The organism is Mesorhizobium sp. CNPSo 4661 (genome assembly GCF_057784215.1).
Map to the genome: position 1 here is coordinate 1 of NZ_JBWGIO010000004.1, position 57,671 is coordinate 57,671.

42 protein-coding genes (1 of these 42 running past the window's edge) are annotated in these 57,671 nt (G+C 64.2%); 27 read left to right on the top strand and 15 right to left on the bottom strand.

Going from position 1 to position 57,671, the window contains the following annotated elements; all coding sequences use genetic code 11:
• Positions 1–180: 180 nt before the first annotated feature.
• The 3 genes from AC0YKC_RS06750 to AC0YKC_RS06760 form a co-directional block, all read right to left on the bottom strand.
• Positions 181–939, bottom strand: coding sequence for a M15 family metallopeptidase (locus AC0YKC_RS06750; RefSeq protein WP_488510571.1), 759 nt, complete (start codon positions 937–939; stop codon positions 181–183).
• A gap of 187 nt (positions 940–1,126) precedes the next feature.
• Positions 1,127–3,217: a penicillin-binding protein 1C gene (gene pbpC, locus AC0YKC_RS06755; protein ID WP_488510572.1), complete on the bottom strand. Its 2,091-nt coding sequence runs from the start codon at positions 3,215–3,217 to the stop codon at positions 1,127–1,129.
• Positions 3,218–3,338: 121 nt separating this feature from the next.
• Positions 3,339–8,819 carry an alpha-2-macroglobulin family protein gene (locus tag AC0YKC_RS06760; RefSeq protein WP_488510573.1) on the bottom strand — a complete coding sequence of 1,827 codons (5,481 nt, stop codon included), beginning with the start codon at positions 8,817–8,819 and terminating at the stop codon, positions 3,339–3,341.
• Between the two features lie 277 nt (positions 8,820–9,096).
• Between AC0YKC_RS06760 and AC0YKC_RS06765 the strand changes: the two genes are divergently transcribed.
• From AC0YKC_RS06765 to AC0YKC_RS06790, 6 genes are all read left to right on the top strand, one after another.
• Positions 9,097–11,025 carry an autotransporter assembly complex protein TamA gene (locus AC0YKC_RS06765; protein ID WP_488510574.1) on the top strand — a complete coding sequence of 643 codons (1,929 nt, stop codon included), beginning with the start codon at positions 9,097–9,099 and terminating at the stop codon, positions 11,023–11,025.
• A 2-nt stretch (positions 11,026–11,027) separates the two neighbouring features.
• The gene (locus AC0YKC_RS06770; protein ID WP_488510575.1) at positions 11,028–17,081 is read left to right on the top strand and encodes a translocation/assembly module TamB domain-containing protein; all 6,054 of its coding nucleotides are present in this window, start codon (positions 11,028–11,030) and stop codon (positions 17,079–17,081) included.
• Positions 17,082–17,359: 278 nt separating this feature from the next.
• Complete coding sequence (locus AC0YKC_RS06775; protein WP_320297031.1) at positions 17,360–19,012, top strand: ABC transporter substrate-binding protein; 1,653 nt, start codon at positions 17,360–17,362, stop codon at positions 19,010–19,012.
• A gap of 220 nt (positions 19,013–19,232) precedes the next feature.
• Complete coding sequence (locus AC0YKC_RS06780) at positions 19,233–20,267, top strand: ABC transporter permease (protein WP_320297030.1); 1,035 nt, start codon at positions 19,233–19,235, stop codon at positions 20,265–20,267.
• 12 nt (positions 20,268–20,279) lie between these two features.
• Positions 20,280–21,437 (top strand): ABC transporter permease, encoded by a 1,158-nt coding sequence (locus tag AC0YKC_RS06785; RefSeq protein ID WP_320297029.1) that lies wholly within the window; start codon positions 20,280–20,282, stop codon positions 21,435–21,437.
• Positions 21,438–21,488: 51 nt separating this feature from the next.
• Entirely contained in the window at positions 21,489–23,822 is a 2,334-nt protein-coding gene (locus AC0YKC_RS06790) for an ABC transporter ATP-binding protein (RefSeq protein WP_320297028.1), read from the top strand.
• A gap of 385 nt (positions 23,823–24,207) precedes the next feature.
• Here AC0YKC_RS06790 and AC0YKC_RS06795 read toward each other — a convergent pair whose 3' ends face one another.
• On the bottom strand, positions 24,208–24,798 hold the full coding sequence (locus tag AC0YKC_RS06795; RefSeq protein WP_488510576.1) for a transglycosylase SLT domain-containing protein: 591 nt from the start codon (positions 24,796–24,798) through the stop codon (positions 24,208–24,210).
• Positions 24,799–25,009: 211 nt separating this feature from the next.
• Here AC0YKC_RS06795 and AC0YKC_RS06800 point away from each other — a divergent pair, with 211 nt between their 5' ends.
• The gene (locus tag AC0YKC_RS06800; protein ID WP_488510577.1) at positions 25,010–26,548 is read left to right on the top strand and encodes a trimethylamine methyltransferase family protein; all 1,539 of its coding nucleotides are present in this window, start codon (positions 25,010–25,012) and stop codon (positions 26,546–26,548) included.
• A 63-nt stretch (positions 26,549–26,611) separates the two neighbouring features.
• Entirely contained in the window at positions 26,612–29,038 is a 2,427-nt protein-coding gene (locus AC0YKC_RS06805) for a GcvT family protein (RefSeq protein WP_488510578.1), read from the top strand.
• 14 nt (positions 29,039–29,052) lie between these two features.
• Here the strand turns inward: AC0YKC_RS06805 and AC0YKC_RS06810 are convergent, their stop codons facing one another.
• Positions 29,053–29,451, bottom strand: coding sequence for a DoxX family protein (locus tag AC0YKC_RS06810; RefSeq protein ID WP_488510579.1), 399 nt, complete (start codon positions 29,449–29,451; stop codon positions 29,053–29,055).
• 58 nt (positions 29,452–29,509) lie between these two features.
• A complete protein-coding gene (locus AC0YKC_RS06815) occupies positions 29,510–29,665 on the bottom strand; it encodes a hypothetical protein (RefSeq protein WP_488510780.1) in 156 nt (51 codons plus the stop codon).
• Between AC0YKC_RS06815 and AC0YKC_RS06820 the strand changes: the two genes are divergently transcribed.
• Entirely contained in the window at positions 29,649–30,137 is a 489-nt protein-coding gene (locus tag AC0YKC_RS06820; protein ID WP_488510770.1) for a hypothetical protein, read from the top strand. The two genes, AC0YKC_RS06815 and AC0YKC_RS06820, sit on opposite strands and share 17 nt — an antisense overlap.
• A gap of 28 nt (positions 30,138–30,165) precedes the next feature.
• Here AC0YKC_RS06820 and AC0YKC_RS06825 read toward each other — a convergent pair whose 3' ends face one another.
• Positions 30,166–30,942, bottom strand: a complete 777-nt coding sequence (locus tag AC0YKC_RS06825; RefSeq protein ID WP_488510580.1) for a VOC family protein — start codon at positions 30,940–30,942, stop codon at positions 30,166–30,168.
• A 465-nt stretch (positions 30,943–31,407) separates the two neighbouring features.
• Here AC0YKC_RS06825 and AC0YKC_RS06830 point away from each other — a divergent pair, with 465 nt between their 5' ends.
• The 6 genes from AC0YKC_RS06830 to AC0YKC_RS06855 all read left to right on the top strand — a co-directional run bounded on the left by AC0YKC_RS06830 (position 31,408) and on the right by AC0YKC_RS06855 (position 36,743).
• The gene (locus tag AC0YKC_RS06830; protein WP_488510581.1) at positions 31,408–32,145 is read left to right on the top strand and encodes a gamma-glutamylcyclotransferase; all 738 of its coding nucleotides are present in this window, start codon (positions 31,408–31,410) and stop codon (positions 32,143–32,145) included.
• A gap of 114 nt (positions 32,146–32,259) precedes the next feature.
• Positions 32,260–33,624 carry an NAD(P)-dependent oxidoreductase gene (locus AC0YKC_RS06835; protein WP_488510582.1) on the top strand — a complete coding sequence of 455 codons (1,365 nt, stop codon included), beginning with the start codon at positions 32,260–32,262 and terminating at the stop codon, positions 33,622–33,624.
• Between the two features lie 2 nt (positions 33,625–33,626).
• Positions 33,627–34,940 (top strand): NAD-dependent dihydropyrimidine dehydrogenase subunit PreA, encoded by a 1,314-nt coding sequence (gene preA / locus AC0YKC_RS06840; protein ID WP_488510583.1) that lies wholly within the window; start codon positions 33,627–33,629, stop codon positions 34,938–34,940.
• 353 nt (positions 34,941–35,293) lie between these two features.
• On the top strand, positions 35,294–35,812 hold the full coding sequence (locus tag AC0YKC_RS06845) for an RrF2 family transcriptional regulator (RefSeq protein WP_488510584.1): 519 nt from the start codon (positions 35,294–35,296) through the stop codon (positions 35,810–35,812).
• Positions 35,813–35,842: 30 nt separating this feature from the next.
• Positions 35,843–36,301, top strand: a complete 459-nt coding sequence (locus AC0YKC_RS06850; protein WP_434723395.1) for a carboxymuconolactone decarboxylase family protein — start codon at positions 35,843–35,845, stop codon at positions 36,299–36,301.
• Between the two features lie 64 nt (positions 36,302–36,365).
• Entirely contained in the window at positions 36,366–36,743 is a 378-nt protein-coding gene (locus tag AC0YKC_RS06855; protein WP_488510585.1) for a DoxX family protein, read from the top strand.
• Positions 36,744–36,753: 10 nt separating this feature from the next.
• Here the strand turns inward: AC0YKC_RS06855 and AC0YKC_RS06860 are convergent, their stop codons facing one another.
• A complete protein-coding gene (locus AC0YKC_RS06860) occupies positions 36,754–37,476 on the bottom strand; it encodes an SDR family oxidoreductase (protein ID WP_488510586.1) in 723 nt (240 codons plus the stop codon).
• The gene (locus tag AC0YKC_RS06865; RefSeq protein WP_488510587.1) at positions 37,473–38,318 is read right to left on the bottom strand and encodes an SDR family NAD(P)-dependent oxidoreductase; all 846 of its coding nucleotides are present in this window, start codon (positions 38,316–38,318) and stop codon (positions 37,473–37,475) included. Before AC0YKC_RS06865 ends, AC0YKC_RS06860 begins: the two co-directional genes overlap by 4 nt.
• 103 nt (positions 38,319–38,421) lie before the next feature.
• Between AC0YKC_RS06865 and AC0YKC_RS06870 the strand changes: the two genes are divergently transcribed.
• Positions 38,422–39,294, top strand: coding sequence for a helix-turn-helix transcriptional regulator (locus AC0YKC_RS06870; protein ID WP_320295058.1), 873 nt, complete (start codon positions 38,422–38,424; stop codon positions 39,292–39,294).
• Between the two features lie 420 nt (positions 39,295–39,714).
• On the opposite strand, the gene AC0YKC_RS06875 is transcribed toward AC0YKC_RS06870, so the two are convergent.
• Positions 39,715–40,344 (bottom strand): TetR family transcriptional regulator C-terminal domain-containing protein, encoded by a 630-nt coding sequence (locus AC0YKC_RS06875; protein WP_488510771.1) that lies wholly within the window; start codon positions 40,342–40,344, stop codon positions 39,715–39,717.
• Between the two features lie 239 nt (positions 40,345–40,583).
• Between AC0YKC_RS06875 and aptA the strand changes: the two genes are divergently transcribed.
• On the top strand, positions 40,584–41,912 hold the full coding sequence (aptA, locus tag AC0YKC_RS06880) for an omega-aminotransferase AptA (protein ID WP_320295060.1): 1,329 nt from the start codon (positions 40,584–40,586) through the stop codon (positions 41,910–41,912).
• A gap of 97 nt (positions 41,913–42,009) precedes the next feature.
• Here the strand turns inward: aptA and AC0YKC_RS06885 are convergent, their stop codons facing one another.
• On the bottom strand, positions 42,010–42,648 hold the full coding sequence (locus AC0YKC_RS06885; protein ID WP_488510588.1) for a TetR family transcriptional regulator C-terminal domain-containing protein: 639 nt from the start codon (positions 42,646–42,648) through the stop codon (positions 42,010–42,012).
• Between the two features lie 134 nt (positions 42,649–42,782).
• Between AC0YKC_RS06885 and AC0YKC_RS06890 the strand changes: the two genes are divergently transcribed.
• From AC0YKC_RS06890 to AC0YKC_RS06900, 3 genes are all read left to right on the top strand, one after another.
• Positions 42,783–44,033 carry a Zn-dependent hydrolase gene (locus AC0YKC_RS06890; RefSeq protein WP_488510589.1) on the top strand — a complete coding sequence of 417 codons (1,251 nt, stop codon included), beginning with the start codon at positions 42,783–42,785 and terminating at the stop codon, positions 44,031–44,033.
• 65 nt (positions 44,034–44,098) lie between these two features.
• On the top strand, positions 44,099–45,550 hold the full coding sequence (hydA, locus tag AC0YKC_RS06895) for a dihydropyrimidinase (RefSeq protein WP_488510590.1): 1,452 nt from the start codon (positions 44,099–44,101) through the stop codon (positions 45,548–45,550).
• 2 nt (positions 45,551–45,552) lie between these two features.
• Entirely contained in the window at positions 45,553–45,930 is a 378-nt protein-coding gene (locus tag AC0YKC_RS06900) for a hypothetical protein (protein WP_320295064.1), read from the top strand.
• 86 nt (positions 45,931–46,016) lie between these two features.
• Here AC0YKC_RS06900 and AC0YKC_RS06905 read toward each other — a convergent pair whose 3' ends face one another.
• Complete coding sequence (locus AC0YKC_RS06905; protein WP_488510591.1) at positions 46,017–46,421, bottom strand: cupin domain-containing protein; 405 nt, start codon at positions 46,419–46,421, stop codon at positions 46,017–46,019.
• A 119-nt stretch (positions 46,422–46,540) separates the two neighbouring features.
• Here AC0YKC_RS06905 and AC0YKC_RS06910 point away from each other — a divergent pair, with 119 nt between their 5' ends.
• From AC0YKC_RS06910 to AC0YKC_RS06930, 5 genes are all read left to right on the top strand, one after another.
• Positions 46,541–47,332, top strand: coding sequence for an ABC transporter ATP-binding protein (locus AC0YKC_RS06910; RefSeq protein WP_488510592.1), 792 nt, complete (start codon positions 46,541–46,543; stop codon positions 47,330–47,332).
• A 412-nt stretch (positions 47,333–47,744) separates the two neighbouring features.
• Positions 47,745–48,623 carry an ABC transporter permease gene (locus tag AC0YKC_RS06915; protein WP_488510593.1) on the top strand — a complete coding sequence of 293 codons (879 nt, stop codon included), beginning with the start codon at positions 47,745–47,747 and terminating at the stop codon, positions 48,621–48,623.
• The gene (locus AC0YKC_RS06920; RefSeq protein ID WP_488510594.1) at positions 48,620–49,774 is read left to right on the top strand and encodes an ABC transporter permease; all 1,155 of its coding nucleotides are present in this window, start codon (positions 48,620–48,622) and stop codon (positions 49,772–49,774) included. Before AC0YKC_RS06915 ends, AC0YKC_RS06920 begins: the two co-directional genes overlap by 4 nt.
• Before the next feature lie 39 nt (positions 49,775–49,813).
• Positions 49,814–50,785, top strand: coding sequence for an ABC transporter substrate-binding protein (locus AC0YKC_RS06925; RefSeq protein ID WP_320295069.1), 972 nt, complete (start codon positions 49,814–49,816; stop codon positions 50,783–50,785).
• 169 nt (positions 50,786–50,954) lie between these two features.
• Positions 50,955–51,392, top strand: a complete 438-nt coding sequence (locus tag AC0YKC_RS06930; protein WP_320295070.1) for a CHRD domain-containing protein — start codon at positions 50,955–50,957, stop codon at positions 51,390–51,392.
• An 82-nt stretch (positions 51,393–51,474) separates the two neighbouring features.
• On the opposite strand, the gene AC0YKC_RS06935 is transcribed toward AC0YKC_RS06930, so the two are convergent.
• The 3 genes from AC0YKC_RS06935 to AC0YKC_RS06945 form a co-directional block, all read right to left on the bottom strand.
• Entirely contained in the window at positions 51,475–53,124 is a 1,650-nt protein-coding gene (locus AC0YKC_RS06935; RefSeq protein ID WP_488510595.1) for a thiamine pyrophosphate-binding protein, read from the bottom strand.
• Positions 53,121–54,293 carry a CaiB/BaiF CoA transferase family protein gene (locus AC0YKC_RS06940; RefSeq protein ID WP_488510596.1) on the bottom strand — a complete coding sequence of 391 codons (1,173 nt, stop codon included), beginning with the start codon at positions 54,291–54,293 and terminating at the stop codon, positions 53,121–53,123. Before AC0YKC_RS06940 ends, AC0YKC_RS06935 begins: the two co-directional genes overlap by 4 nt.
• Before the next feature lie 81 nt (positions 54,294–54,374).
• The gene (locus AC0YKC_RS06945; RefSeq protein ID WP_488510597.1) at positions 54,375–55,307 is read right to left on the bottom strand and encodes an alpha/beta fold hydrolase; all 933 of its coding nucleotides are present in this window, start codon (positions 55,305–55,307) and stop codon (positions 54,375–54,377) included.
• Positions 55,308–55,555: 248 nt separating this feature from the next.
• On the opposite strand from AC0YKC_RS06945, the gene AC0YKC_RS06950 reads away from it, so the two are divergent.
• Positions 55,556–56,566 carry a ribonuclease T2 family protein gene (locus tag AC0YKC_RS06950; RefSeq protein ID WP_488510598.1) on the top strand — a complete coding sequence of 337 codons (1,011 nt, stop codon included), beginning with the start codon at positions 55,556–55,558 and terminating at the stop codon, positions 56,564–56,566.
• 193 nt (positions 56,567–56,759) lie between these two features.
• Positions 56,760–57,671, top strand: the 5' portion of a protein-coding gene (gene ettA, locus AC0YKC_RS06955) for an energy-dependent translational throttle protein EttA (RefSeq protein WP_488510599.1). It continues 738 nt past the right edge of the window; 912 of the gene's 1,650 nt are visible here — the first part of the coding sequence; its start codon is at positions 56,760–56,762; the stop codon falls past the right edge of the window.

The window sequence follows — 57,671 nt, forward strand, 5'->3', positions numbered from 1 at the left end:
TTCAACCTTGACCGCCGCGACAACCCGCTCGCGCAAATCCATCGAATATCCAGCCATCGATGCTGGCCTCCTGCCCAGCATCGATGTTGAATCAGATCATTGCTGATTTGGGAATCCAACGACTCCTACAAATCTCATCCCGCTCTAGAAGCGGGAAGGGTCAGGGCAAGCCTAAGCGCCTTAATTGGCGGTGACGGGAAAATCGAAGCGCTGTTTTGGAAAAGGTTCTTTGGCCAGGGTGAAGTGCCACCATTCGCGCGCATAGTTGCGGAAGCCCGCGGCACGCATGGCGGCAAGCAGCATCCTGCGGTTCGCTGCCGCTTCGGTGGCAAGAGGGCGGTACGCCGTCTCGCTCATCGGGTCGAAGCAGTCGAAACCGGTGCCGAAATCGAGCGTGCCGCCGTCCGGCGCGCCGCAGGCCGGATGAACCGGGCTTTGCTTCCCGGCTTCGGCGATGGCGAGGTCGACCGTCGAGCCGCGCGAATGGCTGGACAACTCTCCGACATAGCCCCTGGCGATGAGATCGCCGCGCTGGACGGTCGGATACCATTGCGGATCCGGCGGGCCGCCTTCTCTTGTCCATCTGCCCATGTCGGCGACGGCGCGGGCCGGACGATAACAGTCGAAGACGACCAGCGTCAGGCCCCTGGCGGCCATTGCCTTCTGGGCGTCGGCCAGCGCCTTCGCCGCCTGCGCGGTCAGAATACAGACCGGGGCGTCGTAGCCATCTGCCTTGCGGTGCAGGAAGTTTTCGACGCCGGCGTAGCGGATGTCCTGGCGGATGGTCGGATCGACATCGGCAAGCCTGACGAAGCCGGCGGGAAGGGGGGTGACCGCGGCGTGAGAGGAGGTGGCAGGCAGGAGCGCTAGCGTTGCGAAGATCGCAGCCGCTACCCGTGAAAGTCGGCGCGAGGCCCCCCTCTCTGCCCTGCCGGGCATCTCCCCCTCAAGGGGGGAGATCGGCTGTCGCGACTGGTTTCGCCAATCACCAACGTTGCAGGAGGAGCGAGGCGCCGGAACTGCTGATCTCCCCCGTTGAGGGGGAGATGGCCGGCAGGCCAGAGAGGGGGGCCTCGCACCGCCCCTCAGACGAAGAAGCGCAATCCTCTGAATCGCTTGCCGTCTTCTACTCAACGAACACCTTCACGCTCGCCGCGCGTCCGGCCGCGTCGATCACCGTCAGCGTCGAATAGCCGGTGCCGTCCGGTTGCCAGGTCGCGGTGCGGCGGCGGTCGATGCCGGCGAGCGGCTTGCCGTTGGCGAGCCAGCGGAACGGCGCGCGGCCGCCCTGCAGCTTCAGCACCAGCGGCGTGGCATCGGCGGAATTCGTGCCGAGGTCGACGCGCGCGCCGTTGGGCGGGAAGATGATGGTCGGCGCCGGCTCGATGGCGGTGGCCTGCACCAGCCCGTCGGCGCCGGCGCCGAAGCGCGCGAGCGTCACCGGTAGTTCCTCGCGCTTGGGGTTGAAGACGCCCGGTGGCCGGCTGGGCAGCGGCACGCTGGCAAGGCCGGAACGGACAAAGCCTTCGAACAGGATGGGTGCGGCCGAGACATAGCCCGACAGGCCGGGGATGGGGCTGGCATCGGCGCGGCCGACCCACACACCCAGCACATAGCGGCCGTCGAAGCCGACGGACCAGGCATCGCGATAGCCGTAGGAGGTGCCGGTCTTGTAGGCGATGCCGCGCTGCATGGCGCCTTCCGGCGGCTTCACGCCGGACAGGATGTCGTTGATCTGCCAGGCCGCCTGGTCGTCGAGGATGGTGGCGGTGGTGCGCTCGGCATCGGCCGGCTCGGTGCCGTCATGCAGCGTGTGCATCTTTCCGCCATTGGCGAGCCCCGTATAGAGCTGCACCAGGTCGCGCAAGGTCACGCCGACGCCGCCGAGCCCGATCGCCAGGCCCGGCGCCTCGTTGACCGGCAGGATCGGGTTGACGCCGGCCTGGCGGAAGCGCGCCGTCAGCCGCGCCGGACCCACGGCGTCGAGCACGCGGATCGCCGGCACGTTGAGCGACAATTGCAGCGCCTGGCGGATCGAGACGTCGCCCTGGTAGCCCATGTCGAAATTCTTCGGGCGGTAGCCGCCGAAATCGGCAGGGCTGTCCTCGATGATCATCTCCTGCGCCACCAGTCCCTGCTCGAAGGCAAGTCCGTAGATGAAAGGCTTCAGCGTCGAGCCGGGTGAGCGCACCACCCTGGTCATGTCGATCCAGCCGGAGCGGCTGGCGTCGAAGAAATTGGCGGAGCCGACTTCGCCGAGGATGTCGCCGGTGCGCGCGTCGGCCATGACCATGGCGACGGAGAGTTTTGGCCCGAGCTTCCTGGCGGCATCCCTTGCCACCTGTTCCAGCCCTTGCTGCACGGTTTTGCGGATGGTGAGTTGCAGCGGCTTGCCGGGCACGGCCCTGGGCAGCATGGCATAGGAGGCATGCGCGGCCAGCGCCGGCAGTTTGCGGCGCAGGCCGGAAACATCGTCGAGGGCAGCGCGCGAAGCTTCGTGTTCGCCGAGCAGGCCGGCCGAGACCATGCGGGTCAGCACCCGGTCGCGCGCGGCATGCGCAATGTCGAGGTTGCGGTCGGGCCGGCGCTTTTCCGGCAGTTGCGGCAGCGCTACGAGCAGGGCGGCTTCCGACACGGTGAGCCGCTTCGGCTCCTTGCCGAAATAGGCGAGCGATGCGGCGCGCACACCTTCGAGATTGCCGCCATAGGGCGCCAGCGTCAGATAGCGTTCGAGGATCTCCTGCTTGGAGAGCCGCCGCTCGATCTGGATGGCGCGCAGCATCTGCTTGAGCTTGGAGCCGAGGCTGCGGCTGTCGCGCGGCTCGATCAGCCGGGCAAGCTGCATCGACAAGGTCGAGCCGCCCGACACGATATGGCCGCTGGTGACGAGCTGGCCGGCGGCGCGGCAAAGCGCCAGGACGTCGACACCGCGGTGATCCCAGAAGCGCTTGTCTTCATAAGTCACCAGCATATCGACGAACTGCCTGTCGACCTGGTCGAGGCGGGTTTCGAGCCGCCAGTAGCCATCCGGCGTGGCGAAGGCGCGCAGCAACTGGCCATCGCGGTCCTGGACCTCAGTGGAGACGGTCAGCTTTGCCGGCAGTGGCGGCGGGAAGGCGCGGTCGAGTTCCCAGAGCGCGGCGATCGAAAGCGCGGCGAAGCCGGCGAGGCAGGCGCCTGCAATGGCCGTGCGTTTGAGAATTTTTCTGGAGAGCATGGTGCTGCCCCTCATCCGCCTGCCCGTCCTCCGCAGCAGCTGCGCTGCAGCTGCGGAGGGTGGACCGGCACCTTCTTCCGGTGAGCGGGGAGAAGGGAAGACACCGACGACCTGTTCATCGCTATTCCGCCTTCACCTCCATCACGCCGGTGGCGGTGCGGGCCGAATATTGCGGCCGGTACATGTCTTCCACCGTCGCCGCCGGATGAGCGTAGGTGCCCGGCGTTACGGCGCGCACGACATAGGCCAGCGTGATGTTGCGGTCGCCGTCGCCTTCGTTCGGGTTGAAGGCGGCGACGAAGCGGTCGTCGCGGAACTCCAGATGCGCGGCGTCGGTCTGCGCCAGCCAGGAGAAGTTCGACAATTGCGCGCTGGAAACCAGGCTCGGATTGTCGATCTCGAAGCCGGCCGGCAACAGATCGGTGATCAGGAGCCGCGACGGCCACTTGTTCTGCTCATAGACCTTGAGCACGACCACATAGCGCTCGTTCTGCTTGGCCTCGGTGACATTGGCCTCGGTGCCGTCGAGCTTGTAGTAGGTGCGATCGATGGTGAAGCCGTCGCCGCCGGCCGGCAGCGGGTCGACCGGCGCGGCGACCGCGGTGACCACGGCCTGTAGCGGCGTCGCGCCGGTGTTGGCGATGGTGAGCGGGCTGTCGACGAGGTCGCTGCCGGCGACATGGTCGGAGTAGCCGCCCGAATGCGGCGCGCCGTTGACGGAAAGCGTGATGGAATCGTTGCCTTCCTTCAGTGCCCGCGCGGCGAGCAGCATCCAGGATTCGTCCTGCGTGCTCGTCCAGCGGGCGTCGGCGCGGGCCACGCCCACCAGCTTGATCAGCTGCGGCATGATGCTCGGCACCGGCTTCGATTCCGCCGCCAGCGCCAGCATCGCCGCGCCGTCACGCAGCCGCGAGCCGTAGTCCGAGCGGTACCAGTCGTAGTCGGTCTCCGACTGCGCCAGCCGCAGCGCCGTCTGGAAGGTGGCTTCCGAACGCTGCGTGTCGCCGTAGAGCGCCAGGCTTGCCGCCAGCTGGGCGACGGCCATCGGGCTGGAGAAGGCTTCGAGCTGGGTATCGGCGTAGTAGCGTAGATCGCCGATCGAGGCCTTCTTGTTGCGGGCGAGCACATAGAGCGCATAGGCGATCTCGCTGCCCTTGTCCTGGACGTCCTGATCGTAGCCCAGCGAGTTCTGCAGGTTGTTCAGCGCCTGGTTCATGGCGAGCGCCGGCACATCATATTTCTGCTCGCGCGCCCGGGTCAGGAATTCGCTGACATAGGCGTCGAGCCAGAGATCGCCGGAGCCAGGCCCCCAGAGGCCGAAGCTGCCGCTCGACGACTGGTAGGACAGCACCTTGTAGATGGCGTCCTGGATGCGCTGATGCAGGTCAGGGTCGTTCTCCATGCCGATGCTCTTGGCCATGTCGTTGACATAGAGCAACGGCATGGCGCGGCTGGTGGTCTGCTCGGCGCAGCCATAGGGGTAGCGGTCGAGCGACATCAAAAGCGACGGCACGTCGAGCGCGGACGACTGCGAAACGCCGACGCTGACCGAAGCGCCGTCGAGCATGCTTGCCGCGAGCAGCTCCTTGTCGACGCGCAACGAGCCGCCATGCGGCTTCAGGTCGACAACCATGCGGTTGGTGACCGGAAGCTGCGCCGGGCGCACCGGAAGATAGAGCGTCTGCTCGACTTGGGTGCCGTCGGCATGAGCCAATTTGACGGTGATCGAGGCGTCGCCCGCGGTCTTGGCGACCAGCGGGAGGGTGAGCGACTGGCGCTTGCCCTGGGCGAGCGTCAGCTTCTCGGGCAGGGGCTTGTCGCCGGTCGACAGGTCGCCGGTCGTGGCGACCGAGAGCGCATAGTCGCCGGCCGGGCCATCGGTATCGGCGATGTCGAGGCGCATGGTCGCCGCATCGCCCGGCGCCAGGAAGCGCGGCAGGCCGGCGGTGATCACCACCGGATCGCGCACGATGACGTCGGTCTGGGCGTGGCCGACGGCTTCCTTGGTCCAGGCGACGGCCATCACGCGCACGGTGCCGTTGAACTGCGGGATGTCGAAATCGACGCGCGCCTTGCCATTGGCATCGAGCTCGACGGGGCCGGAGAAGAAGGCGACCAGCTTTTCGGTCGGCGGGCTGCCCTGCGCCTGCATGTTAGCGCCGTCACCGCCGGTGCGTATCTTGCCCATGGTGCCGAGCGAGCCGTCGATCAGGCGTCCGTAGAGGTCTCGGATCTCCAGTCCCAGCATGCGCTGGCCGAAGAACCAGTCCTCCGGATCGGGCGCCTTGTAATTGGTGAGATTGAGGATGCCGACGTCGACGGCGGCCACCATCACATAGGCGTTGCTGCCGGCCTGCGCGCCGTTGACGGCGATCGGGATCGACAATTGCTGGCGCGGTGCGGTTTTTTGCGGTGGCGTCAGCGTGACCGCAAGCTTCTTCGAGCCTGGATCGACCGACAGCCATTGGATGCCGATGGCGCGGGCCGGCATACGCGATTCTTGCGCGTCGCCGGGCCGGAACAAGGTCGCCGTGACATAGGCGCCGGCGCCCCAGTCGTCGCCGACGGGGATGTCGACGGTGCTGCCGCCGGCCGGCACCGAAGCGGTGACGGTCTTCAGCAGCTTTTCGGCGCCGATGGTGACCAGAAGTTCGCCGGCAAAATGCGGCGAGACCTTCAGCTTGGCGACTTCGCCAGCCGCGTACGTGTCCTTGTCGAGGGCGATCTCCAGGCCGTCGGGCGTTTCGGTGGTGGTCGAGGCGACATACCAGCCGGCGTCGAACTCATAGCTGGTCGCCGGGCCGTCAGGATCGGCTGTCTCGACCTCGAGCCGGTAGCGGCCCCAGTCGACGGGCAACGACACGGTCGCCTCGCCGTCGGCCTTCAGATCGACGGCGCCGTTGGCGACGGCCTTGGTGAGGTTCACTGCCTCGTAGTTCCAGGAGTTGTTGTTTCTGTACCACTGATAATTGCGCTCGACCTTGACCAGCGACCATTGCGCGCCTTTCAGGTCCTCGCGCTTGCCGCTCGGGTCTACGGCGATGATGCTGAACTTGGCCGTGCCGCCCTGCGGCACCTCGTCATCGGCGAAATCGGGGCGAATGCCGATGACGTCGCGCTGCGGGCGAACGCCGATGTCGAGCGAGCGCTCGACGGCGCGGCCGCCGGCCTCGCGCATGCGCACGGTGACCTTGGCGTTGACCAGCTTGGTGGTCGACGGCAACTGGTCGATCGTGATCGGGAAGGTCGCCTTGCCGTCGTCGCCGACGACGGGAAGATTGGCCAGAGGCGTCACGGTTGGCTCGCTCGACTGCTCGTCGGCCAGGCCGAAGGTGAAATCCTTGAAGCTGTCCCAGGTACTGGTGGTCGACAGCGTCGTCTCGCCTTCGAGCGCGAGGCCCGCGGCCGGCGCGCCGTAGAGAAAACGGCCGTCGACAGTGGCGTTCGCCGTCTCGCCCTGGGCGACCTCCTTCTTGTCGGCGGTCAGGTCGAATTCGATGCGATCCGGCACAAAATCCTCGACCAGGAACATCTGGCTGGCGACCGCCGCCTGCTTGGGATCGGTGTAGATCGACACCGTCCAGGTGCCGCGCATGGCGTTGGCCTCGAGCGGCAGGTCGACGGCATGGCCGCCGGCGGACTCGCCATTGCTGATGACGCGGCGGCTCTCGACGCCGTCGGGACGCGTGAAGATGAAGGTCAGCGGCAGGTTCTCGACCGCTTTTGCCGCGCCGTCGCGGGCAAGGGCTGCGACATGCACATCCTCGCCCGCGCGGTAGATGCCGCGCTCCGTCCAGGCATAGACGTCGAGCGCACCCGGCGAGGCGCGCCCCTCGACGCCGCGATCTGAAAGGTCGAAGCCAGCCTTGCCCATGTCGAGGAAGACGAAGTCGTTGTCGCCCTGCTTGGCCATCAGCACGGCCGGCACCATGCCGTTTTCGCCGCGCGTGAGGCCCGGATTGAAGACGGCGTGGCCCTCGGCGTCGGTGGTCGCCGTGCCAAGGATCTCGTTGTTCTTGGCAAGCAGCGTCAGTTCGGCGCCGGAAATCGGCTTGGCCGAACCCAGCGAACGGGCAAAGACGTTGAGGCCGTCCTGACCGGTATAGGTGGAAAGGCCGATATCGGAGACCACGAACCACTGCGTGGCGCGTGAACCATAGTCGTCGCTCTTGTCGTCGACCGGCTGCGCGGTCAGCACGTAGACGCCCGGTTTGCGCTGCGGGATAGCCTCATCCACCGGGAACGACGTGGTCACTTCCTTGTTGAGATCATTGGCGATTTCGAGCGTGCCGGACCAGACGGGCGAGCCCATCTGGTCCGAAATGGTGGAAATGTCGTAGCCGTCGAGCTGATGCAGGAACTGATAGCCGGACAGAAGCTGCGCCAGCGAACGATCGCCGATGCGGTAGAGCGTCATCTTGGCGGCGTTCATGTTGACGGTGACGACCGGGATGCCGCGGCGGGCACCGGCCGGAAGCACGAAGCTGTCGCCGGTGAAGCGGGCCGACGGGGCGCGGTCCTGGACGTAGATCGACAACACGACGGGCGCGGCGATCGTTTCGCCGATCGCGGCCGGCAGGCCGGCGCGGAAGGTCACGTCGTAATGCTGGCCGTGTTCCAGGCCTTCGACGCAGATCTGCTTGTCCTTGGCTTCGACGGCCTTGGGCGCGGCGTTGTCGACGGTCACGAACTGCGAATAGTCGACCCCGGTCTTGACCAGTTCCTCGGAAAACTGGGCGCAGATGCGCGGCGAGGAGGAATCGGCATCGACGGTGTGCTCGACGACACGGAAACCCTTGCGCGCCTTGAGGTCGGCATAGTCGGCCTGGACGGCCGGCGAGCCTACCAGCGCAAGGCTCGCCTCATAGGCTTGCAGCGAGGGCCGGTAGAGGTCGCGTTTGTCGAGGCCGGCGCCAAGCAGGGCCAGCGCCTCGGCGCGGGTCTTTGCCGTGCGCACCAGCTTGTAGGCATTGAAGGCCGCCGAGGTGGCGTTCATCGGGAAAGTCGAGGGTTCGGTGGTGTTGGACGCTGGTTCCACGGCGATTATCTCGCGCGCCAGCGCCAGCCACAGCGCGCCGTCATCGGGCAGGACCGAGATCGCGGACTGGTATTTCTGCATGGCAAGGCGATGGTCGCCGGTAAGCGCTGCCTGCTCGGCGGCGGCCTGCAGGGCGGAAAGGCCTTCGGTCGGCTTGTCATAGGCCGGGTCGGTCAGCTTATTGCGGAACTGCTGGGCCTGGTCGGCCATCCAGTTCGGGAAGAAGGCCAGCGCCGGCGGGGCGCCGATATCGGGATCGCCATCGACATTGGCGACTTTGCCGGCGACGGCGCCGGTGAAGGATTTCAACTGGTTATAGTCGGATTTGAGAAAGCACCACTTCGCCTTGGTGTTGTAGGTGAAGGCGCGGCATGCGGAATCGCCGAGACAGGTTGTCTTGCACTGGTCGAGGCTGACATTCTGTTCCGACCGCAGGTCGAAACCGAAATAGTCGGAATTGTCGGTCGTCACGATTCGCCGGGCTTCGGCCGCAAAAGCCGCTCCGCCCAGGGCGAAAAAGATGAGAAGAAGGAAAGAAAGACCACGAGCCGCGCGCATTGCCATACCACCCTCCAGACATCGCCAGCGTCCGGGCATGATCAAGCTTCGTGCAGGCTTGTCAACGCCGGATCGCCGCAGGTTATTCACCCGCGAACGGTTTCCATGCCGGCCAAAGGCCGGTATTTCGACAGAACCTCTGTGAGACGGATCACACTTTCTTGCGGAAATGCAAAAGGTGTGAATTCCAAGCCCGGTCTATTTCAGACAATTGGATTGTGGCCCCTTTACGAACGTTACGGAACTTCATTCCAATTTTAGTTTTGTCGACTAGGTTGTCTTAATGCCGGCGCATGAAACGCAGATGTCAGGAGGGTTCGCGCCAGGGCGCGGGCTTCCGCGCGCCCTGCTTTTCGCGCTCGTCTGCTCGACTGTGCTGGCCGGAGAAGTGCGGCAGGCGGCGGCTTTCGAGATTTTCGGCATCAAGCTTTGGGGCTCGTCGAAGGACGAGGATACCGACATCGTCGATCCGCTGCGCTATTCGGTGACGATCAACGCGCCTGACGCCGACAAGGATCTGGTCAAGATACTCGAAAACGCCTCGGCGCTGAAAAACGACGAGGATCATCCGGTGTCCGGGTCGCTCGGCCTGATGGCCAAGGCGCGCGGCGACCGCGAACAACTCGTCGCCGCGCTCTACGCCGATGCCCGCTACGAGGGCGTGGTCACCATCACGATCGACGGCAAGTCGATCGACGAATTGCCGCCGGATGCCGAGTTCAAGGGGCCGCAGCCCATTCCGGTGGTCATCACAGTCGCCCCCGGAGCGAAATTCACGCTTGGCAACATCCGGCTGAAGGGCGATGCGGCGGGATTGGCGGCAGCCGATTTCGGCCTGATCGCCGGCGGCGATGCCGGCTCCGGCGCGGTGCTCAAGGCCGAAGCGCTGATCGTGCGGGCGTTGAAGGACGAGGGCAGGCCGCTTGCCAAGGTCACTGACCGCGAAATCGTCGCCGAGCATGCCAGCTCGACGCTGGACGTGACGCTGACGGTCGCGGCCGGTCCGGTCGCCGGCTATGGCGACACGACGGTCGAGGGCACGGAAAAGGTCGATCGCGACTTCACCGAATACATGACCGGCCTGCAGCGCGGCAAACAATACTCTCCGCAGGAGATCGACGATGCCCGCGACCGGCTGCTCGGGCTCGAAGTCTTCAACAGCGTGACGATCAAGGAAGGCGACAGCCTCGACGCCAACGGCAACATCCCGATCGATGTCCAGGTCAGCGAGCGCAAGCCGCGCTATTTCGGCGTCGGCGGCACGTTCTCGAACACGGAAGGCCTCGGGCTCGAAGGCTATTGGGGACACCGCAACCTGTTCGGCCGGGCCGAGAAGCTGCGCATCGACGGCTCCATCAGCGGCATCGGCAGCAACAGCATTTCGGCGCTCAATTACAATGCCGGCGTCATGTTCGAGAAGCCGGGCGTGCTCGGGCCGACGTCGAAATTCTTCACCGGCGTCAAGACTGTGTTCGAACACCCTGATGCTTATGACCATTTCTCGGTCAAGGGCGACGTCGGCGTTTCCTACGACCTCGACAAGAAGCAGCGCGTCTCGGCCGAATTCGACCTCGATTATTCGAAGATCACCGACGCCTTCGGCAAACATACTTATCTGATCGCCAGCGTGCCGCTGCAATATGTCTACGACAGCCGCGACAACAAGCTGAACCCGACCAGGGGGTTCCGCTTCCTCGCCTATGCCGAGCCCAGCTACGACATATTGAACGGCGCGGCCTTCCTGAAGCTGAAAGGTGAGGGCTACACCTACCAGTCGCTCGATACGGCAAGTCGGTTCGTGCTCGCCGAACGCGCAACGCTGGGCTCGATCGTCGGCACCGGGCTGCAGAACGTGCCCGCCGACCGTCGCTTCTATTCCGGTGGCGGCGGCTCGGTGCGCGGCTATTCCTACCAGGGCATCGGCCCGAAGGACATTGACGGCCAGCCGATCGGCGGTCTCTCCTTCTTCGAAACCTCGGTCGAGATGCGCATCGGCGTCACCGACACGATCGGCATCGTGCCGTTCGTCGATGCCGGCACGGTCTCGACCAAATCCTTCCCCGATTTCTCGAATGTGAAGGTTGGCGCCGGCGTCGGCCTGCGCTACATCACGCCGTTCGGTCCGCTGCGCATCGATGCCGCCGTGCCGCTCAACCGCGATCCGGGTGATCCGCATTTCGGCATCTATGCCGGCATCGGTCAGGCGTTCTGACGATGAAGATTTTCTGGCGCATCCTCCGCATCTGCCTCTACGCGCTGCTCATCTTGCTGGTGGTGGCAATCGGGGCGCTTGTCGTGCTTACCGGAACCGAAGGTGGCCGCCAGAACCTCGCCGGCCTGATTTCGAAGATGGCCTCGAGCGAGGACCGCAAGGTGACGGTCAGCGGCATCGAAGGCATCTGGTCGGGTGCGCTCAGGCTCGACCATGTGGTGCTGGAAGACCGCGCTGGCCCCTGGATGGTGGCGCGCAAGGTGGCGCTCGACTGGTCGCCGACGGCGCTGCTCTCCTGGAATTTCAGTGCCGACCGCTTCGCTGCAGAACGCATCGAGCTGGCGCGGTTGCCGCAGCCGAGCCAGCAGCCCTCGCAAGGTGGCTCGACGAGCCTGCCGGTTTCGATCGACGTCAAGCAGATCGACCTGCCGGAGATCGCGCTGGGCCAGCAGCTGGCCGGCAGCGGCATCGCCGAACTGGCCGCCAAGGGCTCGGTCAAGGCCGATCCTTCGCCGTTGGCGATCGAGAGCGTGCTCAACGTCTCCCGCCATGACGGCAAACAGGGCAATGTCGACGCCAAGATCCATTTTGCGCCGGCCGACAACAAGCTCGACCTCGATCTCAAGGCGTCGGAACCGGCGGGCGGCATCATCGCCAACCTGCTCAAGCTGCCGGATGCGCCGCCCGTCAACATCGTGGTTTCGGGCAGCGGGCCTTTGGCCAACTGGAGCGGTGTCGGCACCTTCATGGTCGACGGCCGCATCGTCAGCCAGCTGACCGGCCGGCATCAGCTCACCGACAAGGGCCACCGCTTCGAAGCCAAGGGCGACGGCGAGTTCGAGGGCTTCCTGCCGGAGAAGATAAAGGCGCTGTTTGCCGGCAAGACGAGCTTCGACCTCGCTGGAACGGCGACGATGTCGGGTGGGGTCGATATCGAGCGCGCTACCATAGAGAGCGAAGCGGTGCACGGCGCCGCAACCGGCAATGTCGATCCGAAAGGCGCCAGCGACCTGGCCGTCGAGCTCTCCGCCAAGGACAAGCCGGTCACCATCGATGTCGGCAACAGCGCCGTTCCCATCCTGGTCGCGGTCGAAAAGGCCACCGCGCGCGCCTTTGGCGACGGCAAGGCGCCGATGGTCGATATCGGCACGTCGCTCACCTCGGTGGCCGTCGGCGGCACGCAGCTCAACAATATTACGGGCGAGATCCATTCCGACGGCTTCGATATCGAGACCCTTAGCGGCCCGGTTGGCATCAAGCTCGCGGCCGCCGGCCTGAAGACGGACGTGGCGACGCTGGCCCCGCTGGTGACCGGCAAGCTCGCCGCGGATCTTTCCGGCACGATCAGCCGCGAGACCGTGACCATCGACAAGGGCACCTTGCGCAGCGATGCGCTCAATGCCGCGCTGACGGCAAATGTGGCGCTCGCCGATCTGTCGATGACGCTGAAGATGAATGCCGACGCCGTCTCGAAGGCATTGCCGCCGCAGATCAGCTCGCTGCTCGGCGAGCGCGTGAAGTTTTCGGCGACGGCGACCCGCGATCCGCAGGGCGCATTCGCCGCCAATTCGCTGGAGCTCACCTCCGGCTCGCTCAGCGCCAGCGGCACCGCCAGCGCGCAAGGCTCGGACATCCAGGCCGATCTCAAAGGCACGCTGGGCGACGTCTCGTCGCTGTCGTCGCTCGCCGGCACGCCGCTTGCCGGCGGGGTGAACTTCGCGCTGACGGCTACCGGTCCGCGCTGGGCGCCGGATTTCACCGTTTCGGCGGACAGCGCCAGCCTGACGGCGGCCGGCCGCACGGTGAAGGACATCAAGCTCTCGGCCAAGGGAAAGGCCGACATCGCCAACCCATCGGCCGACATCTCGCTGACCGGCAACGCCGAGGGCCCAGCGCTCGATATCGAGGCCTCGCTGGTGACCGCCGACGGCAAGCGCTCGATCAAGGGGCTAAGCCTGGCGCTCGGCGACAACAAGGTTTCGGGCGATCTCGCGCTCGACGACAAGTTCCTGCCGCTCGGCACGCTGACGCTGGCCGTGCCCGATATCGGGCCACTTGCCGCTCTGGCAAATCAGAGCGCGACCGGCGATATCAACGGCACGATCGCCTTCGCCAAGGAGGGCGAGGCGCCGACGGTCACCATCAACGCGGCCAGCACGTCGATCGCGCGCGGCGACCTGGCGGCAAAGACCATCACCGTCAACGCGCTGATCGCCAATTACCTCAAGGGGCCGGCGATCTCGGGCACGATCAAGGCCGACAGCGTGACCTCCGGTTCCACCGTGGTCAGCGGCATCGGCATCGATTTGAAGCGCGACGGCGACTGGACCAACTTTACCGGCGGCGCCACGGCGTCCGGCATTCCGGCGACAGCCACCGGGCGCGTGAAGATCGCCAACGGCACGACCACAGTGGAAATCGCTTCCGGTGAGGCGACCGTGCGCGGCATCAAGGCGGCGATCGCGGAGCCATCCAGCCTGTTCATCTCCAATGGCGTCGCCACGGTCCAAAAACTTGCTCTCAATCTCGGTGGCGGCTCGGCGACGATTTCGGGCAGCGCGGGCCAGAACCTGGACCTGACGGCCAATCTCGCCAACTTGCCGGTGGCGCTCGCCAATGATTTCGTCCCCGGCCTCGACGGGGCCGGAACGGTGGAAGGCACGGCACATGTCACGGGTCCATCGTCCAACCCCGACATTCAGTTCAACGCCAAGGTGGCGGGCGCCGAAACCAGCCAGACCCGGCAGGCGGGGCTCGGGCCGCTGGATCTGGATGCTGCCGGCAGCTACACGCTGGCGGGCGGCGTGGCCCTGGACCATGCCACGCTTTCGGGCGAAGGGATTTCGGGCAAGGCCGCCGGCACCCTCAACCCCAACGGCGCCAGCGATTTCTCCCTCGACCTTACCTCATCCGGGCCCAGCCTGCCGTTGACGATCGGCAGCGCCGAGAGCCCGGTCAAGATCGCGGTCAAGTCCTTGTCGGCAAAAATGGCTGGCGAGAGCACGCAGGCACGGCTCGACGTGTCCGCAATCCTGCCTTCCATAGCCGCCAGCCAGGCCAAGGTGGATGGTCTGACGCTCGCGCTTCATTCGGATGCCTTCGACCTCAAGGGGCGGGCAGGCCCGGTCTCCGGCACAGTGTCGGTGGATAGGATCGGCCTCGACAATCAGTTGATCGCGCCGCTGATCGCCGGCAAGGTCACGGCGAAGGTCAATGGCCGACTGGCAACCGATTCCGTTGCCGTCAACAGCGGCTCGCTCCAAAGCGATGCGCTCAACAGTCAGGTCGCCGGCCGGATATCGCTGGGCGACGGTGCGGTCGACCTCAATATGAAGGCCGATGTTGCTTCTTCCGCCCTGCCGGCCGCGGTGCGCGGCATGCTTGGCGAGACCGCACAGTTGAGCGCCTCCCTGAAGCGCGATGCCAAAGGCAATGTCAATGTCGACGGGCTGAAGCTGAATTCGGGCGCGCTCAGCGCCGACGGGAAGGCGAGCCTTGCCGACAGCAAGCTGGCCGCCGGGATCAGAGGCGCGTTGAGCGACGTTTCAAGGCTCTCGAAAGACGCCAAGGGCGCCATTGCCTTTGCGCTCAATGCGCAAGGCCCGGTCACCGCGCCCGACCTGTCGATGACGGTGGAGAGCGACCGGCTTTCGGTGGCGGCGCGCGAGATCACCGGGCTGAAGCTGACGGCTACCGGCAAGGCCGATGTCGCCAATCCGGCAGCCAATGTGCAGCTCACCGGCAATGTCGGCGGGCAGAACCTGCAGGGCAGCGCCGTGCTCGCCACGACAAATGGCAGCCGCGCGATCAACGGGCTTTTGCTGTCGCTCGGTCCGAACAAGATTTCCGGCGATCTCGCCCTCGACGATGCCTTCGTGCCGGTCGGCACCGTGTCGCTCGACCTGCCCGACATCGGGCCGCTCGCCGCGCTGGCCCTGGAAAAGGCCGAGGGCAATGTGCGCGGCACGATCGCTTTCACCAAAGCGGCCAACGGACCCAACGTCGCGGTCAAGGCGAACACCTCGCAGATCAAGCGCGGCGATCTCTCGGCCAGGAATGTCGCCATCGACGCGCAGATCGCGAACTACATGGCAGCGCCCGTCATCGCCGGCACGGTGCGCGCCGAGAGCGTGACGTCCGGCGGCACCGCCATCACCGGTATCGACGTCGATCTCAAGCGCGACGGCGACTGGACCGGCTTCTCGGGCGGCGCCACCGTCAAGAATATCCCGGCCAAAGCGGCCGGCCGGGTGAAGGTCGCCAACGGCTCGACGACCATCGAGCTCGCGTCGGGCCAGGCGACGGTGCAGGGCATCAAGACCGCGATCGCGCAGGCCTCGACGGTCACCATCGCCAACGGCGTGACGACGCTCGACCGGCTGGTGCTCAACCTTGGCGGCGGCACCGCGACGGTGACAGGCAAGGTCGCGCAGGCGCTCGACATCAACGCCAACCTGTCCCGGGTGCCGATCTCGCTCGCCAACAGTTTTTCGCCGGGCCTCGACGCGGCCGGCTCGGTCTCGGGCACGGTCAAGGTCACCGGCGCGCCGGCGACCCCCTCGGTCGCCTTCAACATCGATGCTTCCGGCGTGCAGACCTCGCAGACGCGCGGCGCCGGGCTCGGTGGCATGAATGTGTCGTCGTCGGGAACTTTTGCCGGAAACAAGCTCGCCTTCGACGCCAACATCAGCGATGGCGCCGGCCTCGGCCTCAAGGGCGGCGGCTCGGTGACGACGGCGGGTACGCCGGCCCTGGTGCTCGACTTCAACGGCAAGGTGCCGTTCTCCTTCCTTGCCTCGAAGCTCGCCGCGCAAGGGCTGGGACTGACCGGGACAGCCAATGTCAATGTCCAGGTGCGCGGTCCGGCATCGTCGCCGGTGATCGGCGGAACGGTCAGCACGTCCGGCGCCCGGCTGGTCGATGCGCGTTCCGGCCTGGCGGTGAACGACATCGCAGCCGACGTTTCGATCGGCGGCGGCGTCGCCAGGATCAATCGGCTCACCGGAACGCTGTCGACACGCGGCAAGCTGTCGGCCAGCGGCACGGTTGGCATCACGCCGGCGCAAGGTTTTCCGGCCGACCTGTCGATCAAGCTCACCGATGGCCGCTACACCGACGGCCGTGTGGTGACCGCCAATCTCGGCGGCGACCTGACGATCAAGGGGCCGCTCGTCTCCGCGCCGGTGATCGCCGGCACCGTCAACCTGGCGAGGACGGTCATCACTGTCCCGGAAAAGCTGCCGGGCTCGCTGTCGGCGCTGGATGTCAAGCACAAGAACGCGCCGGCGTCCGTAAGGGCGCAAGACAAGGCGCTGCGTCCGGCGACGTCCAGCGGCAGCAGCAACGGCGGCAGCGGCTTGACGCTCGACGTGACCGTCAACGCACCGAACCAGATCTTCATCCAGGGCAGGGGCGTCGACGCCGAACTCGGCGGCTCGCTGAAATTGACGGGGCCCGCCTCGGCGCCGCAGGCGGTCGGCACTTTCACCCTGCAGCGCGGACGGTTGATCATCCTCTCCAAGCGGCTGACCTTCACCGAGGGCACGATCGGGTTCCAGGGGTCGCTGGTGCCCTACCTCAACATGACGGCGACCACGACGACCAGCAGCGCCACGGTCACGATCCTCGTATCGGGGGAGGCGACCAATCCGAAATTCACCTTCTCCTCGGTGCCGGCGCTGCCGCAGGACGAGGTCATGGCGCAGCTCATCTTCGGCCAATCCATGTCGAAACTGTCGCCGCTGCAGATCGCGCAGCTTGCGAGCGCAGCCGCGCAGCTGGCCGGCGTCGGCGGCTCGACCTCGCTGCTCGAGAATTTGCAAAGCGCGATCGGCGTCGACGATCTCGACGTGACGACGGACGAGAAGGGCGGCACCGCGGTTTCGGCAGGAAAATACCTCAACGACCGCACCTATGTGACGATACAGAAGGGCGACAAGCCAGGCTCCGGCAAGGCCACGATCGACCTCAATGTCGGCCGCGGCGTGAAGTTGCGCGGCGAGGCCAATGACGCCGGCGAAGCAAAGGGCGGCGTCTTCTACGAACGCGAATACTGAGGGCGCGGCGTTCCCCCGCTGTCGGGCCAGGGAGGCATTCGCCGCGCCACCGAAGCCCTTATCCGCCTAAAATGTCTTGATTTAATCGCCCGATTCGATTTTTCGGGAAATGTGCGGCGCACTAGCAAATTTGCGTCAAGACTGTCGCTATCGCGCGAACCGGTCTCATTCCAAAGTTGCAGAGTCCCTAAACAATGTTTCTCACTCCATACCCTCTTTGACATGAGGGCCTGGATGCGGAATGTTAAAAGGCGGAAAGCCAACAATGGGAGATAGTCATGACAATCTATAAGAGTAACAGCGACCGCGTTCCGGATCACATCCTAGCCCTGGCCGAAGAAGCCAAGGCCGGAAAGGTCGACCGCCGCGAATTCCTGGCCTTGGCCAGCGTCTTCGGAGCCTCCACGGCGATGGCCTACGGCCTGCTCGGTCTCGCTGATCCGACCCCTGCGAGAGCCGATGACGTTAAGGGCAAGAAGGGCGGCACGCTGAAGGTCGCTCAATGGGTCAAGGATCCGAAGGATCCGCGCAAGGCCGATTGGTCGGAAATCGCCAATGCCGAGCGCCAGGCGCTCGAGCCGCTGGTCAAGTACACCACCGAATACACCTTCCGTCCCTATCTGTTGGAAAGCTGGGACGTGAACGACGACGCCACCGAATACACGCTGCATGTTCGCAAGGGCGTGACCTGGTCGAACGGCGATGCCTTCACCGCCGACGACGTCATCTTCAACCTCAAGCGCTGGGGCGACAAGAAGGCCGAGGGCAATTCGATGCCCGGCCGCCTGGGCACGCTGGTCAAGGACGACAAGCTCGACGAGAGCGCCGTGACCAAGGTCGACGACATGACCGTCAAGCTGAAACTCGGCAAGCCGGACATCGCGCTGATCCCGAATATGTGCGACTATCCTGGCCTGATCGTCCACAAGAGCTTCGATGAGAAGGGCGGCGATTTCAAAGCCTGCCCGATCGGCACCGGCCCGTTTGAACTCGTCTCCTACGACGTTGGCCAGAAGGTCGTCTACAAGCGCCGCGCCGACAACAAGTGGTGGGACGGCGAGGTGTTTCTCGACGGCATCGAGTTCATCGACTACGGCACCGATCCGGGCGCCATGGTCAGCGCCTTCGAGGCTGGTGAAGTGCATACCAACTTCGAGACCTCGGCCGACTATGTCTCGATCCTCGACAAGATGGACCTGGTGAAATCCGAGGTCGTGACGGCGGCCACCATCGTGTGCCGCACCAATGTCAACAACAAGCCCTACGACAACCAGAAGGTTCGTCAGGCGCTGCAACTCGGCGTCGACAACGCCGTCGTCCTGCAGCTCGGTTACGGCAATGCCGGCACGGTCGCCGAGAACCATCACGTCAGCCCGATCCATCCGGAATATTTCGAGTTGCCGAAGATCAAGCGCGACGCCGCCAAGGCCAAGGCCCTGATGGCGGAAGCCGGTCAGGCCGATTTCGAGCACGAGTTGATCACGGTCGACGAGGACTGGCACAAGAACACCGGCGACGCGATCGCCGCCCAGCTCCGCGACGCCGGCATCAAGGTAAAGCGCACGGTGCTTCCCGGCTCGACCTTCTGGAACGACTGGACGAAGTATCCGCTGTCGATGACCAACTGGAACATGCGGCCGCTTGGCGTGCAGGTTCTTGCGATCGGCTACCGCACCGGCGAAGCCTGGAACGAGACCGCATGGTCGAATCCGGACTGGGACAACAAGCTCAATGCCGCGCTTGCCGTCGCTGACGCCGCCAAGCGCAAGGAGCTGATGAAGGACATCGAGCAGACCCTGCAGGATGCCGGCATCATCATCCAGCCGTACTGGCGCAAGCTCTACAGCCACTCGGTCAAGGCGGTGCAGAATTACAAGATGCACCCGACCTACGAGCACGACTACGGCAAAGTCTGGCTCGACCAGGCCTGATCCGAGCGAATGGACAAAGGGGCGTTCCGCCCCTTTGTCCCCTTCCTTGCATGACCTGGAACCGGAGAGCCTCTGCAGCAAAAAAGTTGCGGACTCATCGAGCGGGGTCATGCAATAAACAGGGTTGATCGCATTCGAAGGTCTGTTTGCCGGCTTGCTCCGCCTCGTGGCGGGATGGCTGCGTAATCAGGCTCCCCCAACCCATCGGCAGGGGCCCGCCATGCTTTCTTTCATCTTGAGACGTCTCGGTACCATGGCGCTGACGATGCTGTGCCTGACGTTGATCGTCTTCTTCCTGATCAATCTCGGTCCCAATCTGAAGAAGCTGGCGATCAGCCAGACCGAAATGCACACGTCGGCCGACCAGCTCGAAAACTGGTTGGTCGATCATGGCTACCGGCAGAATTTCTTCGTGCGTTACGGCCAATGGCTGGGCGTCCTGCCGAAGCAACCGATCACCGATCCGGCAACCGGAAAGGCGGCGCAGCGCTTCTCTTTCTGCAATGACCCGGTCGTGCCGACATTCTCCGGTGTCTTGCAGGGCGATTTCGGCTGCTCGACCAAGTTCAAGACAACTGTTGGCTCGAAACTCTTCCCGGCGCTCGGCGCCACCGGGCTTTTGATGTTCTGGGTGCTGGCGGTGATGGTGCCGATCTCGCTGTTGATCGGGATACTCGCCGGCATGCGCGAGGGCTCGCGCACGGACCGCACGCTTTCGGTCGCCTCCATCGCCTCGACGGCGACGCCAGAATATGTGTCGGGCGTCATCTTCACCGTCATCTTCGCCTCGTGGCTCGGCTGGCTGAACGGATCGGCGGCCTCGGCAAGCCAGGGCCTCACCTTCTACAACTTCACACTTCCGGTAATGACGCTGGCCATCTACGGCATCGGCTATATCGCGCGCATGACACGGGCCTCGATGGTCGAGGTGATGACGCAGCAATATATCCGTACCGCCCGCCTCAAGGGCCTCTCCTTCGGCAGCGTGGTCGTCAAGCATGCGTTGCGCAACGCGCTGATCGCGCCGTTCACCGTGATCATGCTGCAGTTTCCCTGGCTGCTCACCGGCGTCGTCATCGTCGAGGTCATGTTCCGCTACCAGGGCTTCGGCTACACGTTGGTCGAAGCCGCGGGCAACAACGACATCGATCTGCTGCTCGGCTGCTCGCTGGTCTCGGTGTTCATCGTGCTGATCACGCAGCTCATCTCCGACGTCGGTTACGCGTTCCTCAATCCGCGTATCAGGGTTCAATAGGGGGCAGGGCGGATGCAGACCGAATATATCAGTGCCTTCGACATCGTGGTCGGCGTGCTTTGGCGCTTCTGGCCGGTATGGGTGGGGCTTCTCCTGGTGATGGGTGCAAGTTTCGCCTTCAAGAAGAAGCTCGGCCTCTACGGCCAGCTTTTCGACAGCGGCGTCGGCATTGCCGGCGTCTTCATCTGCCTGTTCTGGCTGTTCACGGCGATTTTCGCCTCCACCATCTCGCCCTTCGACCCGCTGGCGCAGGTGTCGATCATGAAGGACACGCTGCCCGGCGCGATCGAGCCGGCGTCGAAGCTCGTCTACTATTTCGGTGGCGACAAGCTTGCCCGCGACGTGTTTTCGCGCATGGTCTTTGGCAGCCAGATCGTGCTGATCATCGCACCGGCGGCGACCGGTTTCGCGCTGATGGTCGGCATCACGCTCGGCCTGCCGGCCGGCTACTATGGCGGCAAGATCGACACGCTGCTGTCGTTCCTGGCCAACCTGGTGCTGGCCTTCCCGGTCATCCTGTTGTTCTACCTGCTGGTAACGCCGGGCATCATGGACACGCCGATCCCCTATGCGATGGCAGGCCTGTTCTTCCTGTTCCCGATCATATTCTTCAGCGTGCTGTTCTGGACGCGTTTCAAGAACCGGCCGGACCGGCTCTACATCCTGCTCGGCATCACGCTGATCGTCGGCGGCTGGATCTATGTGGGCCTCGTCTTCGACAAGGATCCGCTGCACATCGTCCACATCGATCCGAACCAGCTCAACATCTTCGTGGCGGTGGTGTTCGCCTCCAGCCCCGGCGTGTTCCGCATCGTGCGCGGGCTGACCATGGACATCAAGACACGCGATTATGTGGCGGCGGCGCAGACGCGCGGTGAATCGCCCTGGTACATCATGCTGTGGGAGATCCTGCCCAATGCCCGCGGTCCGCTGATCGTCGATGCCTGCCTGCGCATCGGCTACACGACGATCCTGCTCGGAACGCTTGGCTATTTCGGCCTCGGCCTGGCGCCGGAAAGCCCGGACTGGGGCACCGCGATCAAGGACGCCAGCCGCCTGTTGCGCTCCTTCATCCACCCGGCGCTGCCGCCGACGATCGCGCTGATGTCGTTCGTGCTGGGGCTGAATCTTTTGGCGGACTCGCTGCGTGAGCAATCGATGAAGGATTGATGGTGGGGCGTTGAGCCCCATCTTCCAGAGAACCAAGGATTGGAGCGACCCATGAACGAGGCAGTTCGAGATCCAGCCAAGGCGACCGGTCAGCCGATCATCGAGATCGAGAACCTCTCGATCTCCTTCTTCACCCGCAAGGGCGAGATCCCTGCCGTGATGGATTTTTCCTGCACGGTGATGCCCGGCGAGGCGATGGGCATCGTTGGCGAATCCGGCTGCGGCAAGTCGACCGTGTCGCTCGGCATCATGCGCGACCTCTCCAATATCGGGAAGATCGTCGGCGGGCGCATCAAGTTCCAGGGCAAGGACATGGGCGAGCTCTCCGAGGAGGAGCTACGCTCCATCCGCGGCAACAAGATCGCCATGATCTACCAGGAGCCGATGGCGAGCCTCAATCCGGCGATGAAGATCGGCCAGCAATTGATGGAAGTGCCGCTGATCCACGACAAGGTGTCGAAGGAAGAGGCGCATAATCGCGCGCTGGAGATGGTGCGGGCGGTGAGGCTGCCCGATCCGGAGCGCATGATGCGCTCCTATCCGCACCAGCTTTCCGGCGGCCAGCAGCAGCGTATCGTCATCGCCATGGCGCTGCTGTCGAAGCCGGCGCTGCTTTTGCTCGACGAACCGACGACGGCGCTCGACGTCACCGTCGAGGCCGGTATCGTCGAACTGGTCAAGGGCCTCGGCGAGAAGTTCGGCACCTCGATGATCTTCGTGTCGCACAATCTCGGCCTCATCCTCGAGACCTGCGACAAGATCACGGTGATGTATTCCGGCGAGGCGGTCGAGACCGGCAAGATCGAGGACGTGTTCGACCGGATGCGCCATCCCTATACGCAAGGACTGTTCCGCTCGATCCCACTGCCCGGCGCCGACAAGAACTCGCGGCCGCTGATCTCCATTCCCGGCCAGTTGCCGCTGCCACATGAGCGGCCGAAGGGCTGCAATTTCGGCCCGCGCTGCCACCATTTCGTCGAGGGCGTCTGCAACGCCGCGGAAATCCCGATGATCCCGGTCGACGGCCATGAGGGGCATTTCTCGCGCTGCGTGCGGTTCAACGAGATCGACTGGGAGGCGCTGCCGCCCGGCGCCAAGAAGGTCAACGAAAAGGTCGAGCCCGGCGCGCCCGTGCTCAAGATCGAGGATCTCAAGAAATACTACAAGGTCGGCGGCAGCGAGGTGTTCGGCTCAAGCGAAGGCCGCGTCGTCAAAGCCAACGAGACGATCTCGTTCACCGCACGCGAATCCGAGACGGTCGCGATCGTCGGCGAATCCGGCTGCGGCAAGTCGACACTCGCCAAGGTGCTTCTGGGGTTGGAGACCGCTAGCTCCGGCACCGTGACGCTGGGCAACAAGGAGATCCAGTCGACCGGCATCGAGAACCGCAATGTCGAGACCGTGTCTTCGATCCAGATGGTGTTCCAGAACCCGTTCGACACGCTGAACCCCAGCCACAGCGTCGGCTCGCAGATCATCCGAACGCTGGAGAAGTTCAAAGTCGGCAAGAATGTCGCCGAGCGGCGCCAGCGCATGCTGGAGCTGCTCGATCTGGTAAAGCTGCCGCGGGCCTTCGAGACCCGCAAGCCGCGCCAGCTCTCGGGCGGCCAGAAGCAGCGCATTGGCGTGGCGCGCGCCTTTGCCGGCGATGCCAAAGTGGTGGTGGCCGACGAGCCGGTCTCGGCGCTCGACGTCTCGGTGCAGGCGGCGGTGACCGAACTGTTGATGGATATCCAGCGCAAGAACAAGACGACGATGCTGTTCATCAGTCACGACCTGTCGGTGGTGCGCTACATCGCCGACCGCGTCGTCGTCATGTATCTCGGCTACATCGTCGAGCAAGGCACGACCGACCAGATTTTCTCGCCGCCTTACCATCCCTATACCGAGGCGCTGCTCTCGGCGATCCCGATCGCCGACACCAGCGTGGTCAAGAAGCACATCGTGCTGGAAGGCGACATCCCGTCGGCCATGAATCCGCCGACCGGCTGCCCGTTCCAGACGCGCTGCGGCTACAAGAAGCTGGTCCCGGACAATCTGTGCGAGACCAAGGTGCCGCCGGTGAAGAACCTCGGCGACGGCCATATGAGCCTGTGCTGGCTTGCCGACGACGTGCTGGCGAAGATGGAGCCGGTCATCAAGTTCGACAAGGAACATGCCGCGCATGAGGGCGTGCCGGAAGATGCGCCGCAGGGCGCGGGGCCAGGCCTTGCGGGAACGGCGCCGAAACGCCCACGTGGCAAAACGGGCAGCGCGGAAGCCGACCAGATCGGGGACGCGGTGGAGCAGGACAAGGCCGGCATGAAAGCCCGTCGCCACGAAGTCCGCGACGAGACATCGGAAACGGGTGTTAAAAAGCCGAAAGATACGACAAGGCGGCACTAGCCCCGGTTCCTTATCACAGAAGTTTTGACCGGTTGGCTATGTGTGCGTTGGCAGATCCCATGCCTTGGCGATTGGCCGAGACGCCTATCGCGGTCGTCATCCACGGGCGGAGCAAGGAGCGAAGCGACGCGCGCAGACCCGAGGATCCATGCCGTGACTTGGAAGCGCCGCGGCGGTCCAGAATTCGGCACCGTTGCACACTTCGGTCCAGGTAACGGCATGGATTCCAGGGTCTGCGCGCGTCGCTACGCTCCTTGCTCCGCCCTATAATGACGAAGTTCAGGAACCTTCAACTCATCGCCAGGGTTTGCGCTTACTACCCCAACGGACGTTGATAGCCTTGCCCGACAAGCCTGCAATCTTTCAAAATCACCGTGTTGGAAAACTAGTTTCCGCATTGCCGTAGCTGCGCCTGGTAATCGCGGGCCATCTGGTCGGTGGCCCGCGCGTAGCCTTGAATGCCGGCATCGCCCCGATTGCCGCGGCCATAGGCGGTCCAGCCGAGATAGTATGCCAGATAGAGATTGTAGGTGTCGTTGCGGGCGACGCCAAACGTGTCGGCGGTTTTTGAGTGGTACCAGCCGACGAAGTCGACAGCGTCGGCGAAGGTCGTGCGGCGCGCCGTCCAGTTGCCGGTCTCGCTTTGATATTGCGACCAGGTGCCGTCGAGCGCCTGCGAGTAGCCGGTGGCGCTCGAGACATGCGTCCACGGGATGAAGCCGAGCAGCTTGGTGCGCGGCGGGCGGGCATTGCTCTTGAAACCGGATTCCTTGCGCACCGTCGCCATCAGCACGGGAACGGGAACGCCATATTTCTGCTCGGTCCGCTCGGCGGCGGACTGCCAGTTGTCGAACCAGCCGTCATTCTGGTCGAAGACGGCACAGACATTGTTGATGTGGCTGGGCGCCGTCGCGCAGGCCGAAAGCGCCAGCAGCATGGAGACAGCGACAATTTTACTAAAACTCGACCTACGCATTGGGAGACGAATAGGCCGAAATCATAAAAGGAGTCTTGCGCGGTTCCTTAACGTGGACGCCGAGGCACGAAAAAGCCGAGCGTCGATATTACGACTGCCTGTGTCGCTATTTTCTTAATCCGTTTTGAAAAATGCCGCCTTGGCTAAAATCACGCCGGCAAATGACGAATTCCTGACAGCTCGCATGTCATGCCGGCGCTCTGATGCGCGCATGAGCGAACCAAGACGCAAGCGCGGCGCCGAGCGCACCAGCAACCGTGGCCCCGCGGCCATTCCACAACTGCCGCCGCGGCGGGTGGAGAATCCCTACCCGCCCATGGCGCTGCTGTCGGCCGACCAGATCGAGGCGATCCACCAGGCGTCGATGCACATCCTGGAAAATTTCGGCATCGAGGTGATGAGCGCGCGGGCGCTGTCGCTGTTCGAGCGCGCCGGCGCCAAGGTCGACCACGGCTCGATGAATGTGCGCGTCGATCGCGGCATGGTCGAGGAGGCGCTGAAGTCGACGCACAGCAACTACACGCTTACTCCACGCAATCCCGCTCGAGCCATCCATCTCGGCGGCAGCACCATCAACTTCACGCTCGTTGCCGGACCGCCCAATGTGCATGACATGGAACGCGGTCGCCGCGCCGGCAACCTTGCCGACTACTGCGACCTCGTGCGGTTGGCGCAGCATTTCAACTGCATCCACATGCTGGGCAACCAGGTCTGCGCGCCGATCGAGCTGCCGGCGAACACGAGGCACATGGACACCTATTTCGCCAACCTGACGCTGACCGACAAATGCTTCCACGTCTCGGCGATCGGCCGGGGCAGGGCGCTCGACGGCATCGAGATGATGGCGATCGCACGCGGGTTGACGCTGGAGCAGATGGCGCAGGACCCCGGCGTCACCACCATCATTTCGGTCAACTCGCCGCGCCGCTTCGACGAGATGATGGCGGAAGGGCTGATGACCATGGCCGAATACGGCCAGTCGGTGGCGGTGACGCCGTTCACGCTGATGGGCGCGATGAGCCCGGTTACGCTGGCCGGCGCGCTGGCGCAGCAGAATGCCGAAGCGCTGTTCGGCGTGGTGCTCTCGCAGCTGGTGCGCCCCGGCGCGCCGGTGATGTATGGCGCCTTTACCTCCAATGTCGACATGAAGTCGGGCGCGCCGGCCTTCGGTACGCCGGAAAACACCAAGGCAAACATCGCCTCGGGCCAGTTGGCGCGGCGCTACAAATTGCCCTATCGCACCACCCCGGGCTCGGCCTCCAATGCTGCCGATGCGCAGGGCGCCTACGAGACGCTGATGGCGCTGTGGGGCGCGGTGCTCGGCCACGGCAATCTCGTCTACCACGCCGCCGGCTGGCAGGAGGGCGGGCTGACGGCGTCGTTCGAAAAGCTCATCATCGACGTCGAGATGATGCAGCACATGATGGAGTTCCTGCGACCGATCGCGGTCGACGAGGCGGAGCTGGCCGTGGAGGCGCTGGGCGCGGTGCCGACCGGCGGCCACTTCTTCGGCGAGCCGCACACGCTGGAGCGCTACGCCACCGCCTTCTACCAGCCGATGCTGTCCAACTGGCAGAATTACGAGGCCTGGCAAGAGGCCGGCGCCCCCGACACGACGGCGCGCGCGACACGGCTCTGGAAGAAGGCGCTGGAAGAGTATGTCCAGCCAGCCATGGACCCCGCCGTGCGCGAAGCGCTCGAAGCCTATATGGCCCGCCGCAAGGAAGCGATCGGGCAAAGCGAGCCGTAAGGGAACAGCTTCCCATCCTGATTCATTTCAACCTCTCAACTCACTGAATTAACGAGAAGAACCATGAAGTCGCATGCAAAGGTCGTGGTCATCGGTGGCGGTGTCGTCGGATGCTCGGTGCTGTTCCATCTCGCCCGCCACGGCTGGACCGATGTCGTGCTTCTGGAGCGCGACGAACTGACGTCGGGCTCGACCTGGCACGCGGCCGGCGGCATGCACACCATCAATGGCGATCCCAACGTCGCCAAGCTGCAGAAATACACGATCTCGCTCTACAAAGAGATCGAGGAGCTTTCGGGACAGGCGACCGGCGTGCACCTCACCGGCGGCGTGCTTCTGGCCGCGACCGAGGCGCGACTCGACTGGCTGCGCGGCGTGGTGTCGAAGGGCCGCTATCTCGGCATCGACCTCGAAGTCATTTCCGCCAAGGAAGCTGCGGAATTGATGCCGCTCATCGATCCCAGCCAGTTCGTCGGCGCCGTGCGCAACAAGGAGGACGGCCATCTCGACCCGTCGGGCGTAACGCACGCCTATGCCAAGGCGGCGCGCAAGCTCGGCGCCGAGGTCGAACGTTTCACCAAGGTCGAGGACATCGTGCGCCGGCCCGACGGATTGTGGCGCGTCATCACCAACAAGGGCGATGTCATTGCCGAGCATGTCGTCAATGCCGGCGGGCTATGGGCGCGCGAGGTCGGCCGCATGGTCGGGCTCGAACTGCCGGTTCTGGCCATGGAGCACATGTACCTGATCACCGAGGACATGCCGGAGGTCGCCGACTGGAACAAGAAGACCGGCACCGAGATCATCCATGCCGTCGACTTCGACGGCGAGCTTTATCTGCGCCAGGAGCGTGGCGGCATGCTGATGGGCACCTATGAGAAGGCCAACAAGGTCTGGTCGGAGTTTCAGACGCCGTGGAATTTCGGCCACGAGCTCTTGGAGCCGGATATCGACCGCATCGCGCCGTCGCTCGAAGTCGGCTTCCGCCATTTCCCGGCCTTCCAGAAGACCGGCATCAAGCAGATCATCAACGGCCCCTTCACCTTCGCGCCGGACGGCAATCCGCTGGTCGGTCCGGTGCGCGGCCTACCGGGCTTCTGGGTCGCCTGCGGCGTCATGGCCGGCTTCAGCCAGGGCGGCGGCGTCGGGTTGGCGCTCTCCAACTGGATGATCGAGGGCGATCCGGGCGCCGACATCTGGGCGATGGACGTGTCGCGCTATGGCGACTGGGCGACGATGGCCTATACCAACGCCAAGGTGCGCGAGAATTATTCGCGCCGCTTCTCGATCCGCTTTCCGAACGAGGAGCTGCCGGCCGGGCGGCCGCTCAAGACGACGCCGGTCTACGACACGCTTGCCGCCAAGGGCGCGCAATGGGGCGTGTCCTATGGGCTCGAAGTGCCGCTCTGGTATGCGCCGGACGGCGTCAAGGACGAGTTTTCGTGGCGGCGCTCGACCGACTTCGACCATGTCGGCAAGGAAGTCGCGACGGTGCGCAACGGCGTCGGCCTGTCGGAGATTTCGAACTTCGCCAAATACAAGGTGACAGGCGAGGGCGCGGTCGCGTGGCTCGACCGCATGCTTGCCTGCAGGCTGCCAAAGCGCGGCCGCATGACGCTGGCGCCGATGCTGAAGGATGACGGCAAGCTGATCGGCGATTTCACGCTGGCCAATATCGACGACGCAGAGTGGTTCATCGCCGGCTCCGGCATCGCCGAGCAGTATCACATGCGCTGGTTCGAGGCGCATCTGCCCAAGGACGGCTCGGTGAAGATCGAGGCACTGGGGCAGAAGCTCACCGGCCTCGCGATTGCCGGGCCGAAGGCGAGGGATGTGCTCGCCAAAGTCACCCGCGCCGATGTGTCCAACGCAGCTTTCCCCTTCATGGCGATGGCCAGGATGGATATCGGCATGGCGCCGTGCCTGGTCGGGCGCGTCAGCTACACCGGCGACCTCGGCTACGAGATCTGGGTGACGCCGGAATATCAACGCGCTGCCTATCAGGCGCTGATCACGGCCGGTGAGGAATTCGGCATCTCTCTGTTCGGCGCGCGCGCGCTCAATGCGCTGAGGCTGGAGAAAAACTACGGCTCATGGGCGCGCGAGTACCGGCCGATCTACGGGCCGGTCGAGGCCGGGCTCGACCGCTTCGTCGCCTATGGCAAAGACGCGGATTTCATCGGCAAGCAAGCGGCGCTCGCCGAGCGCAAGCAAGGCGGCAAGCTCAGGCTGCTCGCCTTCATCGTCGACGCCACCGATGCCGATGTCATTGGCGACGAAGCGATCTGGCATGACGGCGTCGTGCGCGGCTGGGTTACGTCCGGCGGCTACGCCCACAATGCGAAGAAGTCGGTTGCGTTGGGCTATGTGCCGAAGGAAATCGCCGACAAGCCGGATGGCTTCGAGATCGAGATCCTCGGCAAGCGCCGTGCGGCGCGTGTTCAGGCGGCGCCGCTGTTCGATGCCAATTTCGAGCGGATGCGCGCCTGAAGGCACCCCTGCCATCAGGCTTCGGCGCTCTCGCGATTGTCCACCGCGAAGGCGCCCGGACCGGCAAAGAACAGATAGAGGAAGACAAAGCAGAATAGCATGGCTGCGTCGCCGCCGTTGTTGGCCGGGAAGAAGTCGCGCGGAAAATGCGCCATGAAATAGGCGATCGCCATTTCGCCGGCGAGAAGGAAGGCGACCGGACGGGTGAAGAGGCCAAGCGCAAGCAGGATGCCGCCGGCGAATTCGAGAATGCCGGCAGCCGTCGTCAGTCCGGTGAGGGCGTGCGGCTGGGCGCTGACCGGGAAGTTGAATAGCTTCTGCGAGCCATGCTCGATGAACTGCAGGGCGGTCATGATGCGCAATACGGCCAGCGCTTGCGGCCGGTACTGAGCGAGGCTTTCGAAAAGCTTCATATAAGACTCCAATTTTACCCCCGCTTGGGCCTTAAATTATCGCCCGGCGACGGACCACTCACTTCCCTTGGCCTGCCATCAACAATCGGTGAGCGGAAATGGTTTCAATCTCCATATTTCTTCTCTCTATGGTTGCAAATATATCCTTATGGTTGTATTGCCTGAATGACGCATCAAACCAAGCGAGTCCCTTGACCATGAGAAAAGTCGTCATCAGCCTCTTCGCAATCCTTGCTGGCACCAGCTTCGCCATGGCCGCCGGTACCGGCTGCGATGCCTTCAAATGGCCGGTCGAGCGCGAGCAGGCCCTGTTTCCGGAGGCGACGGCCGCCCAGTCCGGCGCGACCCTGACGGTCGGGCAAGCAGTGGATTTCTCGCTCGAGGCCGCCGACACGGTCAGCTTTGAAGTGCCGCCGGAGCGCGCACCGGCAGCCGGTACGTTCGGCGCGACGGCGAATGTGACCGTGCCACCGGAAGGCGAGCTTCAGGTCAGCCTGTCCGACGAGGCCTGGATCGATGTCGTGCAGGACGGCAAGAGCGTGAAATCGGCGGCGTTCAGCGGCGTGAAGAGCTGTCCGGGCATCCGCAAGAGCGTGCGCTTCAAGCTCGCGGGCGGCGCGGCGATCATCCAGCTTAGCGGCGCGAAAAAGGCCGATCTGAAGGTGGCGGTGCTGACGCCGGAGTGATCCGGCGCCAGCCAGCAAGCAGGGCGCGTTATCGTACGGGGGCGAGCAATGCGAAATGCGCCCCCTGCGGGTCCTGGCACTGGATGATCCACTGGCCGCTCGGCACATCCATCGGACCCATGATGACCTTGCCGCCATTGTCCATGACGCGCTTGGCGGCGGCGTCGATGGCGTCGACGTTGAAGTAGAACTGCCAGACGGGAACCGGGATCTGCGGCGGCTTGTTCATGATGCCGCCGCCGGATTCGGGGCCGGCGCCGAAGGTTTTGTAAATACCCATCTCGCCCATGTCGAACTCGCCGGCGCTCTCCCAGCCGAACTGGCTGGAATAGAAATCGAAGGCCGCCTCCCAGTCCGAGGTGTAGAGCTCGTGCCAGCCGACATGGCCAGGCGTCGTCGCCGGCACCGGCGGCTGCTCCGGCTGGTTGGGTTGCAAGAACATGAAGGCCGCGCCTTGCGGGTCGGCGACGACCGCGAAGCGGCCGACGCCCGGAATGTCGTCCGGGGCGCGGTGCACCGCACCACCCGCGTCCTTGAGCGCTTGCGTCGAGGCGTCGACATCCTTGGTGTAGATGTAGCCCACCCAGGCCGGCGGCATGCCCATCTTGGCGGGCTCTTCTGGCATCGTCATCAGCCCACCGACGCCGCGCACGGCGGAGTTCACGACGATGTAGCGCGGCATGCCGGGCGCCTTGTCGAAAGGTTCGGCCTTCCAGCCGACGACAGCGGTGTAGAAAGCCTCGGCGGCGTCGAGGTCGGTGGTCATCAATTCGTACCAGAAGAAAGGTTGCGGGGATTTCGGCATGGTCGGTCTCCTCACCGGTTCAGGCAGCGATCGTTGTTCGATCCATCCTAAGGTATGTCGAGGTTCAGGTGATGCCGGCCTGCAAACGTTTTCTGCGCTTCCGGTGCTCACGTACTTTAAGTACGCTGCGCTCCGGCCTTCGCCGACCGAAGCCCTCATAAGTGTTTCCGCCCTATGAAGGCTACCGCCGGCGTAGGCCGGTTCTCGAAAACCGCCGTTTCGGCGCGGCCTGACCTGAACCTCGACACACCTTAGGACGATGCTCGCGACAGAAATCCGACATCTGGGCCGGAATTCGAGAACGGCAAGGCGTTGCTGCGTAGGTTCGCAACTGTTTGGAGGACGATCAATACTCAAGGCGCGTCGTTTGAATTCACGTTTCTGCGCGGCCGCCCGTAGCCGCCGATCTTGCGCAGCCGGCGCTTTTCGACTTTGCTGCGCCAAAAGAGGGGTTCGCGTTTTCCGATGCGCCACATGTCACTGACGCCCGAGCTTGTCGCTCTTTGCCATCGCGAAGAGATCGATCCCGGTCCGAGCGGTGGGTGGGCGCAGCTCAGCGACGACGATTTCAGCGCGCTCGCCGCGCGTCTCGCCGGAGAAGCCGACGACGGACCGCTCTGGGTATTCGCCTATGGTTCGCTGATCTGGAAACCGGCCTTCGAGTCGGTCGAGCAACGGCGCGCCTCGGCGCATGGCTGGCACCGGTCGTTCTGCCTCGACATGGTCCGCTGGCGCGGCAGCCGCGAGCAGCCCGGCCTGATGATGGCGCTGGAACGGGGCGGGCGCTGCGACGGCGTCATCTATCGTTTGCCGGATGGCGAGAAGCCAGCCCAGATCGAAAGGCTGCTGCGGCGTGAGATCGACGACCACGAGAGCGTCTGCTCGGTCCGGTGGGTTCCGGTGCGCACGGCACAAGGCCGGCTGCGAGCGCTGGGCTTCTGGGTTGGCGTGACCGGCAGGGGGACGTCGCTCGGGCAGCCGCTGGAAAAGGTGGCCTGGGTGCTGGCACGCGCCTGCGGTCATGTCGGTTCGGGCGCCGAATACCTTTACAACACCGTCAGCCACCTCGAGACCTTCGGCATTCATGACCGCAATCTGTGGCGGCTGCAGGAACTTGTGGCGGACGAGGTGCGCTCGATCCACGGCCACAGGATTACAGGCGGCGAGCCGTCGGCTATGGAAATCGCCGCCGCTATAACATGAGTGTATTTATCATATTTTATCCAGCCATTACAGCGACTTGGCCGAAAATTGACCAATTGATAAAAAAATAAAACGTGCTAGCCTTCCCCAAAACGACAACAAAGGGGAGTTGGAATGGCGACTGGTCATTTCATCGAAGGCATTGCCGGCGGCCGGCTGTCTTCGGAGCAATATGCCGACAATTTTTCCGACCTGCATCCGCCGCTCGACCACCATGAGGCGCTGGTCGAATCCGATCGCTGCTATTTCTGCTACGACGCGCCGTGCATGAATGCATGTCCGACGTCGATCGACATCCCGTTGTTCATCCGGCAGATCGCCACCGGCAATCCGCTGGGCTCGGCCAAGACGATCTTCGACCAGAATATCCTCGGCGGCATGTGCGCCCGCGTCTGCCCGACCGAGACACTGTGCGAAGAGGTCTGCGTGCGCGAGGTGGCGGAGGGCAAGCCGGTCCAGATCGGCCGGCTGCAGCGCTACGCCACCGACGTCGCCATGAGCGAGGAGAAGCAGTTCTACAAGCGCGCCGAGCCGACCGGGAAGACGGTCGCCGTGGTCGGCGCCGGGCCGGCAGGGCTGGCGGCGGCGCATCGCCTTGCCCGTCACGGTCATGACGTGACGATCCTCGAGGCGCGGCCGAAGGCCGGCGGCCTCAACGAATATGGCATTGCCGCCTATAAGAGCGTCGACGATTTCGCCCAGGCCGAGGTCGAGTATGTCACCGCGATCGGCGGCATCGACATCCAGAACGGCAAGGCGCTCGGCCGCGACTTCCAACTCGCCGACCTGATGCGCAACTACGATGCGGTTTTCCTCGGCCTCGGTCTCGGCGGCGTCAATGCGTTGCGCGCCGAAGGCGAGGATGCCGACGGTGTCGCCAATGCCGTCGAGTTCATCGCGGAGCTTCGGCAAGCGAGCGATCTTTCCGGCCTGCCGGTCGGTCGGCGCGTCGTCGTCATCGGCGGCGGCATGACAGCGATCGACGCCGCGGTGCAGTCGAAGCTGCTCGGCGCGGAGGAGGTGACGGTCTGTTACCGGCGCGGCCAGGAGCACATGAACGCCTCCGGCTTCGAGCAGGACCTGGCCGCCGCCAACGGCGTCACTATCCGCCACTGGCTGCAGCCGAAGCGCGTCATTGCCGAAAACGGCAAGGTCTCGGCGATCGAGCTTGAATACACCGCGATGAACGGCGACAAGCTCGCCGGCACTGGCGAAACGCTGCGGCTCAATGCCGACCAGGTGTTCAAGGCGATTGGCCAGAGCTTCGTGCCGGCGCATCTCAATGGCAGCGGCGAGCAGATCGACCTCGAAGGCGGCCGCATCAAGGTCGATGCCGAAGGCCGTACGTCGCTCTCAAAAGTCTGGGCCGGCGGCGACTGCATCTTCGGCGGCGACGATTTGACCGTTTCGGCGGTGGCGCAAGGGCGCGACGCGGCCGAAAGCATCCACCGGGCACTGACCTCTAACGGGAGGGCATGAGCATGGCAGACATCCGCAACAATTTCGTCGGCATCAAATCGCCCAATCCGTTCTGGCTGGCCTCGGCGCCGCCGACCGACAAGGCCTATAATGTCGAGCGCGCCTTCAAGGCCGGCTGGGGCGGCGTTGTGTGGAAGACGCTGGGCGAAGAAGGTCCGCCGGTCGTCAACGTCAACGGACCGCGCTACGGCGCGATCTGGGGCGCCGATCGCCGGCTGCTCGGCCTGAACAACATCGAGCTGATCACCGACCGCGACCTGCAGACCAATCTGCGCGAGATCAAGCAGGTCAAGAAGGACTGGCCCGACCGCGCCATCGTCGTTTCGCTGATGGTGCCCTGCGTCGAGGACGCCTGGAAGGCGATCCTGCCGGTGGTCGAGGAGACTGAGGCCGACGGCATCGAGCTCAATTTCGGCTGCCCGCACGGCATGTCGGAGCGCGGCATGGGTGCCGCGGTCGGCCAGGTGCCGGAATATATCGAAATGGTGGTGCGCTGGTGCAAGCAGAACACCCGCATGCCGGTCATCACCAAGCTGACGCCCAACATCACGGACGTGCGCAAGCCGGCGCGGGCGGCGCTTGCGGGGGGAACGGATGCGGTGTCGCTGATCAACACGATCAACTCGATCACCGGCGTCGATCTCGATAGTTTCGCGCCTATGCCGACGATCGACGGAAAGGGCTCGCATGGCGGCTATTGCGGCCCGGCGGTGAAGCCGATCGCCATGAACATGGTGGCCGAGATCGCGCGCGATCCGGAAACGCATAGCCTGCCGATCTCAGGCATCGGCGGCATCACCACCTGGCGCGACGCGGCCGAATTCATGGCGCTCGGCGCCGGCAATGTGCAGGTCTGCACGGCGGCCATGACCTACGGCTTCAAGATCGTGCAGGAGATGATCGCCGGGCTTGAGAACTGGATGGACGAGAAGGGGCATGCCTCGCTCTCCGACATCATCGGCCGCGCCACGCCCAACGTCACCGACTGGCAGTACCTCAACCTCAACTATGTCGCCAAGGCGCATATCGACCAGGACGCCTGCATCAAATGCGGCCGCTGCCACATCGCCTGCGAGGACACCTCGCACCAGGCGATCACCAGCATGGTGAATGGCGCCAGGCATTTCGAGGTGATCGAGGCCGAATGCGTCGGCTGCAATCTCTGCGTCAATGTCTGCCCGGTCGAAGGCTGCATCACCATGGAGCCGCTGGCGGCCGGCGCGTTGGACCAGCGCACCGGCAAGCCGGTGTCGCCGATCTACGCCAACTGGACGACGCACCCCAACAATCCGATGGCCAAGGTGGCTGCGGAGTAAGCTTGGGTTCCTCGCCCCACGCAGTGGGGAGAGGTGGCCCGGCGAAGCCGGGACGGAGAGGGGCCTTGGCGGCTGGGAACTTGCCCCCAGGGTCGTGATCTATCTTGCGTCTGGTCCTGCGCCGGTTTTGACTTCGCAAAAGTCGTCCCCCTCTCCGTCCCGGCTTCGCCGGGCCACCTCTCCCCCGCTTTGCGGGGTGCGAGGAACCCAAGTCCTGCTAAGCGCGGTGCCAGAAACGATCTGATCTCTTCCCTCACATTCCTGAGTGTTGCGAAGCAGGCGATCTTCGTTTTCTCTATTGCAGATAAAACTTATCCATGATAAAAGATATCCATGAATAGGAGATCGGCATCATGAAGCTGGGCGATGGTGTTGAAGCGGCCATCCACTGTGCGGCGACACTGGCCAGCGTCGACGGCAACAGCACCATGCCGGGCGCGGCTTTGGCCGAGGCGTTCGGGCTGTCGCCGAGCTATCTGCTCAAGCATCTCAACCAACTCACGGCGGCGCGCATCCTGGAATCGGTGCCGGGACCGGCGGGCGGCTATCGACTGGCGCGGGCGGCGGAACAGATCACGCTGCTGGATATCGTGCTGGCCGTTGAGGGCAGGGAGCCTGCCTTCCGTTGCGGCGAGATACGCCAACGCGGCCCGGTCAAGATCGACGCCTCGGCCTATGTGAAGCCCTGCGGCATCAATGCCGCGATGCTCAAGGCGGAGCGCGCCTATCGGGCGGCGCTCGCGGAAGTGAAGCTGTCCGACATCGTGGCCGAGTACGCCGCCGAAGGCGACCCGCGATCCTATGCCGCGAGCTGCGCTTTCGTCGAGCGTCACCAGCGGCCGCAGAAATCCGCTTCCTCCAAACAGACTTAACCCGCCAGACAATGTGGAAAGGCAAAGACGATGAAACAGAGACTTCAATTTTATGCCAAGGCCCCGGCTCTCATGAAGGCAGTGACCGAGCTCAACACGGCTGTCGAGGAGAGCGGGCTGGAGGCCAGCCTGATCCATTTGGTCAAGCTCCGGGCTTCTCAGATCAATGGCTGCTCCTACTGCGTCGACATGCACAGCCGTGAGGCAAGGCGCGACGGCGAGACCGAGCAGCGTCTCTATCTGGTCGCCGCCTGGAAGGAATCGCCGCTGTTCTCCGAGCGCGAGAGGGCGGCATTTGCCTGGACCGAGGCGGTGACCAACATTTCCGACAACGGTGTTCCGGACGATCTCTATGCCGCAACGCTGGAGCATTTCTCCGACGAGGAACTTGTGAAGCTGACCGTGCTGGTTGGCATGATCAATATGTGGAATCGCCTCGCCATACCGTTCCGCTCCGTCCATCCGGTCGAAAAGGCAAAGGCTGCCTGATCTTGCTGCCGCGGCGTGGGCCCGCTGAGCGGCCCACGCCTTTTTTCAGCGAAAGAACAACGACATGTTCGAGAATTTTCAGAACGAGATTCTAATCATCGCGCGCTTGCTGCTTGGCGGCGCTTTCGTTTTTGCCGGCCTGCGCAACATCCAGAACAGAAAGCTGGTCGCTTCGTTGATGGCCGCGCGCGGCGTGCCGCAGGCGGCATTGGCTCTGTGGCTGGGCATTGTGCTGCAACTCGTTGCCGGCGCGCTGGTGATTGCCGGCCTATGGACCGTGCCTGCGGCGGCAGTCCTGATCCTTTTCCTCATCGTTGCGACGCCGATGTTCCATAACTTCTGGGATCATCAGGGCGCGGACCGCGCCTCCCGCATCAACGGGGTCGTCAGCAATGTTGCTTTGGCCGGTGGGTTCCTGACGCTGATCGCGCAGTCGCTTTGACGGCCCAGGGCTAAGCCGCAAACCTCAACCCCCCGTCGCAGGTCAGCACCTGGCCGGTCATGAAGCCGTTGGAGACCAGGAATGCGATCGCCCCGGCGACGTCCTCGGCGCGGCCGATGCGGCCGACTGGGGTCTTGCCGGCATATTCGGCAAACACCGCCCGCCGCTGCTCCTCGGGGAGAAAATCCCACCAGGGCGTGTCGATGACGCCGGGCGCCACGACGTTGACGCGCAGCGGCTTCAGCTCGACCGCCAGGATCGGCGCGACGGTCAAGAGCATGCCGTTGATGGCACCGATGCCGGCGACGCCGGGCGCTGCAATCTGCGCCGAGACGGCCGAGATGAAGGTGACCGATCCGGCCTTGTTCAAGGTCGGCAGGGCCGCCTGCAGGCAGGACAGTTGCGGCCGGATTTTTTCGTCGACGCCGCTGCCGATATCGGCAAGGTCGAGAGTCGCGAACGGTCCGAGCCCCTTGCCGCCGCTCGCGGCGAGGACAAGGTGATCGAACGGCCCTAGACCATCGAAGAAATGCCGGACCTCGTCCGGCTTCGCGGCGTCGAACACGGCCTTGCCGACAGTGCCGCCAAGGGCCTTCCACGCGCCTTTGAGCTTCTCCTCGTTGCGGCCGGTGATCGTGACCTTCATGCCGGGACCGACCAGCCGCTTGGCCGTGGCAAAGCCGATGCCCGATGAGCCGCCGATGATGACGCAATGTTCGATGGTCTCGCTCATGAGTGCTGTTCCTTAGGTTTGGAGGATGGACCCTCGATCAGTTCGAGGCTCAGTGCCCGCAATTGGTGGCGGGCCTTTTCGTCATAGGCCTGCGCATCGGCGCGCGATTCCCGCTGACCGTCGAAATAAAGGCCGCTGCGTCCTTCGAGCGCCGGCGATACTGCGAGGTTCAGGATGGCGTCGGCGCCGGTCTCGACCGAGCTCCACGGCGTGACGCCCGCCTGCCGGACCATGGTGGTGTCCATGTAGCTTGCCGGGTGGAGCGCATTGACGGTGACGCCGGTGCCGTCGAGCTGGTCGGCCAGATCGACGGTGAACAGGATCTGCGCCAGCTTGCTCTGGCAGTAGGCGCGCACGCCGCTATAGCCATGCGTCAGCATGACGTCGTCGAAATCGATCGCCTGCTGGCCGGCCGAAGCGACGTTGACGATGCGCGCCGGGGCGCTTGCCTTGAGCAGCGGCAAGAGTTCCGACGTCAGCAGGAAGCCGGCGAGATAGTTGACCGCGAAGCGCAGCTCGTAGCCGTCGACGCTGACCTGCCGCTTGGCGCCCTGGCCGCCGGTGCCGACGCCGGCATTGTTGATCAAGATATCGAGCCGGTCGGTCCTTGCGCGCACCGCTTCGGCGAGGCGGCGCACTTCGGTGAGCGAAGCGAGGTCGGCGGCGAGAAACTCCGCCTTGCCACCCTTTGCCTCTATGGCGGCGACCGTCGCCTCGGCGCGGCCTGCGTCGCGGCCATGCACCAGCACACGGGCGCCGGCGGCGCCGAGCCGCTCGGCGACCACACGGCCGACGCCGTCGGTAGAGCCGGTGACGAGAATTGTCTTGTCCTTGAGTTCCATGCTCAGAGCCTCCTTGCGCTGCTCTAAACGGAAAGATGGGACAGCACGGGCGTCCCAAACAGTTCAAACTTTATCCTGGTATCGGTACTGCTATAATAGACGCATGGATGCCATTGCCCATTCCCCTGAAGATCATCGCCGTCGCGAGCTTGGCGCCTTCCTGCGCTCCCGCCGCGAAAGGCTCTCGCCCGATGCAGCCGGCATCGCCTGTGGCGCGCGGCGGCGGACGCCGGGACTGCGGCGCGAGGAAGTGGCGATGATCGCCGGCGTCGGCACGACCTGGTACACCTGGCTGGAGCAGGGCAGGGACGTGCGGCCTTCGGTCGAGGTGCTGTCGGCGCTCTGCCAGGCACTGCGGCTCGACGGCGCCGAGCAGCGGCATCTGTTCACGCTCGCCGGCCGCCAGCAACCAGAGCGGCGGCGCATCGTTGCGGGAAAGGTCGAGGGACCCTTGCTGCACATGCTGCAGAGCCTTGTGCTGCAACCCGCCTATGTCGTCGGCCCGCGCTGGGATGTGCTGGCCTGGAATGACGCGGCGGTCGCCATTTTCGGCGACTACGGCCAGTTGGAGGGCGATGCCCGCAACATCATCCACGGCGTCTTCGCCGATCCGCATCGGCGGCATCTGCTGGTCGACTGGGAGCAAGTAGCCCGTGCAACCCTTGCCGCGTTCCGCGCCGAGAGCGCGAAATACACCGGCGATCCGGACTTCGAGCGGCTGATCGCGCTGATGATGCGCTCGAGCCCCGAGTTCCGCGAGTGGTGGCCGCAGCGCGATGTGGTGCACCGGCTTTCCGGGCTCAAGCATCTGCGGCATCCGATCGCCGGCGCGATGACGTTCGAACATATGAGCCTGTCGATCGATGACGGTTCGGATATGCGGCTGATCGTCTACACGCCGCTGGCGGAGCAGAACTCGGTGGCGAAGTTGCGGAAGCTGCTGGATACAATTCCGGTGGAGCGCCGCAGCGCGTAACGTTGATGGCTGCAGCCCCTCAGCTTCGTCATCCACGGGCGGAGCAAGGAGCGTAGCGACGCGGCGCAGACCCGAGGATCCATGCCGCGACTTCAAAGCGCTGCTGCGGTGCAGAACTGGCTCTGGCTGGGCGCGACGATCATTCTGAATCGCTGTGCTCTTTGGCGAGCGTCACGGCATGGATTCTAGGGTCTGCGCGCGTCGCTTCGCTCCTGCTCCGCCCTAATGCATGTCGCCCAGAAGTGTGCGGCGGTTCTGGGACAACGACATGCATCAAAACAAAGACTTAAAGCGCGTCGCCTGAATCCGTTTCAGCGCGACGCGCTTTAGAATGACGAAATCAATGTGCGCTTCAGCCAATCTCCGCAGCCTGAGACAGTTCGACGACCGGCAAAGCTTGTACTGGTTTGATGTCGCGCCTCAGCCCTTAGGCCTCAGCCCATCCAGGAACAGCTGCTCCAGGAAGCGCGCCGCGTCCTCGAAGCGGCCATCGCCGCCGCGGTCGGCGCCGAGCACGGCGCGCACCTGGACATCGAAATCGGCATAATGCTGCGTCGTCGCCCAGATCGAGAAGATCAGGTGCCAGGGATCGGTGCGGGCGATCTTGCCGGCGCGCATCCAACCCTTGATGACGGTGGCCTTCTCATCGACCAGAGTCTTCAACTCGCCCTCCAGCATCGGCTTGATGCGCGGCGCGCCCTGCAGGATCTCGTTGGCGAAGAGCCGGCTTTCGCGCGGGAAGTCGCGCGCCATTTCGAGCTTCCGGCGGATGTAGCTTCTGAGCTCCGTCAGCGGATCGCCGATGTCGTCCAGCTCGCGCAAGGGCGCTAGCCAGGTGTCGAGCAGGCGCTGCATCAACGTCTCGTGAATGTCTTCCTTGCGGCGGAAATAATAGAGAAGGTTCGGCTTCGACATGCCGGCGGCTTCGGCGATCTGGTCGATGGTCGAGCCGCGAAAACCGTTGGCGGAGAAGACTTCGAGCGCGGCTTCCAGGATGAGCTCGCGCTTTTCCTGCTGGATGCGGGTGCGGCGGGGAGCGGAGCCTTCCATGGCGGCGGTCATCCTTGCCGGCCGTCTTCGCGCGGGCTGTCTGGACCAATTGTCTGGACCAGTTTTTCCTTGGGCTGTGGAGCGCGCTTTTTATGCCGCATTTCCGCTAGTAATCCTTGGACCGCCGACAGGCGGTGCTAACGTTTGTCCAACCGGTCAAAATTTTGCGTAGCACGAAAACGCAGCAAAGACCAAGCGTTGGCCGCACCGAAACACGCTCACAAGGGGAAGTCCTGGTCATGTCCAACCGGCTGAAAGTCACGCCGAACGATCTCAGCGCATTCTGGATGCCGTTCACGGCAAACCGCCAGTTCAAGCAGGCGCCGCGCATGTTCGTGTCCGCCAAGGACATGCATTACACGACCAGCGACGGCCGCAAGGTGCTGGACGGCACCGCGGGCCTGTGGTGCGTGAACGCCGGCCACTGCCGCCCCAAGATCACCGAGGCGATCCAGCATCAGGCCGCCGAACTCGACTACGCGCCGGCCTTCCAGATGGGTCACCCGATCGTGTTCGAGCTGGCGAACCGCCTGGTCGACATCGCGCCGAAGGGCATGGACCATGTCTTCTTCACCAATTCCGGTTCGGAATCGGTCGAGACCGCGCTGAAGATGGCGATCGCCTATCACCGCGTGAAGGGCGAGGGCTCGCGCACCCGGCTGATCGGCCGCGAGCGCGGCTATCACGGCGTCAATTTCGGCGGCATCTCGGTCGGCGGCATCGTCACCAACCGCAAGATGTTCGGCACGCTGCTCGGCGGCGTCGACCATCTGCCGCACACGCACCTGCCCGAGAAGAACGCCTTCTCGAAGGGCGTGCCGGAACATGGGGCGGAGCTGGCGAACGAGCTGGAGCGCCTCGTCACGCTGCATGACGCCTCGACCATCGCCGCCGTCATTGTCGAGCCGGTCGCCGGCTCCACCGGCGTCATCCTGCCGCCGAAGGGCTATCTGCAGAAGCTTCGGGAAATCTGCACGAAGCACGGCATATTGTTGATTTTCGATGAAGTGATCACCGGCTTCGGACGCCTCGGCGCGCCGTTCGCTGCGGACTATTTCGGCGTCACGCCGGACATCATGACGACGGCCAAGGGCGTGTCGAACGGCGTCATCCCGATGGGCGCGGTGTTCGTCAAGAAGGAGATCCACGACGCCTTCATGACCGGCCCCGAGCACATGATCGAGTTCTTCCACGGCTACACCTATTCCGGCAATCCGATCGCCTGCGCCGCGGCGCTCGGCACTCTGGACACCTACAAGGAAGAGGGCCTTTTGACGCGCGGCGAGGAGCTGGCGCCTTACTGGGAAGACGCGCTGCATTCGCTCAAGGGCGAGCCGCATGTCATCGACATCCGCAACATCGGCCTGATCGGCGCGATCGAGCTGGCGCCGATCGCGGGCAGCCCGACCAAGCGGGCGTTCTCGGCCTTCGTCAAGGCCTTCGAGCGCGGCGCGCTGATCCGCACCACCGGCGACATCATCGCGCTGTCGCCGCCGCTCATCATCACCAAGGGCCAGATCAACGAGCTGATCGACCATGTTCGCGACGTTCTGAGGTCGATCGACTGACAAGCCGGAGCGGGCACCCTTCCCGTCGAGGGGAGGGTGTCCGCGAAGCGGCCAGGCGAGGTCGGCGCCGACGCGCCGACTTTAAGAGCGGCGTGATTCAGGCTGGCTGCGCGCCGATGCCGGTCAGGATCACTCGCTTGATGTTTTCCTTGGCCTCGCGCCATTGCCGGTCGGAGAGCGACTTGCCGCCGTTCAGCGTCTCGATCTGGTGGCCGAAATCGGCGTAGTGCTGGGTCGTGGCCCAGAGCATGTAGAGCAGATGGCGCGGGTCCACCGGGTCCATCTTGCCCTCCTCGATCCAACGGCTGATGATCCCGACGCGGCCGTCGGTCCATTCGCGCAGCGTTGATTCCATATAGTCCTGAAGCACCGGCGCGCCGTGCATCACTTCCGACGCCCAGACTTTCGAGCCGTCCGGGTGGCGACGCGATATCTCCATCTTGGCGTCGATATAGGAACTGATGCCGTCCACGGGGCCGCTCGCCGCGTCGAAGCAATTGGCCGCCTGCAGCCAGATCTCGAAAATGTTCTGGACGACGGAACGGTAGAGCTCTTCCTTGGTGGCGAAATAATAGTGGAGATTTGCCTTTGGCAGCCCCGCGAGGTCGGCGATCAGCTGCATCGTGGCGCCGCCGAACCCGGCCTCCGCGAACACCTTTTCGGCGGCGAGCAGAATGGCTTTTTCATTCTCCCGCCTTATGTCCTGGCGCCGCATGGGACGGGTGGGTTCGGTCATGTCTTCCCCAAGATTCTGGCCCAAGATTCTCGTTGACCGGTTGGTCAGCTTGTGTAGTCTGAAAGCTGACCATACGGTCAGGATGCAAACCACTCAAGGGGCGACAAGACCCCTGGTGAAAATGGGAACCGCAAATGGCCGCACCCGGCGAAAATCTGCGAATCAATTCAGACCGCTTGTGGGATTCCATCATGGAGATGGCGAAGATCGGCCCCGGCATTGCCGGCGGCAACAATCGCCAGACCGTGACCGACGAGGACGGAGAGGGCCGCCATCTGTTCAAGCGCTGGTGCGATGCCGCGGGGCTCGAAATGGGCGTCGACGAGATGGGCACGATGTTTGCCCGCCGCGAAGGCACCGATCCCAGCCTGCCGCCTGTCTATGTCGGCAGCCACCTCGACACGCAGCCGACCGGCGGCAAGTATGACGGCGTGCTCGGCGTGCTGGGCGGGCTCGAAGTCGTGCGCTCGCTCAACGACCTCGGCATCAAGACCAGGCATCCGATCGTCGTCACCAACTGGACAAACGAGGAAGGTGCGCGCTTCGCGCCGGCCATGATGGCGTCCGGCGTCTTTGCCGGCGTGCTCGACCAGGCCGACGTCTATCAGCATGTCGACAAGGACGGCAAAAAGTTCGGCGAGGAGCTCGAGCGCATCGGCTGGAAAGGCACGGAAAAGGTCGGTGATCGCAAGATCCACGCCTTCTTCGAATTGCATATCGAGCAGGGACCGATCCTCGAGGACGAGGGCATCGATATCGGCGTCGTCACCCATGGCCAGGGCCTGAAATGGCTGCAGGTGACGCTGACCGGCAAGGAAGCCCATACCGGCTCGACGCCCATGCCGAAGCGCCGCAATGCCGGGCTCGGCATGGCGCGGGTGATCGAGCTGGTGCACGAGATCGCCATGGACTACCAGCCCGACGCCGTTGGCGCGGTCGGCCACATGCAGGCCTATCCGAACTCGCGCAACATCATCGCCGGCCGCACCGTCTTCACCATCGACATCCGCTCGCCGGAGAAGGAAGTGCTCGACGCCATGGATGGCCGCGTCCGCGAAGGCATCGACACGATCTGCGATGCGCTCGACATCAAATATGAGATCGAGCAGGTCGGTCATTTCGATCCGGTCACCTTCGACAAGAACTGCGTCAAGGCGATCCGCGATGCCGCCGAGCGGCTGGGCTACTCGCACCGCAACATCGTCTCCGGCGCCGGCCACGACGCCTGCTGGATCAACCGCGTCGCGCCGACCGCAATGGTGATGTGCCCCTGCGTCGACGGGCTCAGCCACAACGAGGCCGAGGAAATCAGCAAGGAATGGGCGAGCGCCGGCGCCGACGTGCTGTTCCACGCGGTGGTGGAGACTGCTGGAATCGTCGAATGACCGACTAGAGCATTTCACCTCGCAACGCCGCTCGCAAAGAAGCGCGAAAGAACAGGGGAACAGATATGACCAAAGTCATCCGGAACGGCACGATCGTCACCGCCGATCGTACGTGGAAGGCCGATGTGCTGATGCAGCACGGCAAGATCGTTGCCATCGGCTCGAACCTGCACGGCGACCATGAGTTCGACGCGACGGGCTGCTACGTCATGCCCGGCGGCATCGATCCGCACACCCATCTCGAAATGCCTTTCATGGGCACCTATTCGGCCGACGATTTCGAATCCGGCACGCGCGCCGCGCTTTCCGGCGGCACGACGATGGTGGTCGATTTCTGCCTGCCGGCGCCGCAGCAGTCGCTGCTGGAAGCGCTGCAGATGTGGGACAACAAGACCTCGAAGGCGGCCTGCGACTATTCCTTCCACATGGCGATCACCTGGTGGGGCAAGCAGGTGTTCGACGAGATGGCGACTGTCGTCGACCGGGGCATCACCTCGTTCAAGCACTTCATGGCCTACAAAGGCGCACTGATGGTCGATGACGACGAGATGTACTCATCGTTCCAGCGCTGCGCCGATCTCGGCGCGCTGCCGCTAGTCCATGCCGAGAATGGCGATGTGGTCGCAGCACTTTCGCAAAAGCTTCTGGCCGCCGGCAATAACGGCCCCGAGGGCCACGCTTATTCGCGTCCGCCGGAAGTGGAGGGCGAGGCGACAAATCGCGCCATCATGATCGCCGACATGGCTGGCGTGCCGCTCTATGTCGTGCATGTCTCTTGCGAGCAGAGCCATGAAGCGATCCGCCGCGCGCGCCAGAAGGGCATGCGCGTTTACGGCGAGCCGCTGATCCAGCATCTGACGCTCGACGAGACCGAATATTTCAACAAGGACTGGGACCACGCAGCGCGCCGGGTGATGAGCCCGCCCTTCCGCAACAAGCTGCATCAGGATTCGCTGTGGGCCGGCCTGCAGGCCGGCTCGCTGCAGGTCGTGGCGACCGACCACTGCTCCTTCACTACCAAGCAGAAACGCAACGGCATCGGCGATTTCACCAAGATCCCGAACGGCACCGGCGGGCTCGAGGACCGCTTGCCGATGCTGTGGACGACAGGCGTCAACACCGGACGGCTGACGATGAACGAGTTCGTCGCGGTGACCTCGACCAACATCGCCAAGATCCTCAACATGTATCCGAAGAAGGGCGCCATAGCCGAAGGCGCCGACGCCGACATCATCGTCTGGGATCCGAAGCGCAAGAAGACGATCACGGCCAAGAAGCAGCAGTCAGTGATCGACTACAACGTCTTCGAGGGTTTCGAAGTGACCGGCCTGCCGCGCTTCGTCTTCTCGCGCGGCGAATTGTCGATCGAGGAAGCGGACGTGAAGGCCAAGGTCGGACATGGCGAGTTCGTCGCGCGTGAGCCGAACGCCGCGGTCAATCGGGCGCTGTCGACCTGGAAGGAGATTTCCGCGCCGCGCAAGGTGGAGCGGACCGGCATTCCGGCGACCGGGGTCTGACCATGCGGGCTCTTCATCTTGCGATCGCGGCGGCCACGACGCTGGCCGCCGGCCAGGCTCTCGCCGCGGGCATAGACCTCAGCAAGCCTTATGGCGACAAATATGGTTGCATCAACCGGAACGGCCAGCAAGTGGCCGCCGACAAGATGCTGCTTTTGACCGACAAGGAACTGATCACGGCGGCCAGCGCCTGCACCTTCAGCGACAGCCAAGCCCAGGCCGACGGATCGCTGGTGGTGACGGCAAAATGCGAGGCCGAAGGCGAAGAGGGACAGGCGCCGACCAAGTTCACCATCAAGCGCAGCGCGAAGAATGCGAAGAAGCTGGTGGTGGCCGACGAGGACGGCAATGTGATGGGCGAAGTCGCGCGATGCAAATGACGGCGATCCCGTCGGTTCCTGGGAGACGTATTCGTTCCGGCCGCATTTATGCGACGCCAAGCGATGCCGCTTGGCTGCAAAATGCGCTACGCAACCAGAGCATCCAGTTCCGGCAGCAGGACGACGCTTTCCTGTTCGCTGGGATCGGTGCGGGCGATGACGGCCGAGGACGGCGCGCCGCTCAGATTGGCAGGCAGATGCGGAACGCCCGCCGGAATGTAGAAGAGGTCGCCGGCCGTGACGACGATATGATGCTCGAGCCGGTCGCCGTACCAGGTGTGGACTTCGCCCGAGAGCACGTAGATGGCCGTCTCGTGGCTTTCATGCATATGCGCCTTGGCGCGGGCGCCGGGCGGCATGGTGAGAAGATGCATGCAGATGCCGGACGAGCCAACGGTTTCGGCGGCGATGCCGGCGAAATAACTCAGCCCCTGCTTGCCCTGATAGGTGCTTTCGGGGCGAACGAGATGACAGGTGGGTTTGGGCGACATCGGCAAGGCTCCGGGCGGCGTCGATCGGGTGGGACAGGACGAGTGGAAAGCAACGCTATCATAAAATCAACAGGATTGCGGACATCGCGGCAGCGGCTGCGAAAGGCAGGCTGCAGCCAATGACCGGACAGCCGCCAGCCGTCGTTTCGGCAAGCAAGCTCGGCCTCACCTTCCAGACCAATGACGGTCCGGTGCAGGCGCTCTCCAATGTCGATCTGACCATCGGCAAGGGCGAATTCGTCTCCTTCATCGGCCCGTCCGGCTGCGGCAAAACCACCTTGCTGCGCGTCATCGCCGACCTGGAAAGGGCGACATCGGGAACGATCTCCGTCAACGGGCTGACGCCCGAGCAGGCGCGCGAGAAGCGCTCCTACGGCTACGTCTTCCAGGCCGCCGCCTTGTTCCCGTGGCGCACGATCGAGCGCAATGTGGGGCTGCCGCTGGAGGTCATGGGCTTGAGCCAGGCCGAGCAGGCGGAGCGCATCAAGCGCACGCTGGCGCTGGTCAACCTCTCGGGCTTCGAGAAGAAATATCCCTGGCAGCTTTCCGGCGGCATGCAGCAGCGCGCCTCAATCGCGCGCGCTTTAGCCTTCGACGCCGACTTGCTCTTGATGGACGAGCCGTTCGGCGCGCTCGACGAGATCGTGCGCGACCATCTGAACGAGCAGCTCCTCGAGCTCTGGGCCCGGACCAACAAGACGATCTGCTTCGTCACCCATTCCATCCCCGAGGCGGTGTATCTGTCGACGCGCATCGTGGTGATGTCGCCGCGGCCCGGCCGCGTGACCGACATCATCGAATCGACGCTGCCGAGGAAACGCCCGCTCGACATCCGCGAGACGCCGGAATTCCTGGCGATCGCCGCGCGCGTGCGCGACGGCTTGAGGGCTGGGCACAGCTATGATGATTGAGGGGATGGCGAATGAGTGCGGACGAGGCCGCCACGCCTTTGTCATCCTGGGGCGGAGCAGGCCTGCAACTGCGCGAGTGGTGGGAGCCGCCCGCCGCGATTTCGTCATCCTAGGGCGGAGCGACGCGAAGCGGAGCGCAGACCCTGGGATCCATGCCGTGACCGCGGCCGAAGGGTCAAAGCTGCGGAGAATATCTGCCCGGGGTCCGGCGCTGGGAGCCGTGTTCTGCACCGCTCCGAAGCGGGGAAGTAACGGCATGGATCCAAGGGTCTGCGCCGCGTCGCTTCGCTCCTTGCTTCGCCCTAGGATGACGAAAAACGCGAACGTCGCGGCACCGACAACAAAGGCGCCCGGCCTTCGCTTCGCTCCGGCCACCCTCTCCCCGCCGGGGAGAGGAGGGGGGCGCCGCTAGATGGATAGCTTCCGTTCCAAGATCGTCCCCGTAACCACCATCCTCGCCGGCGTGGTGGTGCTCTGGTACGTCTTTGCCGTCATCCTCAACGCGCCGTTCCAGCGTGACCTCGACGCCAGGGCCAACGAAAGCCCCGGCACCGCCGAGTTCATCGGCAAGACGCTGTCGCAGCCGAAGCCGACGCTGCCGGCGCCGCACCAGGTGGCGGTGAATTTCTTCGAAAACACCTTCCTGCGATCCGTCACGTCGAGCCGCAGCCTGGTCTACAACGCCTGGGTGACGCTGTCGTCGACGCTGCTCGGCTTTGCCTTCGGCACAGCGCTCGGCATCGTCATTGCGGTGGGCATCGTGCATGTGGCGACGCTCGACCGCAGCCTGATGCCTTGGATCATCGCCTCGCAGACCATTCCGATCCTGGCGGTGGCGCCGATGATCATCGTGGTGCTGGCGGCGATCGGCATCACCGGACTGATCCCCAAGGCGCTGATCTCGACCTATCTGTCGTTCTTCCCCGTCGCCGTCGGCATGGTGAAGGGCCTGCGCTCGCCTGAGCTCACGCATCTCGACCTGATGCATACGTATAACGCCAGCGCCTCGCAGACTTTCTGGAAGCTGAGGGTGCCGGCCTCGGTGCCGTTCCTGTTCACCTCGATGAAGGTGGCGGTGGCGGCAAGCCTGGTCGGCGCAATCGTCGGCGAGCTGCCGACAGGCGCGGTCGCCGGCATCGGCGCGAAATTGCTCGCGGGCGCCTACTACAGCCAGACCATCGACATCTGGTCGGCGCTGGTCGCCGGCTCGATCGTCGCGGCGCTGCTGGTGATGGTGGTGGGCATTGCCGGACGCCTCGTCGACCGCGCCATGGGCGGGAGGCCGGCATGAGCTGGTTGAAACCATCCTGGCAATCGGTGCTGGCGATTGCGCTGTGCCTCATCGCCTTTGCGCTCGGCGCGATGTCGAAACCGGAAGCAGCGGCATTGGCGCAACCTGCGGCGACCATTGCCTACCCCTATATGGGCGCGAAGGCGCTAATCATCGGATTGCTGGTGGTCGCGGCCCTTGCCGCGATGGTGAAGCTCACGCCGCTCGTCGAAGCCATCGTGCTCTTCGTCGGCGCGCATGCCGCCGCTTGGCTCCTGATCAAGGGCATAGCCGGTTTCGAAGGCACGGCGCTGGTGCCGTATTTCCTGCTGCTCGCCGCTGCCTGGCTGCTTGCCTGGCGCTGCGTCGCCTTGCTCTCGTCGCTGCGTCCGAGCGAGAGCGTCGCAAGGAACGCGTTGCGCCTGATCATCCCGGCCATCTTCGGCGCCTGGATCCTGATCATCTGGGAGGCGATCACGCGCGGCGCCGGCATCCCCTTCATCCTTTTACCGCCGCCGAGCGCCATCGGTGCGCGCTTCGCCAATTCGCTGCCGATCCTGGGTGCGGATGTGCGGCAGACGATCTTCAAGGCGGTGCTGATCGGTTACATCGTCGGCAATCTCGCCGGCTTCATCGTCGCCATCCTTGCCGACCGCGTGCCATTCCTGCGGCGCGGGCTGCTGCCGATCGGCAACATGGTCTCGGCTCTGCCGATCATCGGCGTGGCACCCATCATGGTCATGTGGTTCGGTTTCGACTGGCCGTCCAAAGCAGCGGTCGTCATCATCATGACCTTCTTCCCGATGCTGGTGAACACGGTCGCCGGGCTCGCCGCATCCGGGCATATGGAACGCGACCTGATGCGCACCTATGCATCGGGCTATTGGCCGACCTTGCTGAAGCTCAGGCTTCCGGCGGCAATGCCGTTCATCTTCAATGCGCTGAAGATCAACTCGACGCTGGCACTGATCGGCGCCATCGTCGCCGAGTTCTTCGGTACGCCAGTGGTCGGCATGGGATTCCGCATTTCGACGGAAGTCGGGCGGATGAACATCGACATGGTGTGGGCCGAAATCGCAGTTGCAGCACTTGCGGGTTCGGTCTTTTATGGCGTGGTCGCTCTCATCGAGAGAGCCGTCACGTTTTGGCATCCCTCTGTCCGAGGTGGATAGGGGCGGTGGGTTTGGGTGCTAACTTCAGAGGGTAAAAACATGAAAAGACTGCTGATTTCTGCTTTGGCCGGCGCCATGTCGCTGGCCGCCTTCCAGGCGATGGCCGCCGACAAGGTGACATTGCAACTGAAATGGGTCACGCAGGCCCAGTTCGCCGGCTATTATGTCGCCAAGGCCAAGGGCTTCTATGACGCCGAAGGCCTCGACGTCGACATCAAGCCGGGCGGCCCTGATATCGCGCCCGAGCAGGTGATTGCCGGCGGCGGCGCCGACGTCATCGTCGACTGGATGGGCGGCGCTCTGGCCGCGCGCGACAAGGGCGTGGGGCTCGTCAACATCGCCCAACCGTTCAAGAAGGCGGGCATGGAACTGGTCTGCCCCAAGGCCGGCCCGATCAAGACGGAAGCCGACTTCAAGGGCCACACCCTCGGCGTCTGGTTCTTCGGCAACGAATATCCGTTCTACGCCTGGATGAACAAGATCGGTCTCAAGACCGATGGCGGCCCGGACGGCGTCACCGTGCTCAAGCAGAGCTTCGATGTGCAGCCGCTGATCCAGAAGCAGGCCGACTGCATCTCGGTCATGACCTACAACGAATACGGCCAGGTGCTGGACGCCGGCTACAAGCCGGAAGACCTGGTCGTGTTCAACTACTCGGCGATGGGCAACGACCTTCTTGAGGACGGGCTCTACACGCTTGAGGACAAGCTCAAGGATCCGGCCTTCGAGGACAAGATGGTGCGCTTCGTGCGCGCCTCGATGAAGGGCTGGAAATACGCCACCGAGAACACCGACGAGGCGGCCGGGATCGTCGTCGACGCCGGCGGCCAGGATGAGAACCACCAGAAGTTCATGATGAAGGAAGTGGCCAAGCTGATCGACAATGCCGACGGCAAGCTGATCCCGGCCGCTTACGAGCGCACCGCCAAGGCGCTGCTCGACCAGAAGATCATCAGCAAGGAAGCGAGTGGCGCCTACACGACCGCGATCACCGACAAGGCGATCAAGTAAGATCTGCGCTCTACGCAGGAGTTGGAAAGGGGCGGGCGACCGCCCCTTTTTTGTTGGTTGAGGTAAAATAATTGTGCGCGCAGGGATACAAAGCGCCGCCCAGCCGTTTCAGTGACGCATCCGCGCGCCGGGGAGCCGTGCAGGATGCTGCCATCAACGGAGATTCTTCATGCGCATCCTGTCCGTGCCGATGCTTTCGGCCTTAGCCGTTTCGACCGCCTTCCTTCTCGCATCGCCAGCCATGGCCGAGACTATGAAGTTCAAGGCGACGCTCGACGGCAGCCAGCAGAGCCCACCCGTGACGACCAAGGGCAAGGGCACCGCGACACTCACTTTCGACACAACCAAGAAGAAACTCAGCTGGAACGTCAAATATTCCGGCCTCAGCGGGCCGGCAGTTGGCGCCCACATCCATGGTCCGGCTGATATGGGCGCAAACGCGGACCCCGTCATTCCGTTCAAGAACCTGAAAAGCCCGATCAAGGGATCGGCGACGCTGACCGACGCGCAAGCGGCCGACCTCGAGGCCGGCAAATACTATGTCAACGTCCACACCGCCAAGAACAAGGACGGGGAGATCCGCGGCCAGATCGAGAAGGCGATGTAAAGACGCAAAAGGGGCGGTTCACCGCCCCTTCCACCTCCAAACACAGCGCAGCCGGCAGAAAGGCAGCAGGCTGCCTTTCGCCTTAGCTCCTGTCGCGGATCTGCGTCAGTGTGCGGGTCGGCGTGATCGCCTCGGGATCGAGCTTGATCTCGACGATCGCCGGCTTGCCGCTGGCGCGCGCGCGTTCGAAGGCCGGCGCGAAGTCGGCGGTTTTTTCCACTGTTTCGCCATGGCCGCCATAGGCGCGGGCAAGTGCGGCGAAGTCCGGGTTCTTGAGATCCGTGGCGACGACGCGGCTCGGATATTCCCGCTCCTGATGCATGCGGATCGTGCCGTAGATGCCGTTGTTGACGACGATCACGATGATCGGCAGGTCATACTGGACAGCCGTCGCGAACTCCTGGCCGTTCATCAGGAAGCAACCGTCGCCGGCGAAGGCAACCACGGTGCGATCCGGGAACAGCGATTTGGCGGCAACCGCGGCCGGCGTGCCGTAGCCCATCGAGCCGGACGTGGGCGCCGCTTGCGTGCCGAAGCGGCGGTTGCGGTAGAAGCGATGCACCCAGGTGGCGTAATTTCCGGCGCCGTTGGTGAGGATGGCGTCTTCCGGCAGGACCTTTCCGAGATAGTCTATGATCGGGCCCATCTGGACGGCGCCGGGGCCGGTCTGGGGCGGCGTCGACCATTCGAGATAGGCGGCGTGCGCCTTTTCCGCCTCGGCCGCCCAGGAAGGCCTGATGGCAGGCTTGCGCTTGGCGAAGGCCTCGACGAAAGCGGCGGGCGAGGCGTTGATGGCTATCGTGGGCCGGTAAACGCGGCCGAGCTCGCCGGCGTCGGCATGGACATGCACCAGCGCCTGGTCGGGGTAGGGGCTTTTCAGCAGCGTGTAGTCGGAAGACGGCATCTCGCCCAGGCGGCCGCCGATTAAAAGCACGACGTCGGCCTGCTTGATCCGCTCCGCCAGCTTCGGATTGATGCCGATGCCGACATCGCCGGCGTAGTTCGGATGCAGATGGTCGAACAGCATCTGGCGGCGGAAGGAGCAGCCGACCGGCAGCGACCAGGTCTCGGCGATCGCGCGCATATGCGCCACCGCTTCCTCGTTCCAGCGCGTGCCGCCGAGAATGACGAAAGGACGCTTGGCGTTGCTCAGCAACATCTCCAGCGCATCGAGCTCGGCCTCGCCGGGGCGGGTTTCGACCGGCGTGTGCGGGAGCGCTTCCGGAGCCTCGACCTCGCTGGTCAGCATGTCCTCCGGCAGCGAGATGACCACCGGGCCAGGACGGCCGGAGGTCGCGACGGCGAAGGCGCGGGTGACGAATTCGGGGATGCGCGCGGCATCGTCGATCTCGACCACCCATTTGGCGATGTCGCCGAAGAAGCGTTTGTAGTCGACCTCCTGGAACGCCTCGCGTTCCTTGGCGTGGCTGGCGACCTGGCCGATGAACAGGATCAGCGGCACCGAATCCTGCATGGCGATGTGGATGCCTGCCGAAGCGTTGGTGGCGCCGGGGCCGCGGGTGACGAAGCAGATGCCGGGCTTGCCGGTCAGCCGACCCTGGCAGTCGGCCATCATAGCGGCGCCGCCTTCCTGGCGGCAGACGATGGTGCGGATTGCAGAATCATGCAGCGCGTCGAGCACCGCGAGATAGGATTCGCCCGGAACGCAGAAGATGCGGTCGGTGCCGTTCGCTTCGAGCGTCTCGACGATCAGTTGTCCGCCGGTCTTCATTTTGCTCTCTCCAGTTCGGCAAGGATTTCGTCCGTGTGCTCGCCGAGGCGCGGCGAGGGGCGCTCATAGACGAGCGGCGTGCCCGACATCACCATCGGCGCGCGCACCGAAGGCAGGCGATTGCCATGGCCGTCGTCGAGGTCGAGGCGCATGCCGCGCGCGATGGTCTGCGGATCGTCGAACATCTGGCCGATCGTGTTGATCGGGCTTGCCGGCACGCCGGCGGCTTCCAGCTTGGCGAGCAGCGGGTCGCGGTCGAACGTCGCCAGCGTCGCGACGATCGTCTCGCGCAGCTTCACACGGTTGGCGACGCGGGCAGGGTTGGTGGCGAAATCCGGATTGGCGGGCAGCTCGGCGAGGCCGACCGCGGCGCAGAACTTGCCGAACTGCCCATCATTGCCGACTGCCAGGATGATGTGGCCGTCGCGCACCGGCAGCACCTCATAGGGGGCGATGTTCATATGCGCATTGCCCATCTGCACCGGCGACTTGCCGGAAACCAGGTAGTTGAGGTTCTGGTTGCCGAGCGCCGAGATCTGGCTGTCGTAGAGCGCCATGTCGATATGCTGGCCCTCGCCGGTGTTCTCGGCATGGCGCAGTGCGGCCTGGATGGCGATCACCGAATAGAGGCCGGTGAAGAGATCGGAGATCGCGACGCCTGCCTTTTGCGGCTCGCGGCCGGGCTCGCCGGTGATCGACATCATGCCGGCCATGGCCTGGATGATGAAATCGTAGCCGGCGCGCGGCGCATAGGGGCCGTCCTGGCCGAAGCCGGTGATCGAGCAATAGACGAGGCGCGGATTGATCGCCTTCAGGCTTTCGTAGTCGAGGCCGTATTTCTTCAGGCCGCCGAGCTTGAAGTTCTCGATCAGCACGTCGGCGGAGGCGACCAGCTTGCGCAGCGTGTCGGCACCCTCCGGCTTGGAGAAATCGATGGCGATCGAGCGCTTGCCGCGATTGCAGGAATGGTAATAGGCGGCCGACAGGTTCTCGCCGTCATGGCTCATGACGAAGGGCGGACCCCATTTGCGGGTATCGTCGCCGCCGTCCGGGCTCTCGACCTTGATGACATCGGCGCCGAGGTCGGCCAGCAACTGCCCGGCCCAGGGGCCGGCCAGGATGCGGGCAAGTTCGATAACGCGGATGCCTTTCAGCGGGGGTTCGGCCATGGATCACCGTGTTCCAACGAAACGCAGGCTCTAGCAACCCGCACCGGCCCTGTCACGACCCATACGATAGGCCACGCCGGATCAGGATTTCAGCACGTCGTCCGCCCATGCGGCGAAATCATTCATGACGGCGTCGCGGTTGATCTCGTTCAGGCTTTCATGGCGGGTTTCGGGATAAACCGTTGAAACCAGATTCGAAAAGCCCATTGCCCGCATGCGCCTTGCCAGGTGATGGACGGCCTTGCCGTAGTCCGACGCGGGGTCCTTCTCGCCGCCGACAAGGTTGACGAAGAGATCGCGCCGGACGCCGGCAAAGCTCTGGTCCTTGCCGCCGTGAAGCGCCATGCCGACCACGTCGCGCCACATCGAGACCGAAGCATCCCAGCCGCAGAGCGGATCGGCGATATATTTGTCGACCTCGACCGGGTCGCGCGACAGCCAGTCGAACAAGGTTCGGTGGTTGGGCACCGCCTTGCCCCAGGCCTGAAAGGTGAGCTTGGGCAGAAGGCGCGACGGCACGTCGGAACCCAGCCGCATCCGCTCCCAGCCGAGGATGAGCAGCGCCAGCTGGCCGAGCAGGCCTTGCGAGAAATTGCCGTTCCAGATCGCGGCGGCATGGACACGCTCGGAGTGGCGCAGCACGAAGTTGAGCGCGACCGAGGCGCCCAGCGAATGGCCGAACACGATCACCGGCAGTCCCGAATGCTCCGAGGCGATCAGGTCGTGAACGGCGTCGACATCGGCGATCACCTTGGCGATGCCATCGCTGTCGGCAAATTTGCCGAGCGGCGCGTCGGACGCCTTTGTCGCGCCATGGCCGCGATGGTCATGGGCATAGACGTGGAATCCACGCTCGCTCAGGAAATCGGCAAAGCGGGCATAGCGCGCCGCATGCTCGGCCAGGCCATGGTTGATCTGGACCACGGCGCGCGGGTTTCCGGCGGCCTGTTTTACATAAAGGTTGAGCTCGGCCTTCGTCGGTGACGCCAGGCTCGTCTTTCTGTCGAATGGCATGTCTCGCTCCCTTGGCGACTGTTGGGCGAGGCTTTTGCCGGCGTCAAGTGCGGAGCGCGCGTTTGCCGATGTGCTACCACGGCATTCCGTCGTCACGCGGAGGTGCTAAGCGTGCTTGCGGACACGCCGGTGGACGCGGTGAGCTGGGGATTGTTTTTTCGCGCGGTGAAAAAAGATCGCAATTCTGACACGCCGGCTGTTCTAGTGTGACGAATCCAATACGGTTCAATAATCGCCGGGAGAGCGGGATGCGGGTTTGGGCATTGTGGGGTTCCATGGCGCTGGCTTTGGCCGGTGCCGGCGTGGCGCATGCCGACGTGAAGATGAGCGGCACTTTCGTTTCCGACAGCGCCTGCCCGGCGACGCAGGCCATCAAGAGCGGCAAGAACCCCGGCAACATCTCGACCGAAGCCGGGAAGAGCTACGAGCTGCTTGCCGGCAACAAGGACGAGCCCACCCATTATCTCATCCAGGTGCCGGGCGCCGACCCCGAGCGGCGCTGGGTGAAGATCAGTTGCGGCCATGTCAACGGCGGCAGCGCGCAGACGACCCCGGCGCCTTCCGGCCAGACCAAGCCGTCATCGTCTGCCTCCGGAAAACCCGAATATGTCTTTGCGCTGAGCTGGCAGCCGGCTTTCTGCGAAACCAAGGCAAGCAAACCCGAATGCAAGGCTCAGAACCCGGGCGAGTTCGACGCTTCGCACTTCACGCTGCACGGGCTGTGGCCACAGCCGAACGGCAATTTCTATTGCCAGGTGTCGGCGAGCGACAAGGCCAACGACAATCCCTCGCATTGGGGAGACCTGCCGCCGGTCGATCTCGACGCCAACACGCGCGCCGAACTCGACCAGGTGATGCCGGGCACGGCTTCCAAGCTCGAGCGCCACGAATGGATCAAGCACGGCACCTGCTACGGCAAGAGCCAGCAGGAGTATTTCTCCGACGCGCTCAACCTGATGCGGGCGGTGAACGCGTCCGCGGTGCGCGACCTCTTCAACAAGAACATCGGCAAGCAATTGACCTCGGATCAGATCCGCGGCGCCTTCAACGAGGCTTTCGGCGCCGGCGCGGGCGACCGCGTGCGCGTATCCTGCCTGGTCGACCCGTCGAGCGGCCGGCGCCTGATCGGCGAATTGACGCTCGGCCTGTCCGGCCCGATCGGCCCGGACAGCAAGCTTGCCGACCTCCTGATGGCGTCGGCGCCGACAGCCAAGGCCGGTTGCCCGAAGGGCACGGTCGACGCGATCGGTTTCCAGTAGGCGGCGGTTTTGGTCAAACCGTCTGGGGTTAGGCTGCGACGAAAAGCTGTGGACCGACTTGAGGGGCGCAAACCGGCGAATGCGCGCGGATTGACCGTCGCACGCCGAAAGCGATTGCCGTTCGGCGCTTCATCGCCTACATAGCGCGCAACCCCCATCCACCTTGACACTTCAGTTTCCAAGGAAAGCGCGCGTGGCTCGCCAGTTCATCTATCACATGTCCGGCCTGTCGAAGGCCTATGGCACCAAGAAGGTGCTCGATAACGTTCACCTGTCCTTCTACCCGGACGCCAAGATCGGCATTCTCGGCCCCAACGGCTCGGGCAAGTCGACGATCCTGCGCATCATGGCCGGGCTCGACAAGGAGTTCCAGGGCGAAGCCTGGCTGGCCGAAGGCGCGACCGTCGGCTACCTGCCACAGGAGCCGCAGCTCGACCCTAGCAAGACCGTGATGGAAAACGTCATGGAAGGCGTCGCCAAGAAGACGGCCATCATCGAGCGCTACAACGAGCTGATGATGAATTACTCCGACGAGACGGCGGAAGAGTCCGGCAAACTCCAGGACGAAATGGATCGGCTCAACCTGTGGGATCTCGAACAGCAGGTCGAGATGGCGATGGATGCGCTGCAGTGCCCGCCAGGCGACTCCGAGGTGACCAACCTGTCGGGCGGCGAGCGCCGCCGCGTCGCGCTTTGCCAGCTTCTGCTGCGCCAGCCCGACCTTCTGCTGCTCGACGAACCGACCAACCATCTCGACGCCGAGACCACGGCGTGGCTGGAAAAGCACCTGCGCGACTATCCGGGCTCGGTGCTGATCATCACCCACGACCGCTACTTCCTCGACAATGTCACCGGCTGGATCCTCGAGCTCGATCGCGGCCGCGGCATCCCCTACGAGGGCAACTACACCAAGTATCTCGACGCCAAGGCCAAGCGCCTGATCCAGGAAGGCCGCGAGGACGACGCCCGCCAGAAGTCGATCTGGCGCGAGCGCGAGTGGATCCAGTCCTCGCCCAAGGCGCGCCAGACCAAGTCGAAAGCGCGTATCAAGGCCTATGAGGAATTGGTCGAGCAGTCGCAGAACCGCAAGCCGACCGACACCCAG

Coding starts and splice junctions, on each gene's coding strand:
- AC0YKC_RS06780 (WP_320297030.1), top strand. CDS start 19,233: ATGCTTTCTTTCATCTTGAGACGTCTCGGTACCATGGCGCTGACGATG.
- AC0YKC_RS06875 (WP_488510771.1), bottom strand. CDS start 40,344: ATGGAAGGCTCCGCTCCCCGCCGCACCCGCATCCAGCAGGAAAAGCGC.
- AC0YKC_RS06915 (WP_488510593.1), top strand. CDS start 47,745: ATGGATAGCTTCCGTTCCAAGATCGTCCCCGTAACCACCATCCTCGCC.
- AC0YKC_RS06855 (WP_488510585.1), top strand. CDS start 36,366: ATGTTCGAGAATTTTCAGAACGAGATTCTAATCATCGCGCGCTTGCTG.
- aptA (WP_320295060.1), top strand. CDS start 40,584: ATGTCCAACCGGCTGAAAGTCACGCCGAACGATCTCAGCGCATTCTGG.
- AC0YKC_RS06810 (WP_488510579.1), bottom strand. CDS start 29,451: ATGAAGCTTTTCGAAAGCCTCGCTCAGTACCGGCCGCAAGCGCTGGCC.
- AC0YKC_RS06950 (WP_488510598.1), top strand. CDS start 55,556: ATGCGGGTTTGGGCATTGTGGGGTTCCATGGCGCTGGCTTTGGCCGGT.
- AC0YKC_RS06940 (WP_488510596.1), bottom strand. CDS start 54,293: ATGGCCGAACCCCCGCTGAAAGGCATCCGCGTTATCGAACTTGCCCGC.
- AC0YKC_RS06820 (WP_488510770.1), top strand. CDS start 29,649: ATGAGAAAAGTCGTCATCAGCCTCTTCGCAATCCTTGCTGGCACCAGC.
- AC0YKC_RS06870 (WP_320295058.1), top strand. CDS start 38,422: ATGGATGCCATTGCCCATTCCCCTGAAGATCATCGCCGTCGCGAGCTT.
- hydA (WP_488510590.1), top strand. CDS start 44,099: ATGACCAAAGTCATCCGGAACGGCACGATCGTCACCGCCGATCGTACG.
- AC0YKC_RS06750 (WP_488510571.1), bottom strand. CDS start 939: ATGCCCGGCAGGGCAGAGAGGGGGGCCTCGCGCCGACTTTCACGGGTA.
- AC0YKC_RS06885 (WP_488510588.1), bottom strand. CDS start 42,648: ATGACCGAACCCACCCGTCCCATGCGGCGCCAGGACATAAGGCGGGAG.
- AC0YKC_RS06890 (WP_488510589.1), top strand. CDS start 42,783: ATGGCCGCACCCGGCGAAAATCTGCGAATCAATTCAGACCGCTTGTGG.
- AC0YKC_RS06760 (WP_488510573.1), bottom strand. CDS start 8,819: ATGGCAATGCGCGCGGCTCGTGGTCTTTCTTTCCTTCTTCTCATCTTT.
- AC0YKC_RS06945 (WP_488510597.1), bottom strand. CDS start 55,307: ATGCCATTCGACAGAAAGACGAGCCTGGCGTCACCGACGAAGGCCGAG.
- AC0YKC_RS06905 (WP_488510591.1), bottom strand. CDS start 46,421: ATGTCGCCCAAACCCACCTGTCATCTCGTTCGCCCCGAAAGCACCTAT.
- AC0YKC_RS06770 (WP_488510575.1), top strand. CDS start 11,028: ATGAAGATTTTCTGGCGCATCCTCCGCATCTGCCTCTACGCGCTGCTC.
- AC0YKC_RS06925 (WP_320295069.1), top strand. CDS start 49,814: ATGAAAAGACTGCTGATTTCTGCTTTGGCCGGCGCCATGTCGCTGGCC.
- AC0YKC_RS06805 (WP_488510578.1), top strand. CDS start 26,612: ATGAAGTCGCATGCAAAGGTCGTGGTCATCGGTGGCGGTGTCGTCGGA.
- AC0YKC_RS06930 (WP_320295070.1), top strand. CDS start 50,955: ATGCGCATCCTGTCCGTGCCGATGCTTTCGGCCTTAGCCGTTTCGACC.
- AC0YKC_RS06835 (WP_488510582.1), top strand. CDS start 32,260: ATGGCGACTGGTCATTTCATCGAAGGCATTGCCGGCGGCCGGCTGTCT.
- pbpC (WP_488510572.1), bottom strand. CDS start 3,217: ATGCTCTCCAGAAAAATTCTCAAACGCACGGCCATTGCAGGCGCCTGC.
- AC0YKC_RS06900 (WP_320295064.1), top strand. CDS start 45,553: ATGCGGGCTCTTCATCTTGCGATCGCGGCGGCCACGACGCTGGCCGCC.
- AC0YKC_RS06935 (WP_488510595.1), bottom strand. CDS start 53,124: ATGAAGACCGGCGGACAACTGATCGTCGAGACGCTCGAAGCGAACGGC.
- AC0YKC_RS06775 (WP_320297031.1), top strand. CDS start 17,360: ATGACAATCTATAAGAGTAACAGCGACCGCGTTCCGGATCACATCCTA.
- AC0YKC_RS06850 (WP_434723395.1), top strand. CDS start 35,843: ATGAAACAGAGACTTCAATTTTATGCCAAGGCCCCGGCTCTCATGAAG.
- AC0YKC_RS06795 (WP_488510576.1), bottom strand. CDS start 24,798: ATGCGTAGGTCGAGTTTTAGTAAAATTGTCGCTGTCTCCATGCTGCTG.
- AC0YKC_RS06860 (WP_488510586.1), bottom strand. CDS start 37,476: ATGAGCGAGACCATCGAACATTGCGTCATCATCGGCGGCTCATCGGGC.
- AC0YKC_RS06765 (WP_488510574.1), top strand. CDS start 9,097: ATGCCGGCGCATGAAACGCAGATGTCAGGAGGGTTCGCGCCAGGGCGC.
- AC0YKC_RS06790 (WP_320297028.1), top strand. CDS start 21,489: ATGAACGAGGCAGTTCGAGATCCAGCCAAGGCGACCGGTCAGCCGATC.
- AC0YKC_RS06800 (WP_488510577.1), top strand. CDS start 25,010: ATGAGCGAACCAAGACGCAAGCGCGGCGCCGAGCGCACCAGCAACCGT.
- AC0YKC_RS06785 (WP_320297029.1), top strand. CDS start 20,280: ATGCAGACCGAATATATCAGTGCCTTCGACATCGTGGTCGGCGTGCTT.
- AC0YKC_RS06920 (WP_488510594.1), top strand. CDS start 48,620: ATGAGCTGGTTGAAACCATCCTGGCAATCGGTGCTGGCGATTGCGCTG.
- AC0YKC_RS06830 (WP_488510581.1), top strand. CDS start 31,408: ATGCGCCACATGTCACTGACGCCCGAGCTTGTCGCTCTTTGCCATCGC.
- AC0YKC_RS06815 (WP_488510780.1), bottom strand. CDS start 29,665: ATGACGACTTTTCTCATGGTCAAGGGACTCGCTTGGTTTGATGCGTCA.
- AC0YKC_RS06865 (WP_488510587.1), bottom strand. CDS start 38,318: ATGGAACTCAAGGACAAGACAATTCTCGTCACCGGCTCTACCGACGGC.
- preA (WP_488510583.1), top strand. CDS start 33,627: ATGGCAGACATCCGCAACAATTTCGTCGGCATCAAATCGCCCAATCCG.
- AC0YKC_RS06845 (WP_488510584.1), top strand. CDS start 35,294: ATGAAGCTGGGCGATGGTGTTGAAGCGGCCATCCACTGTGCGGCGACA.
- AC0YKC_RS06825 (WP_488510580.1), bottom strand. CDS start 30,942: ATGCCGAAATCCCCGCAACCTTTCTTCTGGTACGAATTGATGACCACC.
- AC0YKC_RS06910 (WP_488510592.1), top strand. CDS start 46,541: ATGACCGGACAGCCGCCAGCCGTCGTTTCGGCAAGCAAGCTCGGCCTC.